The 56130-nt window shown below is 64.0% G+C and carries 54 protein-coding genes and 1 pseudogene (2 of these 55 cut by a window edge); 23 read left to right on the forward strand and 32 right to left on the reverse strand.

Translation table 11 applies throughout. The features are described from left to right. The 15 genes and pseudogenes from F0185_RS02845 to F0185_RS02915 form a co-directional block, all read right to left on the reverse strand. On the reverse strand, positions 1-450 hold the start of the coding sequence (locus tag F0185_RS02845; RefSeq protein WP_167221424.1) for a hypothetical protein. 678 nt of this gene lie to the left of the window's left edge; the window shows 450 of its 1128 coding nt (coding positions 1-450); the start codon lies at positions 448-450; the stop codon falls past the left edge of the window. Continuing rightward, on the reverse strand, positions 447-1175 hold the full coding sequence (locus tag F0185_RS02850) for an ABC transporter ATP-binding protein (RefSeq protein WP_167221426.1): 729 nt from the start codon (positions 1173-1175) through the stop codon (positions 447-449). The genes F0185_RS02845 and F0185_RS02850 overlap by 4 nt, the downstream gene beginning before the upstream one ends. Further along, the gene (locus F0185_RS02855) at positions 1172-2254 is read right to left on the reverse strand and encodes an efflux RND transporter periplasmic adaptor subunit (protein WP_167221428.1); all 1083 of its coding nucleotides are present in this window, start codon (positions 2252-2254) and stop codon (positions 1172-1174) included. The genes F0185_RS02850 and F0185_RS02855 overlap by 4 nt, the downstream gene beginning before the upstream one ends. Before the next feature lie 9 nt (positions 2255-2263). Then, complete coding sequence (locus F0185_RS02860) at positions 2264-2896, reverse strand: zinc metalloprotease (protein WP_167221430.1); 633 nt, start codon at positions 2894-2896, stop codon at positions 2264-2266. Next, positions 2893-5037 (reverse strand): nitroreductase family protein, encoded by a 2145-nt coding sequence (locus F0185_RS02865; protein ID WP_167221432.1) that lies wholly within the window; start codon positions 5035-5037, stop codon positions 2893-2895. The genes F0185_RS02860 and F0185_RS02865 overlap by 4 nt, the downstream gene beginning before the upstream one ends. Next, positions 5025-5561, reverse strand: a complete 537-nt coding sequence (locus F0185_RS02870) for a hypothetical protein (protein ID WP_167221434.1) — start codon at positions 5559-5561, stop codon at positions 5025-5027. The genes F0185_RS02865 and F0185_RS02870 overlap by 13 nt, the downstream gene beginning before the upstream one ends. Before the next feature lie 85 nt (positions 5562-5646). After that, the gene (locus F0185_RS02875) at positions 5647-6972 is read right to left on the reverse strand and encodes a YcaO-like family protein (RefSeq protein ID WP_167221435.1); all 1326 of its coding nucleotides are present in this window, start codon (positions 6970-6972) and stop codon (positions 5647-5649) included. Then, entirely contained in the window at positions 6962-7816 is an 855-nt protein-coding gene (locus tag F0185_RS02880) for a hypothetical protein (RefSeq protein WP_167221437.1), read from the reverse strand. The genes F0185_RS02875 and F0185_RS02880 overlap by 11 nt, the downstream gene beginning before the upstream one ends. A gap of 3 nt (positions 7817-7819) precedes the next feature. Beyond that, positions 7820-8773 carry an ABC transporter permease gene (locus F0185_RS02885; protein WP_167221439.1) on the reverse strand — a complete coding sequence of 318 codons (954 nt, stop codon included), beginning with the start codon at positions 8771-8773 and terminating at the stop codon, positions 7820-7822. A gap of 111 nt (positions 8774-8884) precedes the next feature. Continuing rightward, positions 8885-9823 carry an ABC transporter ATP-binding protein gene (locus F0185_RS02890; RefSeq protein ID WP_167221441.1) on the reverse strand — a complete coding sequence of 313 codons (939 nt, stop codon included), beginning with the start codon at positions 9821-9823 and terminating at the stop codon, positions 8885-8887. 145 nt (positions 9824-9968) lie between these two features. Then, positions 9969-10205 (reverse strand): thiocillin family RiPP, encoded by a 237-nt coding sequence (locus tag F0185_RS02895; protein ID WP_167221443.1) that lies wholly within the window; start codon positions 10203-10205, stop codon positions 9969-9971. Between the two features lie 297 nt (positions 10206-10502). Next, positions 10503-10677, reverse strand: a pseudogene (locus F0185_RS34605) (IS5/IS1182 family transposase); the annotation flags it as partial. A gap of 532 nt (positions 10678-11209) precedes the next feature. Continuing rightward, positions 11210-12580 (reverse strand): Dyp-type peroxidase, encoded by a 1371-nt coding sequence (locus tag F0185_RS02905; protein WP_167221447.1) that lies wholly within the window; start codon positions 12578-12580, stop codon positions 11210-11212. Positions 12581-12587: 7 nt separating this feature from the next. Next, entirely contained in the window at positions 12588-13196 is a 609-nt protein-coding gene (locus F0185_RS02910; protein WP_167221449.1) for a hypothetical protein, read from the reverse strand. Between the two features lie 49 nt (positions 13197-13245). Further along, a complete protein-coding gene (locus tag F0185_RS02915; RefSeq protein ID WP_167221451.1) occupies positions 13246-14343 on the reverse strand; it encodes a catalase family protein in 1098 nt (365 codons plus the stop codon). Positions 14344-14537: 194 nt separating this feature from the next. Between F0185_RS02915 and F0185_RS02920 the strand changes: the two genes are divergently transcribed. Next, positions 14538-15110, forward strand: a complete 573-nt coding sequence (locus F0185_RS02920; RefSeq protein WP_167221453.1) for a hypothetical protein — start codon at positions 14538-14540, stop codon at positions 15108-15110. Positions 15111-15174: 64 nt separating this feature from the next. Here F0185_RS02920 and lysS read toward each other — a convergent pair whose 3' ends face one another. The 3 genes from lysS to prfB all read right to left on the reverse strand — a co-directional run bounded on the left by lysS (position 15175) and on the right by prfB (position 18544). Further along, the gene (lysS, locus tag F0185_RS02925) at positions 15175-16707 is read right to left on the reverse strand and encodes a lysine--tRNA ligase (protein WP_166885115.1); all 1533 of its coding nucleotides are present in this window, start codon (positions 16705-16707) and stop codon (positions 15175-15177) included. A 63-nt stretch (positions 16708-16770) separates the two neighbouring features. Next, positions 16771-17436: an HAD family hydrolase gene (locus tag F0185_RS02930; protein ID WP_167221455.1), complete on the reverse strand. Its 666-nt coding sequence runs from the start codon at positions 17434-17436 to the stop codon at positions 16771-16773. Positions 17437-17439: 3 nt separating this feature from the next. Next, a protein-coding gene (gene prfB, locus F0185_RS02935) for a peptide chain release factor 2 (protein ID WP_166885111.1) occupies positions 17440-18544 on the reverse strand; the annotation gives its coding sequence in 2 pieces (ribosomal slippage) (positions 17440-18462 and positions 18464-18544; 1104 coding nt in all). 180 nt (positions 18545-18724) lie between these two features. Between prfB and F0185_RS02940 the strand changes: the two genes are divergently transcribed. Together F0185_RS02940 and F0185_RS02945 are read left to right on the forward strand one after the other, a co-directional pair. Then, positions 18725-20725: a bifunctional 2',3'-cyclic-nucleotide 2'-phosphodiesterase/3'-nucleotidase gene (locus F0185_RS02940; protein WP_167221457.1), complete on the forward strand. Its 2001-nt coding sequence runs from the start codon at positions 18725-18727 to the stop codon at positions 20723-20725. A gap of 23 nt (positions 20726-20748) precedes the next feature. Beyond that, on the forward strand, positions 20749-21186 hold the full coding sequence (locus tag F0185_RS02945; RefSeq protein ID WP_370663975.1) for a tetratricopeptide repeat protein: 438 nt from the start codon (positions 20749-20751) through the stop codon (positions 21184-21186). Here the strand turns inward: F0185_RS02945 and F0185_RS02950 are convergent, their stop codons facing one another. After that, on the reverse strand, positions 21187-21828 hold the full coding sequence (locus tag F0185_RS02950; protein WP_167221460.1) for a VOC family protein: 642 nt from the start codon (positions 21826-21828) through the stop codon (positions 21187-21189). A gap of 946 nt (positions 21829-22774) precedes the next feature. Between F0185_RS02950 and F0185_RS02960 the strand changes: the two genes are divergently transcribed. From F0185_RS02960 to prfH, 5 genes are all read left to right on the forward strand, one after another. Beyond that, complete coding sequence (locus F0185_RS02960) at positions 22775-25861, forward strand: glycoside hydrolase family 48 protein (RefSeq protein ID WP_167221464.1); 3087 nt, start codon at positions 22775-22777, stop codon at positions 25859-25861. A gap of 84 nt (positions 25862-25945) precedes the next feature. Beyond that, positions 25946-26503, forward strand: coding sequence for a LemA family protein (locus F0185_RS02965; protein WP_167221466.1), 558 nt, complete (start codon positions 25946-25948; stop codon positions 26501-26503). 40 nt (positions 26504-26543) lie between these two features. Next, on the forward strand, positions 26544-28004 hold the full coding sequence (locus F0185_RS02970; RefSeq protein ID WP_167221468.1) for a glycoside hydrolase family 5 protein: 1461 nt from the start codon (positions 26544-26546) through the stop codon (positions 28002-28004). Positions 28005-28330: 326 nt separating this feature from the next. Further along, the gene (locus tag F0185_RS02975) at positions 28331-29524 is read left to right on the forward strand and encodes an RNA ligase RtcB family protein (protein ID WP_167221470.1); all 1194 of its coding nucleotides are present in this window, start codon (positions 28331-28333) and stop codon (positions 29522-29524) included. Then, a complete protein-coding gene (prfH, locus tag F0185_RS02980) occupies positions 29524-30153 on the forward strand; it encodes a peptide chain release factor H (RefSeq protein ID WP_167221472.1) in 630 nt (209 codons plus the stop codon). Before F0185_RS02975 ends, prfH begins: the two co-directional genes overlap by 1 nt. 131 nt (positions 30154-30284) lie before the next feature. On the opposite strand, the gene F0185_RS02985 is transcribed toward prfH, so the two are convergent. Next, positions 30285-30875: a GNAT family N-acetyltransferase gene (locus F0185_RS02985; RefSeq protein ID WP_167221474.1), complete on the reverse strand. Its 591-nt coding sequence runs from the start codon at positions 30873-30875 to the stop codon at positions 30285-30287. A 64-nt stretch (positions 30876-30939) separates the two neighbouring features. Then, on the reverse strand, positions 30940-31470 hold the full coding sequence (locus tag F0185_RS02990) for a hypothetical protein (RefSeq protein ID WP_223164437.1): 531 nt from the start codon (positions 31468-31470) through the stop codon (positions 30940-30942). Between the two features lie 109 nt (positions 31471-31579). Between F0185_RS02990 and F0185_RS02995 the strand changes: the two genes are divergently transcribed. Then, positions 31580-33118, forward strand: a complete 1539-nt coding sequence (locus F0185_RS02995) for a helicase HerA-like C-terminal domain-containing protein (RefSeq protein ID WP_167221478.1) — start codon at positions 31580-31582, stop codon at positions 33116-33118. Between the two features lie 79 nt (positions 33119-33197). Here F0185_RS02995 and F0185_RS03000 read toward each other — a convergent pair whose 3' ends face one another. From F0185_RS03000 to F0185_RS03015, 4 genes are all read right to left on the reverse strand, one after another. After that, positions 33198-33782, reverse strand: coding sequence for a PEP-CTERM sorting domain-containing protein (locus F0185_RS03000; protein ID WP_167221480.1), 585 nt, complete (start codon positions 33780-33782; stop codon positions 33198-33200). Between the two features lie 113 nt (positions 33783-33895). Beyond that, positions 33896-34216 carry a DUF2288 domain-containing protein gene (locus F0185_RS03005; RefSeq protein WP_167221482.1) on the reverse strand — a complete coding sequence of 107 codons (321 nt, stop codon included), beginning with the start codon at positions 34214-34216 and terminating at the stop codon, positions 33896-33898. A 47-nt stretch (positions 34217-34263) separates the two neighbouring features. Then, a complete protein-coding gene (locus F0185_RS03010; protein WP_167221484.1) occupies positions 34264-34947 on the reverse strand; it encodes an RES family NAD+ phosphorylase in 684 nt (227 codons plus the stop codon). 1 nt (position 34948) lies between these two features. Beyond that, positions 34949-35386: an MbcA/ParS/Xre antitoxin family protein gene (locus F0185_RS03015; RefSeq protein WP_166885080.1), complete on the reverse strand. Its 438-nt coding sequence runs from the start codon at positions 35384-35386 to the stop codon at positions 34949-34951. A gap of 217 nt (positions 35387-35603) precedes the next feature. Between F0185_RS03015 and F0185_RS03020 the strand changes: the two genes are divergently transcribed. Beyond that, positions 35604-36332, forward strand: coding sequence for a hypothetical protein (locus tag F0185_RS03020; protein ID WP_167221486.1), 729 nt, complete (start codon positions 35604-35606; stop codon positions 36330-36332). 34 nt (positions 36333-36366) lie between these two features. Here F0185_RS03020 and recJ read toward each other — a convergent pair whose 3' ends face one another. Together recJ and F0185_RS03030 are read right to left on the reverse strand one after the other, a co-directional pair. Further along, entirely contained in the window at positions 36367-38061 is a 1695-nt protein-coding gene (gene recJ, locus F0185_RS03025; protein ID WP_167221489.1) for a single-stranded-DNA-specific exonuclease RecJ, read from the reverse strand. Beyond that, positions 38058-39080 (reverse strand): hypothetical protein, encoded by a 1023-nt coding sequence (locus tag F0185_RS03030; RefSeq protein ID WP_167221491.1) that lies wholly within the window; start codon positions 39078-39080, stop codon positions 38058-38060. The genes recJ and F0185_RS03030 overlap by 4 nt, the downstream gene beginning before the upstream one ends. A 353-nt stretch (positions 39081-39433) precedes the next feature. On the opposite strand from F0185_RS03030, the gene F0185_RS03035 reads away from it, so the two are divergent. Genes F0185_RS03035 through F0185_RS03045 form a run of 3 tightly spaced genes read left to right on the forward strand, consistent with a single transcriptional unit; the run spans position 39434 to position 41447 of the window. Beyond that, positions 39434-39829 (forward strand): DUF3060 domain-containing protein, encoded by a 396-nt coding sequence (locus tag F0185_RS03035; RefSeq protein WP_167221493.1) that lies wholly within the window; start codon positions 39434-39436, stop codon positions 39827-39829. Positions 39830-39844: 15 nt separating this feature from the next. Further along, on the forward strand, positions 39845-40273 hold the full coding sequence (locus F0185_RS03040; RefSeq protein WP_223164438.1) for a hypothetical protein: 429 nt from the start codon (positions 39845-39847) through the stop codon (positions 40271-40273). Beyond that, positions 40266-41447: a serine hydrolase domain-containing protein gene (locus tag F0185_RS03045; RefSeq protein ID WP_167221497.1), complete on the forward strand. Its 1182-nt coding sequence runs from the start codon at positions 40266-40268 to the stop codon at positions 41445-41447. The genes F0185_RS03040 and F0185_RS03045 overlap by 8 nt, the downstream gene beginning before the upstream one ends. Positions 41448-41631: 184 nt before the next feature. Here F0185_RS03045 and F0185_RS03050 read toward each other — a convergent pair whose 3' ends face one another. Both F0185_RS03050 and F0185_RS03055 read right to left on the reverse strand, forming a co-directional pair. Next, entirely contained in the window at positions 41632-42408 is a 777-nt protein-coding gene (locus F0185_RS03050) for a ferritin Dps family protein (protein WP_167221499.1), read from the reverse strand. 26 nt (positions 42409-42434) lie between these two features. After that, positions 42435-43625, reverse strand: a complete 1191-nt coding sequence (locus F0185_RS03055) for a hypothetical protein (protein ID WP_167221501.1) — start codon at positions 43623-43625, stop codon at positions 42435-42437. 168 nt (positions 43626-43793) lie between these two features. Here F0185_RS03055 and F0185_RS03060 point away from each other — a divergent pair, with 168 nt between their 5' ends. Genes F0185_RS03060 through F0185_RS03070 form a run of 3 tightly spaced genes read left to right on the forward strand, consistent with a single transcriptional unit; the run spans position 43794 to position 46553 of the window. Beyond that, positions 43794-45059 carry a lipoprotein-releasing ABC transporter permease subunit gene (locus F0185_RS03060; protein ID WP_167221503.1) on the forward strand — a complete coding sequence of 422 codons (1266 nt, stop codon included), beginning with the start codon at positions 43794-43796 and terminating at the stop codon, positions 45057-45059. Next, positions 45052-45756 (forward strand): lipoprotein-releasing ABC transporter ATP-binding protein LolD, encoded by a 705-nt coding sequence (lolD, locus tag F0185_RS03065; protein ID WP_167221505.1) that lies wholly within the window; start codon positions 45052-45054, stop codon positions 45754-45756. The genes F0185_RS03060 and lolD overlap by 8 nt, the downstream gene beginning before the upstream one ends. A gap of 2 nt (positions 45757-45758) precedes the next feature. Then, on the forward strand, positions 45759-46553 hold the full coding sequence (locus tag F0185_RS03070) for a TatD family hydrolase (RefSeq protein WP_167221507.1): 795 nt from the start codon (positions 45759-45761) through the stop codon (positions 46551-46553). Positions 46554-46560: 7 nt separating this feature from the next. Here the strand turns inward: F0185_RS03070 and F0185_RS03075 are convergent, their stop codons facing one another. Continuing rightward, entirely contained in the window at positions 46561-47316 is a 756-nt protein-coding gene (locus F0185_RS03075; RefSeq protein WP_167221509.1) for an SDR family oxidoreductase, read from the reverse strand. A 134-nt stretch (positions 47317-47450) separates the two neighbouring features. Here F0185_RS03075 and F0185_RS03080 point away from each other — a divergent pair, with 134 nt between their 5' ends. The 4 genes from F0185_RS03080 to F0185_RS03095 all read left to right on the forward strand — a co-directional run bounded on the left by F0185_RS03080 (position 47451) and on the right by F0185_RS03095 (position 52336). After that, the gene (locus tag F0185_RS03080) at positions 47451-48323 is read left to right on the forward strand and encodes an AraC family transcriptional regulator (RefSeq protein WP_167221511.1); all 873 of its coding nucleotides are present in this window, start codon (positions 47451-47453) and stop codon (positions 48321-48323) included. 87 nt (positions 48324-48410) lie between these two features. Then, positions 48411-49373, forward strand: coding sequence for an alpha/beta hydrolase family protein (locus tag F0185_RS03085; protein WP_167221513.1), 963 nt, complete (start codon positions 48411-48413; stop codon positions 49371-49373). Positions 49374-49440: 67 nt separating this feature from the next. Continuing rightward, entirely contained in the window at positions 49441-51798 is a 2358-nt protein-coding gene (locus tag F0185_RS03090) for a DNA internalization-related competence protein ComEC/Rec2 (RefSeq protein ID WP_167221515.1), read from the forward strand. Positions 51799-51826: 28 nt separating this feature from the next. Then, positions 51827-52336, forward strand: coding sequence for a hypothetical protein (locus tag F0185_RS03095; RefSeq protein ID WP_167221517.1), 510 nt, complete (start codon positions 51827-51829; stop codon positions 52334-52336). On the opposite strand, the gene F0185_RS03100 is transcribed toward F0185_RS03095, so the two are convergent. Together F0185_RS03100 and F0185_RS03105 are read right to left on the reverse strand one after the other, a co-directional pair. Then, on the reverse strand, positions 52314-53744 hold the full coding sequence (locus tag F0185_RS03100) for an ATP-binding protein (RefSeq protein WP_167221518.1): 1431 nt from the start codon (positions 53742-53744) through the stop codon (positions 52314-52316). The two genes, F0185_RS03095 and F0185_RS03100, sit on opposite strands and share 23 nt — an antisense overlap. An 8-nt stretch (positions 53745-53752) precedes the next feature. Next, complete coding sequence (locus F0185_RS03105) at positions 53753-54439, reverse strand: response regulator transcription factor (RefSeq protein WP_167221521.1); 687 nt, start codon at positions 54437-54439, stop codon at positions 53753-53755. Between the two features lie 138 nt (positions 54440-54577). Here F0185_RS03105 and F0185_RS03110 point away from each other — a divergent pair, with 138 nt between their 5' ends. The 3 genes in view from F0185_RS03110 to F0185_RS03120 are tightly spaced (at most 40 nt apart) and all read left to right on the forward strand, a layout consistent with a single transcriptional unit that may run on beyond the window. After that, positions 54578-55015, forward strand: coding sequence for a Spy/CpxP family protein refolding chaperone (locus F0185_RS03110; RefSeq protein WP_229476707.1), 438 nt, complete (start codon positions 54578-54580; stop codon positions 55013-55015). Positions 55016-55046: 31 nt separating this feature from the next. Continuing rightward, on the forward strand, positions 55047-55898 hold the full coding sequence (locus tag F0185_RS03115; RefSeq protein ID WP_167221523.1) for a dioxygenase family protein: 852 nt from the start codon (positions 55047-55049) through the stop codon (positions 55896-55898). Positions 55899-55938: 40 nt separating this feature from the next. After that, a protein-coding gene (locus F0185_RS03120; protein WP_167221525.1) for an alpha/beta fold hydrolase crosses the window boundary here: on the forward strand, positions 55939-56130 show its 5' portion. The gene runs 618 nt beyond the window's last position; only the first 192 of its 810 coding nucleotides appear in the window; its start codon is at positions 55939-55941; its stop codon lies beyond the right edge, outside the window.

The following is a 56130-nucleotide window of genomic DNA, read 5'->3' on the forward strand; positions in this document are numbered from 1 at the left end:
AAACAGGCGCGCGGCGACCATATTGCCGACCGCAAGCTGCTGTTTTTCCAGCAGGGCGGCGCTGACCAGTACGGCGTCGCGCCGTTGCTGCCAGCGCGCAATGGTGGCGCTGTCCGCCCCGAGGCGGGGAAAGGTGGCGGCAACCTGGTCCTTGTCGACGATCACCCCGGTGAATACTTGCCGCTCATTTGCCAGGAACAGGGCGACCGAACTGTACTCGGTCACGCTGGCGACCCCCGGCCAAGCCTGGATGCGCGCGATATAGGTACGCGGCAGCAGGTTCGATGGGGAGAGGGCGTTGCTCACTGTGAGCAAGCGGTCGTCCGTCTTGACAAAGCGCGGATGCCAGTAGGAATTGCCAGCAAGCAAAGCGGTACACGTGGCCAACAGCACGGCCAGGGTTGCCAGGCTGGCGGCAAGGGCGCGGTGGCGAAGGAGCAGGCCGATCATGGCGCAAGTCCCTGGAGCGCGCCGTTATGCAGATACAGGCGCCGCGTGGCCTGGCGCGCGAGCGACTCGTTATGCGTGACGAGCACCACTGCGCGCCGATGCGCCTGGGCGAAGGTGCAGAGCAACTCGAATATCTGCTGTCCCGCCTCCTCTCCCAGGCTCCCGGTGGGTTCGTCGCACAGCAGGAGCGACGGCGCCCCGACGATGGCGCGCGCAATGGCCACCCGTTGCTGCTCGCCGCCGGAAAGCGTGGCGGGCATGGCCATGCGCTTCGGCTCCAGGCCCATCAGCGCCAGCGCCGCCTGCGCCTGGCGCCGCCTGTGCTGGCGCGCCATGCGCCGCAGCTTGAGGGGCAGTTCGACATTTTCCTGGGCAGTCAGGAAGGGCACCAGGTTGAAGCGTTGAAAGACGAAGCCGATGCTGCGCGCGCGCAGTTGCGCCAGTTGGCGGCCATTGCGAAAGTCGACCATTTCACCGCCGCAGCACAGGGTGCCGGCGTCGGGCTTTTCCAGGGTGCCGAGGATCTTGAGCAGCGTGCTCTTGCCGGCGCCCGACGGGGCCGTGATCGCCAGCACCTCGCCCAGGCCGACGCTGAGCTGCACGGCGCCCAGGATGGTCTCCCTGCCGGCGGCCGACTGGAACGACTTGCAGATGCCGTGCGCCTGCATGAACGGATGGGCGGCCTGCGTGCCCTGGGAGGGGGTGTCGATGGTGGCGTGGTTCATGGGTTCTGGTGGGTGAGGAGGGGAGGCGTTGCGCAACGGCTGTCGCCGGCGCCGACGAACTGCACGTCGGCGCTCGTTTCAAGGATGGGCAACACGCGGATCGGGTGTAGCGGGACCAGGATGGCGTTGACCGCGCCGCGCTGGCGGTCGGCGGTGCTGCCGATCCGGTCGAGCCGGAACGGCAGCGCGTGAATCTGGTCCGGCTGCGCCAGCGACGACACCAGCGCGCAACCGGCGCGCTGCAATTGCGGAAGCAAGCGCTCCTGTACCGACACATGCACTTCGAGGGTGGCGGGATTGAGCAGGGACAGCAAGCCGCTGCGGATATAGCTGCCGCCGTTGGTGGGCGAGACGACTTCGCCGACGCGCGCGTTCTGCGCCACCACCACGCCGGAAAACGGGGCGCGGATGGCGTACTCGCGCTGGGTTTCGCGAAAGCCGTCCAGGTTGGCGAGGGCGTCGCCGATATTGCTGCGTGAGCGGCTCAGTTCCAGTACGGCCTGCTCGACCCGCAGGTCGGCTTCGGACATGGCCTTGCGGGTGCCGAAGCCGCGCGCCATCAGGCTGGACTGGCGCTGCTGTTCGTCGCGCGCCTGGCGCACGTCGAGCGCGGCTTTCTGCGATGCGAGCCGCTCGGCGGCCAGCCGCTGTTCCGCCGAGCGGACATCGTTGTCGCCCCGCATATTGCTCAGTTCTACCAGGAGCTCTCCCTTCTTGACCGTACTGCCTTCGCTGACCCGTATCGTCTTTACCCGCGCCAGGACCGTGGCGGAGATCTGCACCATTTCGTGGGCGGAGAAAAAGCCGGACATCTTCAGGCCGGCGCCAGCGGGATCGCTCGCGGCGGGCGGGGCGGGGCGGGGGGGCGCGGGGACGGCCGGCGCGACGGGCGCCCCCGCGCGCTGCCAGTATCCCGCAGCGGCGATGACGGCGACGGCCAGCGCCGCCGCCCACGCGAGCGCGCGCCTGGAGGGATGGCCGGCCGGTGCTTCCTGCGCGCTGTGCTGCACGAGGCTGTGCAAGGCTTGCTGCTGCTCCGATCGCGCCTGGTCGTCATGGCGGTTTGGTGTTGTTTGCATAAGTGGCCTTTACACGATGCCGGGACGGGAGTGCAGGAGAAGCTTGACCGCCATCAGCAGCACGACCCCGGCGTAGACGAGCGACACGGCGCCGTACACGGCTGCCGGCCAACGCCAGCGGCACAACAGGCGGAACTGGCGGATGCCCTGTTGCATGTCGGCGCGTGTCAGCATGCAGCAGTTTGGCAATCCGACCAGCAAGCTGACGACAAACAGTCCCTGGAGCGTGGCTGCCTGCGCAGGCGGCGCCAGGGTTGTCGCGATGGCCAGGCACAGCGAACAGAGCATGTCCAGCAGCGGGCCGGCGCTGAGGATCAAAAAGCGCGTATCGCTGCGTTCGAGCGAGGCCTGGGCCGGGGCGTGAAAGGCCGGCAGCGCGGCGGACCAACGAATCCGGCCGTCGCGCACGCCGCACCAGCGGGCGGCTGTGGCGTGCGCCAGCTCATGCACGGCGATCCATGCCAGCAAGCCGGCAAGCGCCACCACCGGCACCGCGCTGCGTACCAGGGCGCCAAGGGCGATACGGGGCAGTTCGGCCAGGGGCAACTGCAGGAAAAACGCCAGCGACAGCGTGATGTGCCAGGCGCTTAACAAGGCCAGGACCAGCCAGGCGGCATACAAACGCAAGCGCATGGAAGTCATTGCGTGGTCTCCGGGGCGTTGCCGAACGTGAACGCGAACAGGTTGAACAGGTGAGCGCACGATGGCGGGAGATGGGTCAGCAAGTCGCTTTCGACCGCCGCACCGGCCGGACAGCCGCGCAGGCGCCGGGACTCGATGGCCAGCCAGAAGCTGCCGATCCATTGGCCGATCAAGACCAGCAACTGGTCATGGCCGGCCGGCCCGTGCGTATGGAGCACGCGCGACAGGTCGGCCAGCATGAAAAGACGGCCCGCCGCCTGGCTGAGATTGCGCTGGGATAGCAGCTCCTGGTCCGGTCCGTCGCGCGACAGGGTACTGCCGGGGCACGGGAGCAAGTTGCCCTCGTCGGCCCACTGGTAGGTGACGCACACGCCGGCGCGTTCGATCACGAGGATTGGGTGCAGGCTCGACATTAAGGCGGCGGCCGCACGGTCGCCTGGCCGGGGGCGGGATTGCCTCAGCAGCGCGGCAATGTCCGGCACGGCGAGGTCGAGTTCGGAACAATCGCGCGCCGCGCTGCGTTGGCGCAGCAAGCGATCGAATCGGTCCCATTCGATGGGTGCGGCGGAAACGCAAGGCAGATCGGCGCGCCACGCGAAGTTGTAGTAATGACGGCGGTGCTCGACGATGTCGCGCAGCCAGGGCGCTTCGAACGGCTGGCAGGTCGGTGTCAGCGCATGGCCGGCCGCCAACGCGGCAGCCTGGAGAAAGGCGGCGCCGAAGCCGCTGTCGAGCAGGCCGAGGCTGAGCCCGAAATCGCCGTATTTTTGCCGGATTTTCTCGGTGTTTGCCAGGCACACGATGGCATACTCGGCCTGGCCGGCGCCATCGAGGGACGCTTCGGCAAGGGGCTCGAGCCAGTCGACGACGGGCACGTAGCGCATCAGGCGGGTACGCCGCCTCGACTGGTCGCGCCACACGACCATGCACTCGGCGGCCCCCAGGTTGCCGCCGCTCGGACAGATTCGCCGCCGGTTGCCGGCGGCATCGCTCCAATAGCCGAAGGCGCGCGTGACCAGTTGCAGCAGCAAGCGCTGCGGCGGGCTGGCGCTGGCCATCGAAATGACCTTGCCGGCATCGCCATGCGGTAGCGGAAACTGCTTGGCAGCGAGGATATTCTTCGGCGCATAATGTTGTTCATAACTTTTCACCCCGATCATGCGGCGCGGAGGAACCGCGGCCCGGCTGTGCCGTTCCAGCCGCTGCAACGATGCGGGTCTGTCCACTGCGGCAATCGCGTGGGGCGCGTCGCCGAGTGCATGCAGGCGCGCCACGGGATGGGTGCTGCAGCCGAGATGCCCGTTGTCGAGCTGGTAGCGAATGAAATTGTTCAGCAGCGAGAAGGGGGTGCTGCCGCTGTTGAGCAGCACAAGGGCATTGCACACGATCCCCGCCCATAGCGGCAGGGTGGCGGCCTGACAAGCGTCGTCGACGGCGCCGGCGGCGGCGCGGTAGCACGCCGTCGTGCAGCAACCGCGGTTCGCGAGCAGCGGCCCGACATCGAGCGACAGCGCGCGCACGGACACCAGCAACACCGCGGCGCCGGCGGCCTGCAAGCGGGCCACTTGCTTGTCGAGCCCGGTCGTGCCGTCGAGAACGGCGATGGTCATGTGGCAGGGCGGCGCGCCCGGCATGCAGTCGACCACGTTCAAGCCGCATCCTCGCAGCGCCAGGGACAGCTCGCGGCGGAAGCGGCCGCTCCCAAGCATGCTGACCGGACGCAGGAAGGCGGCGGCCGCGTCGCTGCGGCGCTGGTGGATGCGGGTCTGGTTCATGACCTTGGCGAGGAAAGCGCCGGTGTGCGCATCGAGCGCCGCCGGCGTGGGCGCGGCCGGCTGTTCGAGCAAGCCGTGCTGCTGAAGCCAGCACAACAGGCGCTTGCGTTCGTACGCGCCCGCCAGATGATCGGCGCACAGTTCCTCCACGGTGCGCGTGCCGTCGAGCTGGCGCAGGAATGCCAGCACGTCCAGGGCCCCGAAACGGCGCCCGACGACCGGCGCGCCCAGGCCGCCGACCAACATCAGGCGCGTATCGTCGATGGCGGCCACCGCCACCTCGTCCAGCAAGCGTGGCTGGCTGGGAAACGCGTCGTCGAGTTCGGCGTCTCCGGTGAGCGCGAAGCGGGGAGTCAGGCTAGCCATGTGCCCAGTTCCCCATGAAACGCGGCAAAACGCTGCGGCCCGGCGCAGGTGGTGCGGCTCGGGCTACGGCAGGTACACCCGTGCACGGGCATGATGGCGCTGCTGACAATCGCGCCACTGGCGCTGTCGATCGCCAGGCTGTCGGTGGGCGCCAGCAGGCCGCGTTCCTGAAGCAGGCACAATTGCGCCGTCAGGTCGACCAGGCTGGCCGGATAAGCGCGGAACTCCGCGGCTTCGGACTGGGCCGCCAGTTTGGCCAGGAAAAACAGGGTTTCGGCGCCATACGGCTCTGGCGGCTGGCTCAGCAGGCGTTTGCAAAAGCACTGCGCGCAGATGCCATCGGGCGAGCAGGGCGGCGCCAGCAGCACGTGCCGCTCGAACGCGAAGCAGGTAAACAGGTTGGCGCAAGGGGCGAGGCGCTGCGCGGCTTCCTGCATCAGGTCGAGTCGCAAGGAGGAGAACAGGGCAAACACCTGGCCTTCCAGCGGCCCGGTGCAGGCGCGCCACTGCGCGGGCTCGAGCATGGTTGCCGCTTGCCCGGACTGGCGGGGGGCAATGCAGCCTGCCACGCTTCGTCCGAACTCGCCGCTGTAGATAAAGGTAGACATGTCAGGCAAACGGTTGTGGAAAAGGGTTGATCGTCATGGCCGCGCCGGGCGCGATGTCGCCGCGATCCATCAGGAAGGCGTGGAATTGCGCCAGCCGCGCGGCGCCGAGGTAGCGCGCGGTGGTGATCGTACTCATGGGCATCAGGCTGGGAACCAGGGCGCGAAAACCACGCAGGCCGACCTGGCGCAGCTCGTCGGAGCTCAGTTCCAGCAGCAGGATCTCGTGGCCCAGCGCTTGTGCGCGTTGTTTCAGCCAGGCCAGCTGGGCGCCTGCATGACTGTGGTCCGGCAATGCCTGTCCGGCTTGCAGGTCGGAAAAGCGCACCCGGTCGCTCCCGTCGAGGAAATCGAACGCATGGGCGCGTTCGGGCCGGGCCATGTACACCGCGCCATCTTCGATGTCCGCGCATTGCTCGGCGCTTGCGGGAACGTTCAGCTGGCCGGTGTCCAGGATGGAACTCAAGCTTGCAACCTCGCGCAAGGCCTTGTAGCACGCGTCCGCGAAGCTGAAACTGCTGGCGCAGGTGACAAGGTTGGCCGCATGCGGGTGGCACGAACGATGCCGCCGCAGATACACGGTCGGCAAGCCGACATCGGTGGTGGCGTCGAACAGCATGTATTCATCTTCCTGTTCGAGCAAGGTGCGCACGGCGGGCGCGAAGTGCGCCAGGTCGGTGCTGTCGAAGGCGATCTGCGGCAGCCGCCTGCGCAGCAGCCACGTCAGTGCTATCGCATCCCTTTCCAGCACTTCCGCAGTCGCGGTCACCAGGGCGGTGGCGGGATCGTGGTGGACTGCGGTGCCGGTGGAAATCGCGGCCCAGAATCGTTCGCTGGTCCACGCGCGCGGATACAAGTGACTCATCACGACGGGCACGTATTTCTTGTCGCCGGTGTTCAAGCTCACAGCCTCGACCCAGCGCATCGGCTCGTCCGGGTCGAAGGGGTGGAAGGGCTGGTCCGGCAAGGCCAGTTCGTCCTCGGAAAAGCTCGGCAGGGTGGGCCAGTTGAACGCGTCCTTGCCCAGTTCGTTGGCGCTGGCGACCATATATTCATGCTCCAGCAACATGCACGAGCTATACCGCTCCGCTGCTTCGCACACCGCCTTCAGGCGCGCCAGCTCGGGGTCGACGTCGGTGCCGCAGCCGCTGAGATACGTGTTCCAGAGGGGCGCCCCAGTGTATGTGCGCGCTCCCTGGAGTAGTGCGCTCAGGTTGCCGGCATGGCAGCCGTAGCTGTGGAAAATTCGGTCGGAAAAATTGGACAGGACGATGGACCGGGGCATGCTCAACACCCCGCCGAACGCCCCGCACAAGGCTTCAAAGCGCATGCTGCCGCCTCCAGTGCTGTTGCAGGGCGCGCAGTGCGTGCGGCGGGAGCGCCAGCAGGATCAGATAGTCCGACTCGGATCCGTCAAATCCCAGCTGGTTCAGCAGCAAGCGCAGCACGTCGAACCGGCTCGTTCCCTCGCCGCTGGCGGCCAAACCGTGCCTGAGTGCGCCTATCAGGTGATGAAACGTGGGCAGCGCGGCAGCTGGCAAGTTGGCGCCGCGCACCAGCAGGCCATCACGCTCCAGCGCGTCGGATTGGGCCAGCATCTGCCCGACCAGGGCGCCCGGCAGCGTGTTGGCAAACACCAGCGGCGAGAGCATGGCGGCCGGCGGCGGGCAGCGCATGTCCAGTGCCGCCGCCATGGCGGCCGGCAAGGCCGTCTTCAAGAGCGCCGGGTCGGCCACCAGCAGGGGCGGCAGATGGTCGTTTAGCGCGACCAAGGTGGCGGCAGTGCGCGCATCGGCGTGCGTTGCCAGCCACAGCGCGGCGTGCGCGGGTTGGCACCGCACGAGCGTTTGATGGGCGCCGCTGTCGCGCGCCGGACCCCGGCCGAGCAGTTCGGGGGCGCGGCAGGGTTGCTCATGGTTGAGTGTGTCGATCGTCGTTTCAGCCCATCCGACCAGCACATTGCGCGCGTTGCGGGACGAATATCCGGGCATGTGAACCAGGACCTGCGCCTCGCTGGCGGGCTGGGCAAAGCTGCGCAGGATGGCGACGACGCGGGCGTGCGGCAACGCCGCCAGGAGGGCATGCAAGCGCGCCAGCAACGGCGACAGGAGGCTGTTCTGGCGTCCTGCGCGCAGCCGCAGCGCGTAGGCGTGGGCGAGTGGAAGCGGCTGCATGGTCTATTCCTCCGCCGTATAGCGAAAACCCTTCAAGGTCCACCACGCCATGCCGGACGTAAACAGCACCAGGAATGCGACCGAGGTGGCGATGCTGAAGCTGGGGGGATAGTCGAGCATGGTCTGGCGCAGCAGGTTGACGCAATGGGTGGCCGGCAGGAAAAATGCGACGATGCGGGTCGCCGGATACTGGGTATTCGGGAAGATCAGGTCGCCCATGAAGATCATCAGTAAATTGAAGATGGTGAACAGGTGAATGCCGCTGGAATACGAGCGCAGGTTGCTTCCGAGTGCGATCCCCAGGCTGAGCAGGCTCAGGCTGGACAAGCATGCCACCGCGATGCTCGCGATAATCGTCGACCAGCTCAGCTTGAGCCCGAGCAGATAGTCGCCCAGCAGCACGAACAGAATCGACTGCCCCAGCGCCAGCAGCAACTTGGTCGTGGCCTCCGCCGAGAAGATGAGGTACAGCGGGACCGGGAACAGCCTGAACAGGCGCAAGGTGCCTTTGGAGCGGTCGCTGAGCAACTTGGCGCCGGTCGTGAACAGCGCCAGGTTCATGAGCGACATGATCAGCAAGCCAGGCAGGAAAGCGAAGGACATGGCGCCATCGGCGGCCACCCTGACCGCGTACGCGGGCGGATTACGGGGGGGCGACAGTGCGACCGCCACGAGCTCTGCAATCGCCTTGTTCTGTTCCAGCGCATAGATGGTCGGGGTCGGGGCGCCGGCGTCCTGGCTCAGGACCAGCCTGGCATTACCGTCGCGCACATTCTGCGCCGCGTTACCGCTGATCGGGACGATCTGGAGCCCGGGCAGCCGCATCTGTTCGATGCGCTTGAGCACTTCCGGCGCGACCGACACGGTGCTTCCCATGGTGATCGGCAACGGGCCGCTGTTGGCATAGTAGGTAAAGCTCGACATCAGCAGAAAGCCGAGAGGAATGACCAGGGTCATGGCTAGCGACGTCAGGCTTCTGTGATAAAAGGCAAGCGAAAGGCGGGAAAATCTCAGGAAAATCGGCCACGGCGATGGCGCGGCAACGGCGCAATTCATTGGTCAGGTTCCTTAGTTGGCTATCACGCTCAAATACACATCTTCCAGCGAAGGTTGCGTGACCACCAGGTTGAGTCGTAGTCCGTTCGTTTGTTCGAGCAGCAAGATAGCGCCGATCAAGCCGGCCGCCTGGTGGGAGGCGCACGAAATCATGTGTTGCTGCCCATGCAAGGTCAGTGGCGCGTCAGCCGGAAGCGATGCCCTCAGTTCGTCGACAAGCCATGTGGGGGCGGTAAATTTGATCGAGATGCGGCAGGCGTGCTGTTGCAGCAGCTCCTGGGCGTTGCCGCTCATGCGTATTTTTCCGTTATCGATAAAATAGATGCGGTCGCACAGCTCCATCGCTTCTTCCATGTGATGGGTGGCAATGACGCCCGAAAAATTGCGCTGCTGCTTCCTGGACAGCAAGGCGTCCCACACCGTGCGGCGCGACCGCACATCGAGCGCGGAGGTCGGCTCGTCCAGTACGACCAGCGATTTGTCGCCATACAAGGCGGCAAAAATACTCAATCTCTGGGTCTGGCCCGCCGACAGGTCGCCTATCTGCTGCGTCATCAAGTGGGCAAGGCCAAGCTGGGCGATCAAGCCTTTCTTGTCAGGCTCAGCCGGATACATGTGTTGATACAGCTCGCATAACTGCCCCACCGTTAATTCGGAGGGAAGAGCGTAGCGCTGGAACACGATGCCGATCCTGCCGCGCTCACCGGGGGTGAGCAGGGCCGGTCTTTTGTCGAAGATGGAAACCAGGCCTGAACTTGGCTCCTGCAAGCCCTCGAGAATTTCCAGCAGGGTGGTCTTGCCTGCGCCGTTCGGACCCAGCAAACCGATCACTTCACCGTGAGCGATATGGATAGTGACCCGGTCGAGCGCAATTTTGTCGCCGTACAGCTTGCTGACGTCGGTGAAGTCGACAGCGTGGAACTCGGGCCGATGGTTCGCAAGGTGGTTCATAGGCATTTTAAAACGGGACAATCAATCTCCATCGTCGTCGCTCACGCGCGGGCCGAAGGGTCGCCCAAGCCGGGATGTCGATGAATGAGGAGGCGGCATCGATTCCGCATAGGAGCCTGGAACCGATGCCGATGGAGAATTGCTGCTACCGCGGCATTTTCGGTATTGGCGGCCCGCCGCAATTGGCGGAACCGAAGGAGCCGACAGTGCCGATGCAGCCGCCGGCAGTGCCGAACGTACCGGCAGTCCCGGCTGTGTTGAAGGCGGCGGTCAGGGGTTGATCATGCGGCGCGTCGGCAGGCCCATAGGCCGCGCTGGCATCTGGCGCCGCTTCCGGTGTCAAGTCATAACTATGCTTTTTTTCCAAAGTAAACAGTTCCACGTAAGCTCCATTCGAAAAAGAAATTAAATACTGACAATTGCATCGACCGTTAAAGACGGGTAGGCAATTTACAGCGGCTAATATTATTTCATTCCAGTCAAAAACTGCGAAGGCTGGAAAACTTATGTAGGAAATTATAGAAAAAGGAATCTCGGTCGATCAAGCGTTTTTTAAAGAATCGTACCTGTGTTCGCTTTTTCAGCCACACCCGGCTCTGCCGATGTATTCAAGATGAAAGACATAAAAGATGAGTCTGGACTGGATCATTTGTAACCATTCAGCCTCTATCAAGAACTATCAAAAATCACAAGCAAACATCAAGTGCGACATCACCTTGTCCGCGCCGCGCACCCTGATGTTGCGCCCCGCCGAACTCATCCTTGAGCCTTGCGTTGCTGTGCCCGTGCAGCTCCTTGCTGCAGTAGGCCGTATCCATCACGTCATGCAAGTGCGTCACGCGCGCCGCCGTCACGGCTGCACACATCCCTCCTTCATGCCGAACCCGCCGATAAATTCACACGCATGAGCAGTTATATAAGTGGATGCGTCGATTGCAAATAGACCTGATCTGCGTCTGTTTTTTTAATGTCGGATCGCGGCTTATTCAAGGAGGATGGACGCCGGTAATAATATTCGCCTTAATTGATATCGTGTGTTTCGGGAGGCGAAAAGGTCTTAATCGGTCGATCGATAAAAAGATCAACGGGCCAATCGGGGGATTTTAAGATCATGTCGCCGGCGGCGATAAGGGCTGAATTGGCGGTCGGCTTGCAATTAGCGTCCGATTCCAGGTTTGATGTATTTTTCGATGCGGGCGCGATTTTGAGCGGACGTCGGTAATGATCGTCATCAGGGGATTGGACGGGACGATGCAGGGGATAAGCGCGTCAGCATGCTGGGAAGTAAGTGACTTGGTAATTGATGCCCCCCATCGTGAATGACCACGGGGGGGCGGCCGGCGACGCGCTACTGCCGCCAGCCCGGATGCGATGCAGCCGTGCCTGTCAGCCCGGGTCGCGCCCTTCGCCCGCCAGCCAGCGCAGCGCCGTCAGGCTCGGCATGAACAGGTATTCACCGCCACGCACCGTGCAGAAAGTCTGGATGCCGTGGATGCGCTGGCGCACCGGGCGTTTCTGGATGGTGAAGGTGCTGTCTTCATCCTGCTGGCCGAGGATGGGGTCGCGCTCCTTGCCCAGGTCCATGAAGTTCCCGTGGTCAACCCACTCGGCCTGCATGAACTCCACCGTCTCCGGCGCCTTGGCGCTGATCCCGATGAAGAACAGGCCGCGTTCCTGGCCGTCGTCTTCCAGCAGGTCCGCGCGCCACGGCGCACCGAAGGTGGTGCTGCGGCGGATGATGCGATGGATATTCACGTCGGTCAGCACCGCCAGCTTGCTGTCGCGCGGGTTCATGCGGCGCATGTGGCAACCGTGCGGCGCCTGCAGGCCGGCCTGGTCGTCCTTGTAGGTGAAGTCGTTGTTGCGCTTCGGGTCCGCGCCCAGCGCCGCATCGTCTTTTTCGGGCGCCAGCGTGAGCGGCGCACCGCTGCGCCAGCGGCCCACCAGCTTGGCCGCCAGCAGTTCCTGGCCGGCTTCGTCGTCGGCGTTATCGCGCAAAAAGCGGTTGAACGCGGCGGCGTCGGCCTGGTACTTGCGGATCACCACAAAGGTGCCATTGCGGCCCAAGGCGTCGGGCTGCGGCATCGCCATCGGCACGCCCGATTCGCCCGGATAGCCGAGAATCAGCTCGCCCGCCTTGATGGCGTCGCCCTGGCCCGGCAGCAGGTCTTCGATGCCGCCGTCGATGGCCGGGTTGCTGATGTTGTCGCGGTAGCCGAAGGGATTGAGGCTGTCCGGCTGCGCGCCGAAGTCGTGCATGCCGAGCAGGGTGACGCCCTGGACATTCTCGAATTCGTTCTTGGCGGTGGCCAGCGCGTGCTTCCACGATGCTTCATCGGGCGCGAAGATCGACACCGTCACGTGCACCTCGCCGCTGTCGTACGGCGCTTCCCAGTTCGCCGGGGCGCTGGCGCCGATGTCTTGCAGGCGGTCGGCGCGCGCCGCCATGCCGGCGCGGAAGGCGGCCGGAAAACTGGCCAGCGAATCTTCAGGGATGTCCAGCGCCACCAGGCCGGCGTGGCTCAACGCCACCGCGATCCAGGCGGTGGTGTTGGTGCGCGCATCGGCGGCGCTGCGCACGTGCGGGGCCAGGCGCGAGAGCAGCGCGCGCCCGCCTGCGGCCTGGTCGATCTTGAGCAGCACGTGGGTGCCGTAGTACGGGTCGGGGCGCTTGAACAGGATGGTGGCCTGGATGTCGTCCAGTTCCAGCGTTGGCGAGGAATGGACCAGGTTCTTGAGTGTATCGATAATCGTCATGGGAACCTCAAGCAATCTTGTCCAGGAATTCCTGGAGCGCGTCGTTCTGTTTTTGCAGGCGGCGCGTTTCGACCACCGACAGATTCGGATTGGCGACGTACCAGCCGTCGGCGGTGATCTGTTTGCCGGCGATGAAGTCCTTCACGCCAGGATCGGTGATGCCGGGCCAGCCTTCGACCGATGAAAACAGCAAATCCATCAGATCGGGAATCTTGGTCGCGAAGTCTTCGATGTAGGTGTCCCAGTCGCCGTCGTAGGTGGTGGCGAACAGGATCTTGGTGTCGTTTTCGAAAAAGACGAAGCGCATGTCGTGCAGGGTCGAGACCTTTTGCGCGCCGTTGAAGTTACCGTTAACCAGTTTGAAAATGCGGCGCAGGCGCTCGGCGCCGCCCGGCTTCAGGTCGGCCATGGCGGTCAGTTCGGAGATCTTGCCGGACTGGCGGCCGATGCGGCCGGCCGATCCCGCGTGGCCTTCGGTGTTGGGGTCCTGCTCGCGCAACATGTTCTCGAGCGCGAGTTTGAGCAGGTCGGGGGCGTCTCCCAGGACCTCCTGGACTTTGCGCTTGATGTCCGCGAGGTCGGTAGAGGATTTGTTTTGTGGGGTGGTGTCGCTCATGATTGCTCCTTGGGTCTTGAAAAAAGGGTGATGCTGACTACGGGACTACTTAATCTGGTACCTGGCCGATGCTGTCGATTTCGATGCGCGGCTGCGCGTTCATCTCGTGACGGAACCTGGACGACGCTTCATACGCCTTGATGCGGGCGCGCATGATGGAGCCCATCGGGCGGTGCGCCTCGATGCAGTGCCACGGGTTGAACGACAACACGTCGTCGGCGAACACGCGGCGCGCCGGGCTGTACGCCTGCTGCTGCGGGATGGTGAGTTTGGCGACCGGCTGGTAGGGCGAGTCTTCCTGCGGCCACTCGATCGAGGCGTCTTCGACCGGCATTTTTTCGATGTCGGTGAGTAGCTGCGCGCGCAGTTCGTACTCGGCGCCCTGGCCGTTGAAGAAGTCGACCACCAGGTTGCGCAGGGCCGAGTCGTCGGCGTCGTCGCCGAGCGGCTGGCCGGTGAGGGCGCGCACATTGTCGGAAAGAGGAGCGGCGCACAGCTTGGCCACGTAGTCGCCGTAGCGCACCGCGGCCATGCTGAAGAAGGTCTCGCCGAGGATATGGTTGTTTGGTGCGCCGAGCGTGTCGACCACGGGGTTGTCGATGCCGAGTGCGTGCAGCGCCTTGCTGCCGCCGCGCGCGAGGGCGGCCACGATGCGGCGCACCATGTCCGGGTCGTCCGCGTGCTTTTCGAGCAGCTTCTGGGTCTTGAGGTAGGCGGCGGCGTGGCCGAAGGCGATCACGGGGTGGTTCACCAGCAGCAGGTCTTGCGTCTTGGCGTCCTGGCGGTTGGGCAGGAACTGCGGGCCGTCGACACCGAGCATCTTGATCGCCATGCCGCGCGGGGACGGCAGCTTGTCGCTGTGGATGTCGCCGGGCGCGGTGGAGAGGCGGATCACGACCGGGTAGGTGGCCGGGCGGGCGAACACGCCCTGGGCCAGGTGCGCGGGCAGATTGTCATACACGGTCACGTGGCCAACCAGCACGCCGTGGCACTTGGCGTGGGCATCGCGCTTGGCGTGGCGATGCTTGTCGAAGACGCGGGTGTTCACGCGCATCATGGATTCAACCACGCTGTCGATGATCTGGTCTTCGTTTTCCTGCTTTTGTTCCAGGTTGTCGTTGTAAGGGACGTAGGTGGTGGCAGACATGGGGTTCCTCGCTTGTTTGTAATATTGCAATGGAACCGAGGAGTGTACCGATAGTGCCGGGGTGTTCGATAGAATGTTTGTTCGAACGGTGGGGTATGGTGGTGGCCAAGCGAAGCCAGAAGCTCTTGGAGTATTATTGCAATATGACATGGATTAAACCATGTCCATGTTTTCGGAAACACAAGGAGAATGAATTGAATATAGTCGCTTTGTTAGCGAAAAAGACGCTGGTTCCGCTATTTGCTGCAGTTTTACTGTTACAGGGATGTGCGGCCACGAACAATAACAGCAACAACAACGTGCTGACATACTCTACTCACGACCTGGGCCTGCTTTGTTTCGGCGGAGTCAGTAACGTACGGCTGACATACGGCGGTGCCCCACACAGATTGTTCGATGATAAAGGCCATGTCGCGCCTGAAAAGACACCTGCGGATGCCGCGCGCACGCCGCGCGGCCTGTTCGGTACGTACGATACCTTCGCAGGGCCGATGGACATGCAGTGGCGCTCACGCGACGGCACTGAGCTGAGCCACGTCATCGACCTCAATAAGGAAATTGTCGGTCGCCAGATTCCTTATGACCATCCGGAGCGTGTCTACGCCAAGAAACCGTTCGTCGGAAAGCCCATTATCATTGTCGAGTTTAATGATCGTACCGTGAATGTCTACCTTGCCGCGACATTGCAGGTGACGCCACTCGACGCGGCCAAGCCAACCCTCGACGATGTGAAGACCCGGACGCTGGTGTATTCCAGGACCTTGTGATGGCGACTTCGGTCCATTAAAAAAGCGGGCATTGCGCCCGCTTTTGTTGTTTACTCTTCGTTGTTTACTCTTCGCGGCGCAAGTGCGGGAAGAGGATCACGTCACGGATGTTCGGCGAATCGGTGATCAGCATGATCAGGCGATCGATGCCGATCCCGCAGCCACCGGCCGGCGGCATGCCGTATTCCAGCGCGCGGATGTAGTCGGCGTCGTAGAACATCGCCTCGTCGTCGCCCGCATCCTTGGCCTCCACCTGCGCCAGGAAGCGCGCCGCCTGGTCTTCGGAGTCGTTCAACTCCGAGAACCCGTTGGCCAGCTCGCGCCCGACGATGAACAGCTCGAAACGCTCGGTGATGCCGGCTACCGTATCCGACGCGCGCGCCAGTGGCGATACTTCGGCCGGGTAGTCGACGATGAAGGTCGGCTCCCACAGCTGCGCTTCGGCGGTTTCTTCGAACAGCGCCAGTTGCAGCGCGCCCAGGCCAGCGGTCGAAAACGGCTTGACGCCGAATTTCAACAGTTCGGCCTTGATGAATTCCGCATCCTGCAACTGCTCCGCGGTGTAGTGCGGCGCGTATGCGTTGATTGCGCCGACGATGGTCATGCGGCGGAACGGCTTGGACAGGTCGAGCGGCTTGCCGCCGTAAGTCAGTTCGGCGGTGCCGTGGGCGTCGATGGCGGCCTGGCGGATCACCGCTTCGGTAAAGTCCATGATCCACTGGTAATCGGTGTAGGCCGCGTAGAATTCCATCATGGTGAATTCAGGATTGTGACGCGGCGAGACGCCTTCGTTGCGGAAGTTGCGGTTCACTTCGAACACGCGATCGAATCCGCCGACCACCAAACGCTTCAAGTACAGCTCCGGCGCAATGCGCAGGAACATTTCCATGTCGAGCGCGTTGTGGTGGGTGACGAACGGCTTCGCGGCGGCGCCACCAGGAATGGCATGCAGCATCGGCGTTTCGACTTCCATGAAGTCGTTCTTTTCCATGAAGCGGCGGATCGACGACATGGCGGCGGTGCGCGCCTTGAAGGTGCGGCGCGTTTGGTCGTTGGTGATCAGGTCCACATAGCGCTGGCGGTATTTGGTTTCCTGGTCCGACAGGCCATGAAAATGGCTCGGCAAAGGACGCAGCGACTTGGTGATCAGGCGCAGGGTCGTTACCTTGACCGTCAGTTCGTCGGTCTTGGTCTTGAACAGGGTGCCTTCGATACCGAGAATGTCGCCCAGGTCGTAGTGGCTCAACGCTTCCATGGCCGCTTCGCCGGTTTTGTCGAGCGTGACGTAGATCTGGATGCGGCCGTCGGCGTGCGGGCCGGACGAATCCTGCAGGGTTGCGAACACGGCTTTTTTACCGGCTTCGCGCTTGAGCATCATGCGCCCGGCCAGGACCACGGGCACCTCGGTCGCTTCGAGTTCTTCGCGCGTCTTCGATGCGTACTCTTCGACCAGCTTCGCCGCCTTGTGCTGCGGACGGAAATCGTTAGGGAAGGCGATGCCGCCTTCGCGCAGCGTGGCCAGCTTGGCGCGGCGTTCGGCGATCAGCCTGTTTTCATCTGCCGGGGCGGGTGCTTGGTCTTGGGTGTCCGTAGTCATGGTAGGTATCGCTATAGAGGTTGTTGCAGGTGTGGGATTAGCTATTAATTAAGACGGAAACAATCAGGACGAAAACAGCTCGTCGATCGTCAGGTCCGAAAAGTCGCTGGCGACGTGGATCACGTTGTCGAATTCGGCAAAGGCGTCGGCGGGCAGGGTGGTGGTGAGCACCACGGCGCGCATGCCGGCGCGGCGCGCCGCTTCCACGCCCAGCGGCGCGTCTTCGAAGACGATGCAGTGCTCGGGCGCGACGCCGCAGCGCTCGGCCGCCAGCAAAAACACGTCCGGATGCGGCTTGCCGCGCGCAACATCGGCCGCGCCGACCACGGTGTCGAAATGGCGGCGCAGGTCCAGGCCATCGAGCGTGAACGTGATGTTGGCGTTGGGCGCGGCGGTGGCCACGGCCAGCGCCACGTCATGCTCCTTGGCCAGCGCGATCAGCTGGTCGAAGCCGGTCACCGTTTTGCGGTGCGGCTCGTACAGTTCGCGGTAGACCACTTCCTTTTCGTCGTTCAGGACCCGCACCTCGTCGTCATCGAGGTGCTCGCCCATTTGGGCGCGGATGATTTCCTTGCCCTGGCGGCCGGCCGTGGTGCGGAAAAACTCGTCGGCGTCGATGTCCTTGCCGCGCCGCTGGAAGAATGCGATCCAGGAGTCGGTGTGAAAGGACATGTTGTCGACGATCGTGCCGTCCATGTCGAAGATGAATGCGCGTCGGGTAGCGGTCATGAATTACACGCCTTGCTTGAGTGAGGCCGAAATGAAGTCGTCCAGGTCGCCGTCCAGCACGCCCTTGGTGTTGCCGGTTTCGAAGTTGGTCCGCAAATCCTTGATGCGCGACTGATCGAGCACATAGGAACGGATCTGGTGTCCCCAGCCCACGTCGGTCTTCGAATCTTCGAGCTTTTGCTGTTCGCTCATGCGCTTGCGCAGTTCGTGCTCGTACAGCTTCGCCTTGAGCATTTCCATCGCTTCGGCGCGGTTGCGGTGCTGGCTGCGGTCGTTCTGGCACTGAACCACAATGCCGGTCGGGCCGTGCGTCATGCGGACCGCGGAGTCGGTTTTGTTAATGTGCTGGCCGCCGGCGCCGGACGCGCGGTAGGTATCGACGCGAATGTCGGCCGGGTTGACGTCGATCTCGATCGAGTCATCGACTTCGGGGTACACGAACAGGCTGGTGAACGACGTATGGCGCCCGTTGGCCGAGTCGAATGGCGACTTGCGCACCAGGCGGTGCACGCCGGTTTCGGTGCGCAGGTGGCCGTAGGCGTATTCGCCTTCGACCTTGAGGGTGGCGGTCTTGATGCCGGCCACCTCGCCGTCGGACTGCTCCAGGATGTCGACCTTGAAGCCTTTGCGTTCGCAATAGCGCAGGTATTGACGCAGCAGCATCGAGGCCCAGTCCTGGGCTTCGGTGCCGCCGGCGCCGGCCTGGATGTCGATGAAGCAGTTGTTGGCGTCCATCGGATTGCCGAACATGCGGCGGAACTCCATGGCTTCGACCACGGCCTTGATGGCGTCGGTGTCGACGATGACCGCTTCGAGCGTGTCGTCGTCGCTTTCTTCGCGCGCCATGGCAAACAGGTCGTTCGCGTCTTTCAGGTCGGCGTCCGCCTTGATCAGCGTATGGACGACGCCTTCGAGCTCCTTCTTCTCTTTACCGAGAGCCTGGGCGCGTTTCGGATCGTTCCAGACGGTTGGATCTTCTAGTTCTTCGTTGACTTGTTCGAGCTTCTCTGACTTTTTATCGAAGTCAAAGATACCTCCGAAGTTCGGCTTCACGATCCGTCAGGTCGTTGAGCAGGGCGGAGAGGGCGTTAATGCGTTCGGCTTCCATGGCGTTTCCGGTCTATGAATTGGTTAAATCGAACCTTCGATTATACCCCAGCGCGCCACATTTCCGGTCCCCGCCGCGCACCCTGCTTGATCGGCGTGGCATGGCTGCGTATTATGCTGCGAATTATGTTGCCATCGTCGATGCCAGCTTCCCCCGTCCACTCGCCCGAAAGCGCCCGCTATGCGTTATCAAATTTACATTTCCGTCCTGCCCCTGATGTTCTGCGCCGTCGCGGGCGCCGCCACGCCGACCAAGGGTTCCACGGCGGTGGTCGGCGTGATGGAGACGACCGACCTGCATTCGAACGTGCTCGGATACGATTACTTCAAGCTCGCGCCCGAGCCGTCGCTTGGCCTGGACCGTACCGCCGCCCTGATTGCGCAGGCGCGCCAACAGTTCCCGAACAATCTGCTGTTCGATAACGGCGACACCATCCAGGGCAGCGCGCTGGCCGACTACCAGGCGCTGGCCAATCCGCTCAAGTGCGACCAGACACTGGCGATCTACAAGGTCATGAACAAGCTCGGTTACGACGGCGGCGGGATCGGCAACCACGAATTCAATTACGGCCTCGCTTACCTGAGCCAGGTGACCGGCAACCGCTTCGAGGTCGACGGCGTCGATGCGGCCAGGCCGCGCTGCGCCGGGCCGGCCTTTCCGCAGGTGCTGGCCAACGTCTACAGCCTCAAGACGCGCCAGCCGCTGTTTGCGCCGTACCGCATCATCGACAAGCAGATCACCGCGCTGGACGCCGACGGCAAGCCGCTGACAGTGACGCTGAAGGTCGGCATCATCGGCTTTGCGCCGCCGACCATCCTGTCGTGGGACAAGCGGTCGCTGGAAGGGAAGGTCTACACCGAGGGCCTGCGTGAAACCGCGACCAGGTTCATTCCCGAGATGCGCGCGCAAGGGGCGGACCTGGTGGTGGCCATTTCGCACGGCGGCTTGGACGACATCACCTACCAGCCGTCGATGGAAAACGGGAACTGGCATTTGTCCAAAGTGCCGGGCATCGACGCCATGCTGATCGGGCACTCGCACCTGCCGTTCCCGAACGCGTCCAGCACCGTTCCGCAATTTAACCTGCCGGGCGTGGACAAGGTCAAGGGCCTGGTCAACGGCGTGCCGACCGTGATGGCCAACCTGTGGGGCAAGCACCTTGGCGTGATCGGCCTGCACCTGTCGTACGACGGCCAGCGCTGGGTGGTCGACCGTAGCCAGACCACGGTGGAGGCGCGCGCCGCGCAGCAGGCCGACAAATCGTTCATTGCGCCCGATCCGGCCATTGCGGCGCTGGTCGCGGGCGAGCATGAAGCCACCATCGGCTACGTCAAGACGCCGGTCGGCGCGACCGATTTCCGCATGTCGACCTATTTTGCCGATGTGGGCGATGTGACGGCCATTGCGGTGGTCAACCTGGCGCAGGCCGATTACGTGAGCAGATACGTCAAGGCCAACCTGCCGCAATACGCAGCCTTGCCGGTGCTGTCGATGGCGTCGCCGTTCAAGGGCGGCACCGCCGGCGTGACCGATTACACCGACGTCAAGGCCGGCAGCCTGGCGCTCAACAATGCGGCCGACTTGTACCTGTATCCGAATTCGCTGTACGCCGTGAAGGTCAATGGCGGGGAGCTGAAAGCGTGGCTGGAACACGCGGCAGGGCGCTTCAACACCATCGACCCGGAGCTGACGACGCCGCAGGAGCTGGTCAATACCGCGTTCCCGACCTATAACTTCGACGCCATGACGACCAAGGAAGTCAGTTACGAGATCGATGTGACCAAAGTGCCGGGCCAGCGCATCAAGAACCTGCGCTTCCGCGACAAGGCGGTGACTGCCTCGAACGAGTTTTTGGTGGCGACGAATAACTACCGCGCCAGCGGCGGCGGCGGTTTTCCGGGCCTGGACGGCAGCAAGACCGCCGTGGCCGCGCCGGACGCCAATCGCGATGTGCTGATCGGGTACATCAAGGAGGTCAAGAACCTGACGCGCGCGGAGAACGGCCAGCAGCGCAGCTGGCGCTTTGCCAAAGTGCGTACCGCCGGCCCGGTGGTGTTCCATTCCGCGCCGGGCCTGCTGGCGCTGGCGCAGCGGGCCGGCCTTGCCAATGTGTCGCAACTGCGCGCCGACGATGGGATGGGCAAGGGCTTTGCCCTGTACGCGGTCGATCTGTCGAAATGATACGGCGCCTGGTTTTGGCAGTCGTGTTTTGCGGCGGCGTGGCGCACGCCCAGCCGCTCGACGCGGCCGACGCCGCCGTCATGGCGCGCTTGCGGCAAGCGGCCGCGCAGGACCCGCAGGCCGCGTATGACCTTGGGCGCATGGTCCGCAACGGCATCGGCACCGCGCGCGAGCCGTTGCGCGCGTTTGCGCTGATCGCGTCGAGCGCGCGGCGCGGCCATGCGCCGGCCATGTTCACCGTGTCGACCATGCTGGCGGCGGGGGAGGGCTGTACGGCGGACCTGGCGGCCTCGCGGCGTTGGCTGGAAGCGGCTGCTGAACTGGAGCACCCGGAAGCGCTCCAGCAGATGGCCATGTATGTGCAGGAAGGCGCGCTGGGCTACCCGCGCGACCCGGAGCGCGCCGCCCAGCTGCTGCGCGAGGCGGCGCACGCGATGACCCACCGGGCGCAAGCGCACTAATCAGAGAATGCGTCGGCCGGCTGGCGTGTCGATGTGCGCGCGCAGCCAGGGCCTTGCGCCAGCGTCGATCGGCACCACCGTCACCGGTGCGTGCATGCCGATGGCGTCGAGCAGCGCGCGCACGCGTTGCGGCTCCGGATGAAACAGTTCCAGCTTGTCCAGCGACAGGCCAAGATCGGGCATGCCGGCCGCCGGGTGCGGCCCGGTATCCCATTCGATCAGCGCGGGACCGACGCCGTCCAGCGGCAGGCCGCCATCGTCGGGAATCGTGATCAGCCAGTTGCGCGCGCCCCGGCTCATGGGCGTGATGGCGCCGAGCGCGCCGACCGGCCCGGCCGCGTCGGCGGCGCGCGCAATGTCGCTGGTGCGCGCGACCCAGGTCGACAGCGCTGGCTGCGCATCGGCACCGAGCGTATCGAGCGCAAACCAGCGCGCGCGGGCCGGTGGCGGCGCATCGGGATCGATCGCGATGATTTCCAAAAACAGGGCGTCGCCGAGACGCAGCAGCAGGTTATGCGTGCCCATCGCGGGATGCTTGCCGCCCGGCGCGGGGCTGACGCCAAGCTTGTCCTCGATCCAGGCGGCGCCTCGGGCGAGGGTGGGTGCGGTGATGGTGATGTGGTCGAGCTGGCAGGCGGGCATGCGGCGTCACTTTCCGGCGTGGTTGGCGATGAAAGACACAAGATGGTAGCACCGCGAGCAGCCTGGACGCCGCATCGAAGCGGGTCACTCCGCAGAAAATGCATAAGTAAAACGCTATTTAGCATGAAAGCGATTTCAAGGATATGAAACTTTTTCAGCGTCAGTTTTTCGCCACGCGTGTTTAGCAGATAAAAGCGCTGTTTAGTTGCCGGCGGCGGATATGCACACCAAGGAATTTAACATTTCTTTTTCGCAGGTGATCTTGAACACCAAGCATCATTATTTTGTGTGGTTTTTCGGCCGTTTTTCTATGAAAGCCGTGAAAGCCCCGTTGTTGACGGCGATACTTGTTCTTTTTTCTGGAAACGGTTCTGCAAAGCTCCACAATCAACACACCTGTTTTCACCCAGCAATTGCTATATGTGCAATGCAAAAAACCTCATTTTTGTGTTCTTGACATTTAACCTTTGCAAGCGATACATTGCGTCCATACCTAGGCGACAAGCTGTTTTTGTCACCCCATGGTGTGCCTTGGCCCGGACACGTCCGTCGCCACGGTGATTCGACAAAATACGGTCATTTGATCGTTTTTTTTGAAAAAGAGTTGAAAACGTTTTCAAACCTGCGTAGCGCGGGGACGGCATGGCCGGCCTCACCGAGCAGGCCCTGTGGGCGTCGCAGCCTTGCTCTGGGCAGTGGAAGGTGCGGCGCGTGCAGACAGCGAAGGCATCCACCTGTCTTCGGGCGCAAGTTGTTTCCTGCTCCGGCAGGCGGCGGCTGGCGCAACGTGAACCGCGCCGTGGCCGCCCGCCACGGACCGGAACGCGGGAAACACAATGAAACAAGCGTCATCCGCACCGGTGCATCCGGAACGATGGCGACAACCATGCCGGCGAACGTGATTCACGCACGCCATAAAGTACGACAATTGCGAGGAGACTCCTGAATGAATTCGATGTCCAAGATTAAACTGAACGCCGTCACCGACGCCCTGCGCAACAGCGGCAGCGGCCGGAGCCTGGCGCGCAGCGCGATGCGCGGCCTGCTGGCCCTGTCCATCACGGCGGCCAGCGCCGCGGCGATCAGCCTGCCGATGATGGCAACGGCCCACGCCGCCGCCGATGCGGAATACACGCAGCGCTTCCTGACCCAGTACAAGAAGATGAAAGATCCTGCGAACGGTTACTTCAGCAAAGAAGGCGTGCCGTACCACTCGATCGAAACGCTGATGGTCGAAGCACCGGACCACGGCCACGAAACTACCTCGGAAGCGTACAGCTACTGGCTGTGGATGGAAGCGCAGTACGGCCGCGCCACCGGCGACTGGGGTCCGCTGAACGCGGCCTGGGCCAACATGGAAAAGTACATCATTCCATCGCAGTCGGACCAGCCGACCAACAGCTTCTACAACCCAGGCAAACCGGCGACCTACGCCGCCGAGTACGACCTGCCGAAGCAGTACCCGGCACCGCTGAACGGCGGCGTGCCGGTCGGCCAGGATCCGATCGCCAACGAACTCAAGTCGACCTACGGCACCAGCAATATCTACGGCATGCACTGGCTGCTGGACGTGGATAACTGGTACGGCTACGGCAAATGCGGCGACGGCACCACGCGTCCGTCGTACATCAACACCTTCCAGCGCGGTTCCCAGGAATCGGTGTGGGAAACCGTCCCGCACCCATCGTGCGAAACCTTTAAATGGGGCAAAAACGGCGGCGGCGAAGGCTTCCTCGGCCTGTTCATCGGCGACAACAACCGCGCAAAGCAGTTCCGCTACACCAATGCACCTGACGCCGATGCGCGCGCCGTGCAAGCCGTGTACTGGGCATCGGTCTGGGCCAAGCAGCAAGGCAAGAGCGCACAAGTGGCCGACCTGGTCACCAAAGCGGCCAAGATGGGCGACTTCTTGCGCTACGCCATGTTCGACAAGTACTTCAAGAAAATCGGCAATTGCACCAATGCCAATTCGTGCCCGGGCGGCAATGGCCAGCCGGATGCAAATGGCGAACGCGACAATCAGCATTACCTGATGAGCTGGTACTACGCATGGGGCGGCGCAACCGACTCCAACGCCGGCTGGGCATGGCGCATCGGTTCGAGCCACAACCACTTCGGTTACCAGAATCCGCTGGCTGCATGGGCGCTGTCGACCCAGGCCGACTTCAAGCCGCAGTCGCCAACCGCCGCTGGCGACTGGGGCAAGAGCCTGACCCGCCAGATGGAATTCTACCGCTGGCTGCAATCGGCTGACGGCGCAATCGCCGGCGGCGCGACCAACAGCTGGGGCGGCGATTACCTGACCCCACCGGCAGGCACCCCGACCTTCCACGGCATGTTCTACGATGAAAAACCGGTTTACCACGATCCGGCCTCGAACACCTGGTTCGGCTTCCAGGCCTGGTCGATGCAGCGCGTGGCCGAGTACTACTACGCCAGCGGCGACGTGCGCGCCAAAGCGGTGCTGGACAAATGGGTTGCCTGGGCATCGGCCAACACGGTCCTGAAAGCGGACGGCACCTACACCATCCCGAACACCCTGGCATGGTCCGGCGCGCCTGACACCTGGAACGCGGCTACCCCTGGCGCGAATGCCGGCCTGCGCGTGAAAATCGTCGACAGCACCAACGACGTCGGTATCGCAGCGGCCCTGGCCCGCACCCTGATCTACTACGGCGCCAAAGCCAACAACGAGCCCGCCAAAGTACTGGCCAAGCAGCTGCTGGACCGCATGTGGGCCAAGCACCAGGATTCGGTTGGCCTGGTGGTCGACGAAACCCGCGCCGACTACAAACGCTTTACCCAGCCTTACGATCCGGCCACCGGTTCGGGCGTGTACATTCCACAGGGCTGGACCGGCACCAACGCCCAGGGCGCAACGATCGATTCGAGCGCGACGTTCCTGAGCATCCGCCCGAAATACAAGGACGATCCGCAGTGGCCTAAGCTGAAAGCCTACCTGGACGGCGGCCCGGCACCAACCTGGCGCTACCACCGCTTCTGGGCCCAGGCCGATATCGCCAATGCGCTGGCCGATTACGCCAACATCATCGGCGGCACCGATACGCCGTCGATCGTGGCCAGCACCAGCGCCATCAACGTGCCTGAAGGCGGTTCCGGCAGCGTCGGCATCACCCTGTCGAAAGCGCCTGCCGCCAACGTCACGGTGGCCGTCGCCAAGGCAGCCGGCGGCGACGTCGACCTGACCGCACCACAGGCCAGCCTGCTGTTCACGCCGGCCAACTACAACGTGCAGCAAGCCGTGGCGATCAGCGCCGCGGTGGACGCCGATGCGGTCAATGGCAGCGCCAACTTCACCTTCACGGCGCCTGGTTACCTGAGCGCCACGACGGTGGCTACCGAGGCCGACCGCGATGTGGTCGTTCCTGTGTCGCTGGTGGTGACCGGTGCGCCGCTGTCGGTTCCGGAAGGCGCATCGCGCACCTTCCAGGTCCGCCTGGCAGCCGCGCCAAAAGCCAACGTGACGGTGAGCGTTGCCCGCCTGAGCGGTGACACCGACCTCTCGGTCGCCGGTGGTGCAACCCTGACCTTCACGCCAGCAAACTGGAACCTGACCCAGGCCGTGACGATCGCCGCCGCAGTCGATGCGGACACCGTCAACGGTAGCGCCACCTTCGCTGTCAGCGCTCCGACGGCCCCAACGGTCAACGCGGTAGCGACCGAAGCGGACAAGGATGTGCAGACCGGCGGTTGCGCTGTCGACTTCGACACCACCAACGACTGGGGTTCGGGCCAGGTTCCACGGGTCACGCTGCGTAACACCGGCACCGCGCCGATTACCGGCTGGGCACTGAACTGGACCGCGTCGAACGACGTGACCCTGAGCAACTCGTGGGGCGCTACCGTGACCCAGAGCGGCCGTGCGTTCAACGCCGTGCCGGCAGCCTGGAACGCGACCATCGCCGCCGGCGGCAACGTCGAGATCGGCATGCAACTGGCTTACAGCGGCGCCAAAGTGCTGCCAACCGGCCTGAGCTGGGCTGGTCGTAGCTGCACCATCGCTGTGAAGTAATTGTCAGTCGTCCGCGCGGGCCTTGTTGGCCCGCGCGGATTTTTTGCATTTGAATTTTGTATTCCCAAACAGAGGAGGACGACCATGACGATTCGTTCAAGCCACGCTGCCATCGCCGTGCTCGCGGTGGTGGTCGCCGCCGCCGGCGTCGGCGGTACCATGAGTTACGGCAAGCTCAGCGAAGCGCGGGCCGGCGGCGCCGAGGCCTGGCACGACCTGACCCAGATCCACGCGGCGCGTGCGCGCCTGGGCAGCACGGCGCTGGAAGGCGCGGCGCGCGCCGGCGGACTCGATCCGGCCTTCATCGACCAGGCCCGTACCAGCCTGGTGCGTGCAGCGGCCTTGCCCACCAACAGCGGCGTGCTGAACGACCCGGAAGCGGTCGACAACTACAAGCGCTACCAGGGAGAGCTGACCGGCGTGCTGTACCGCCTGGCGGGCACCCGTGGCGCGCCCGAGCTGGAGACCGTGTCTTCGCTCAAGGAACTACGCGGCAAATTGCCGCAAGACGAGCTTGCGCTGGCCGATGCCCGCAGCCGTTACGGAAAATCGGCCGAGGGCTACAACGCCCTGGTCGGCACCTTCCCGGGTGCCGCGGTCGCAGCGGTGACCGGTTACCGGCCGCTACCAGCCGGGCTTTGACCGGTTCGCTTCAAGTCCTCTCACTTATTGGAGATGCTTCATGATTACCCCGAAATTTGCAAGTAAACTGGCGTTGTCGCTGGGCCTGGCCTTCGCGGCCAGCGCCGGTCACGCCTTTACCGTATCCGGCAACAAGATCCTCGACGATGCCAATCGCCCGGTCACGCTCAAGGGCGTGAATTGGTTCGGCTTCGAGACCTTCGACGGTTCGGTGCACGGCCTGTGGACGCGCAACTGGAAGAGCATGCTCGACCAGGTGCAGGCGGAGGGCTTCAATGCCCTGCGCATTCCGGTGTGCCCGGCCACCTTCCGCGAATCATCGGTCAAGCCGAATATCGACGCGTTGGCCAATCCGGACCTGGTCGGCCTGAACTCGCGCCAGTGGCTCGACGTGTTCCTGAAAGAAGTCGACCGCCGCGGCATCTACATCCTGCTCGACCATCACCGTCCGGATTGCCAGGCGATTTCGGAACTGTGGACAACGCCGCAGTACACCGAAGAACAGTGGCTGACCGACCTGGAATACCTGGCCCAGCATTATTCCGGCCTGCGCAACCTGGTTGGCCTGGACATCAAAAACGAGCCGCACGGCCAGGCGACCTGGGGCACGGGCAATACGCGTACCGACTGGAACCTGGCGGCCGAGCGCGCGTCTAAGCGCATTCTGGCGGTCAATCCGAACCTGCTGATCTTTGTCGAAGGCATCGCCAGTAATTCGGGCGGCTGCCAGGGCCAGTACGGTCACTTCTGGGGCGGCAACCTGGAGCCGCTGAACTGCAAGACGCTCGATATTCCGCGCAACAAGCTGGTGCTGTCGCCGCACGTCTACGGTCCTGACGTGTTCGAGATGGAATACTTCAAGGCGGCCAACTTCCCGGCCAATATGCCGGCGATCTGGGACCAGCAGTGGGGCAAGTTCGCCAAGGATTATCCGGTGGTGCTGGGCGAGTGGGGCGGCAAGTACGGTCATGGCGGCGGCAATCCGAAAGACAAGGTCTGGCAGGATGCGCTGGTGAAATACCTGAAAGAACGCGGCATGATCAGCTCGTTCTACTGGACGCTCAATCCGAACAGCGGCGACACCGGCGGTATTTTGCAGGATGACTGGAAAACCGTGTGGCCGGACAAGATGGCTTTGATGAAAAACCTGTGGGCGGGTGCGACGCCAACCCCGACCCCTACGCCTACGCCTACGCCAACCCCGACGCCAACGCCAACACCGACCCCGACCCCGACCCCAACGCCAACCCCGGCGGTCACGGCCGTGGTCAAGATCAATTCCGACTGGACGGCCGGTTATTGTGCTGAAGTGAACGTGAACAACAGCGGCACCACGCCGGTGGTGTGGAAGATCAACGTGCCGGTACAGGGCAAGATCAACAACCTGTGGAACGCGGTCTACACCCAGACTGGCGCCACCTTGACCGCATCGGGCCAGGCTTATAACGCGACCGTGCAGCCGAAATCGAGCCAATCGTTCGGCTTCTGCGCCGTTCGCTAAGTCAATTGTTTCTTAACCGGGGTCTGACCCCGGTTAGGAAATAATTTCGCTACGGTTTCAAAATAGTGGCAAATTAGCACTTGCATCAGCGCAAAAAATCCCCTAATATCGCACTCCCAAGCAGGCCAACCATTTTAGAAAAGGAGATCGATCATGCAAAAACTGAACACTACCGCTCCTTTTCTGGGTCTGGCTGGCTAATCTCCTGCACTGAACCGACGGCATACGCCCGTCTGTCGCACCGTTTAGCCCTCTCTTGACGAGTTCATCGTCAGCGCTCCGCCAGCGCCCAATCCGTATTCGTATTCTTTTTGGATTGGCATCACATGGGCAATTTTGTTCAGCATATTTCTGATCGTATTTCGATCATCGCGTCCGACCGTCTGTGGCTCGAAGACGCTGCAATACAACAAACCAAAACCACGGCCGCACTGGCCGGCATGCAACGCGTGGTCGGCTTGCCCGACCTGCATCCCGGGCGCGGCTATCCCGTCGGGGCTGCGTTCTTTTCCACCGGACGCCTGTATCCGGCGCTGGTCGGCAACGACATCGGCTGCGGCATGGCGCTGTGGCAAACCGACATCCTCGCGGGCAAGGCCAAGCTCGACAAGATCGACAAGCAGATCGGCAACCTCGACGATGTGATCGACGAGGAAGAATGGGCCGATCTCGAACGCCGCGATCCTTCCTGGTCCGCGCGCATTGAGGCGCTGTCGGCCGCGCTGGCCGCGGCCGGGCTCGACCTTGCGCCGCTGCGCTCGCTCGGCACCATCGGCCGTGGCAACCACTTCGCGGAACTTCAGGTGATCGATGCGGTCGAAGATGAAGAGGTGATCGGACGCACGGCACTGGCGCGCAAGTGCCTGCAATTGCTGGTGCATAGCGGCTCGCGCGGCCTCGGGCAGGTAATTTTGCGCGCGCACGTTGACGCGCACAGTCACGCCGGTCTGCAAGACGGCAGCCCGGAAGCGCTTGCGTATCTGCGCGAGCACGACGCGGCCTTGCTGTACGCGGAAGTGAACCGCTCGCTGATCGCGGCGCGCATTTTCCATCGCCTGCGTTGCGAGGCTGTGCGCGTGCTCGACGTTCACCACAACACGGTGACGCCGGCGCACATTGACGGTCACGCTGGCTGGCTGCACCGCAAGGGCGCCACGCCGAGCGACCAGGGCCTGGTCATGTTGCCCGGTTCGCGCGACGACTATAGTTACCTGATCGAGCCGGTGCTGTCCGCCGGTGAACTGAGCCTGCATTCGCTGGCGCACGGGGCAGGGCGCAAGTGGCAGCGCACCGATTGCAAGGGCCGCCTCGACAAACTGGCGACGCCAGCGCAGTTGAGCCGCACGTCGATGGGCGGGCGCGTCATCTGCAATGACCGCGCGCTGATTTATGAAGAAGCGCCGCAGGCGTACAAGAATGTCGATAGCGTGCTCGGCTCGCTGGTGGGTGCGGGACTGGTCAAGGTGGTATCCAGAAGCAAGCCTGTGCTGACCTACAAAACGCGTGGGGAGTGCTGCTGATGATCTGGTTACAAATTACAGCCAATACCGGGCCGGCGGAATGCTGCCTGGCGGTCACAAAAGCGCTCGCGCAACTGGGCCGCGAGGCGCACAAGGCGGGAGTGACGGTGAGCGTGGTGGAGCAACTGGACGGGCCGGTTGGTGGCACCCTGCGCTCGGTGCTGCTGGAGCTGGACGGTCCCGCCGAAGCTGAACGGGAACTGGCTGCGCGCTGGTGCGGGAGCATCCAGTGGATTTGCGAAAGTCCTTACCGCAAGCTGCACAAGCGCAAGAACTGGTTCCTCAATGGCGCCGCGTTTGCCCCGCCGGCCGTGTCGACCGAGTTCGGCGAGATCCGCTACGAAGCGACACGCGCATCGGGTCCCGGCGGGCAGCATGTCAACAAGACCGATAGCGCAATCCGGGCCACGCATGTGGCGTCGGGCTTGTCGGTGAAGGTGCAGACCGAACGCAGCCAGCATGCCAACAAGCGGCTGGCCGCGCAGCTATTGCTGAGCAAACTGGGGGAATTGGCGAAATCGGAGGAAGGCAAGAACAAGTCCGACCGCCGCATGCATCATTTCCAGGCCGAACGCGGTAACGCGGGACGGGTGTTCGTGGGCATGGGTTTTGTGGAAAAGGTGATCTGATCGATTGATCGTCAGCCTCATGCCAGCGCCGTCTTGGGGCTGGCATGGGGCGCCCGACGATGCCTGCCCCCTGAAAAGCGCAGTGATTTGCCGCATGGTTTGTCAGAATATCGACAGTTTCCGCGAGCGGGCTAAAAGCGCGCTGCCAGCGTGGGCTTCAGGTCGGGCCACTCCTCGCTAAGGATACTGAAAAACGCCGTGTCCCTGGCATTGCCGCCCGGCTCAATTTTGTCCTTCCTGAGAACGCCCTCGAAGGTCGCGCCGATCTTCTCGAGGGCGCGTCGCGATCTCGCATTGTCCGACTTTGCCCTGAATTGAACGCGGTTCGCCTTCAAGGTATCAAAGCAATGCTCAAGAAGAAGGTACTTGCACTCGGCATTCGCCCCGGTGCCCCAATACTCGCTTGCCAGCCATGTCACGCCAATTTCCAGCTTGCGGTCTTCTGGAAAGATCTCCAGAAGCCGCGTCGTTCCGATAATTTGCGAAGTGCCCGTCAGGCAAATCAAAAATGGGTAAGCCTTGCCAGTTTCCCGTCCCTTGAGTGCGGCGGTGAAGTTGGGATAGAAATTTTCCCGGACCGAGTAGTCGACCGAGGTCAGGCGCCAGATGTTGGCATCTTGCGAGACGGCGAACAAGGCGTCGAGCATGTCGAACTGAAGCGGGCGAAGTTCAATATTCTTTCCTTGAAGCAGAAGATCTGGCTTGATCCAAGGTGTTTCCATAAATTCCTCGTCTGGTGGAACGGTGTTAGGGTGGGCGGGGACTGTGTTGATGGCCGGATGGCGATTATTTCCAGATGCGTTCGACCAGATCGCCGGTTTCCAGCGGCACGCCCGCCGCTTTGGCTGCCGCAGTCCATTCGGGCGGTGACGGCGTCGGCTGCGATGGCGCACTGCCGCCGGCGACGCCATATTTCATCGCAACCACGACAGTGCCTTTTACCGCCGGTACCCGCACGGCTTGCGCGCCGGCAAGCAGCTCCTTGACCAAGGCCGGCGGCAAGGGCGGATGAAAATCGAGCCAGAATCTGGATTGTTCGCCCGGTCGCATCGCCACCACCAAAAACCCACCCGAGGCCGGCACATTGTTGGCCGCATTGAATGCCCGCTTAGCGGCAGTATCAATCTGTTTCAGATACGGGGCGAGCTTGTCGGCGCTCGTGCGCGACCCGATCACTTGTTCAGGTTGGAGCAGGACCACGCCGCCCGCAGTCACGCCGCTGGCGGCCTGGGCGCTACTGGCGCATAGCCATGCCGCACAGAGCAAAATCATCGAACGCATGCCGGACTCCCTCGAAAATAGCGCGCGGCAAGTCACCGCGACGCCTATTGGACCACATTTGGATCATTGCCGTGAAACCACTACCAATCGATGCCGATGGCATGCGGTACTATTGATTTCCTAACGCACCGAGGAGATTGACGCCATGTCCATACCGCTGCCGATTGCGAAAAACAATGCATCCCAACCACCGCGCATGCTCGACTTGCTGCCGGCCCTGGTCAACCGGCACGGCTGCATCACCGGCGCCACCGGGACTGGCAAGACGGTGACCTTGCAGGTGATTGCCGAGGCGCTCTCCGGGATCGGGGTGCCGGTGTTCATGGCGGACGTCAAGGGCGACCTGTCCGGCATGGCCAAGGCCGGGGCCGCGTCGGAGAAAATGGCCAAGCGTCTCAGCGCACTGGGCGTTGAGGCGCCGGGCTGGGCCGCTTGTCCTGTGACGTTCTGGGATGTGTTCGGGGAGGCCGGCCATCCGGTGCGGGCCACGATCTCCGATCTCGGCCCCTTGCTGCTGGCGCGCATGCTGAACCTGAACGATACCCAGGAAGGCGTGCTGCAACTGGTGTTCAAGATCGCCGACGACAATGGCTTGCTGCTGCTCGATACCAAGGACTTGCGCAGCATGTTGCAATATGTGGGCGAGAACGCGGCCGACTTTCGCACCAATTACGGCAACATCTCGGCGGCCAGCATCGGCGCCATCCAGCGCGGCCTGGTGGCGGTGGAACAGCAGGGCGGCGACCGCTTTTTCGGCGAGCCGATGCTCAATATCGATGACTTGCTGCAAACCGATGCGCAGGGCAGGGGGATTGTCAACATCCTCGCCGCCGACAAGTTGATGAATGCGCCGCGCCTGTATGCGGTTTTCCTGCTGTGGCTGCTGTCGGAACTGTTCGAAAACCTGCCCGAGGTAGGCGACCTGGACAAGCCGAAGCTGGTGTTCTTTTTCGACGAGGCGCATTTGCTGTTCAGCGAAGCGCCCAAGCCCTTGCTGCAAAAGATCGAGCAGGTGGTGCGGCTGATCAGGTCGAAAGGCGTGGGCGTGTTTTTCATCACCCAGAACCCGCTCGACATTCCCGATACCGTGCTCGGCCAGCTCGGAAATCGCGTGCAGCACGCTTTGCGCGCCTATACGCCGCGCGACCAGAAAGCCGTCAAGGCGGCTGCGGACACCTTCCGGCCCAACCCCGGGCTCGATACCGCCCAGGTGATCACCGAGCTGGAGCTGGGCGAAGCGCTGGTGTCCTTCCTCGATGAGAAAGGACGGCCCAACATGGTCGAGCGCGCCTACATCCTTCCGCCGGCGTCGCAGATCGGCCCGATCGACGCCGCCGAACGCCAACGCGCCATGGCGCACTCGGTGGTGGCCGGTGTGTACGAGCAAGGAATCGACCGCGAATCGGCGCACGAACTCATTGCCGCCCGCGCCAGTGAAGCGGCGGAAAAAGCGGACGCGCCCACGCCGCGCACCAGGACGCCGGCCGGCGCCGGACGCAGCCGTGCGCCCGACACTGCGCCCGACACCTCGCTCGGCGGCATGCTCGGTGGCTTGTTCGGCGGTGGCGGCAAGCGTCAGTCGCCGGTCGAAGCGATGATGAAGTCGGCCGCGCGCAGCATCGGCTCGCAGGTCGGGCGCGAAATTATCCGTGGTGTGCTGGGCTCGATCCTGAAGCGGCGCTAGTCAGCAGGCTGTATCCGGCTGCACCAGGGTGCAGGGAGGGCAGCGCGCTGCCGGCCATCCCGCGCTGTATCCGAATTGCTCAGATGGCCTTGGCAATTGTCGGCGTTGCCCGCTTTGCACGGCGGCGCATCGCACCAATGGCCAGCAAGCCGACACCGAGCATCAGGTAGCTGTGTGGTTCTGGCACCGCGGTGATCGCAAATGTGGTGTCGGGTGTCATTGTATAAATGGTGTAAGAACCCTCGCCAAGATCAAAGTAATGGCCCCAGGAGCTGTATCCGGATGTCACGGAAATTCTCTCGCTAATGTAACCGCCATCGAACGGCGGAGAGCCATTTCCGATCCGATGGCTGTGTTCATAATCGAGCGTCAAGACACTGCCTTTGGGATCGTACCTGAAGTTCGACAACTCACAGGTAATCGTCGCTTCTTCACAATGCGGTACCGTCGGGAATCTGTAGCTGAACGATTTCACTTCCGGCAAAGTGAACACGCCGTCGCCGTTCAGGTCATCGACGATAAACTTGCCGCCGGTGCTGACGTTGGCGTCCCACCCGCCCCCGACCAATTCTCCCCCGGTATAGCTGAATTCGTAAGCCTGCTCGGCGGCTTGGCCGTTCAGTGCGCTAAGTGCGAGCAGAGCGACAGCGATTTTCTTGAACATGGATAATCTCCTCAATTTGTAGAAATGACATTATAGTCAGCGCAGTAAGGATGACTAAATGAAATTACAAATTGTTCAAGTTTTCAGCTGTTTTGAGCGAAGCGCTCGCCGGATCAGTGCAGCGCGCCTTTATCCGGCTGCACCAGAATGAAGGGATGGACCACCGAGGTCCACAGCACGGCATCGGCTTCGGTCCAGGCTTGCGCCTGCGCATCCGAGACCTTGCCGAGCTTGCCGTCGCCCATCCATGCGGCGATGCTGTCCTTGTCGTCGTGCGAGATGCGCACCGCCACATCGACCAGGTCGAGCTCGGCGCTGACGAACACCACGGTGCCTTGGGCAAAGTGGCGCTGCAATTCGGCCCAGGGCAGGCGCGCGGTTTCGAGGTTGATTTTGGCGCGCAGTTCGGTATCGTTTTCAGGCTTGGTTTTCATGCAAATACTCAATAGTTCAGGTGATGTGAAGCGTGCAGGACGATCGTTCAGACGATGTCGATGACGGGAGTGGGCGAGCCCGACCAGGTAAGGCGATACACTTGCCCCTTGCGCACATTGCCCACCAGCGCAGGCCGGAAGCACGCCAGGCAGGTGCCGGCGGGGCGCCGCACGCTGGGGTAGATCACGCCCATCGATCCACTGTCGAGCAGTTGGCTGGCCAGGGTTTGCGATTCGATGTAGCTGGTCGGATCGAGATATTTTACAAAGGCATCGACACCGCGAATATCGTGAAACGTGCTGGTAAAGTCGGCGATCAGGGCTTGATACGTCACGCTGTCGTCGAAGCGGCCGATTTCCTGGTACTCCACGGTTTTGTGAAAGGTGATTTCGGCCAGGGCGGTTTCGGCCTCGAAAGCGCAGTACCACGCGCCGCGTTCGCCATCGTTGAAACGGCTGCCTTCCGGGCGCGGATAGGTGTAAGCGGCGTTGATGATGCGAAAATTCGGCACCCCGAACACCAGCTCGTCGACACCGATGCCGGGCAGGCTGCCGTACTCGCCGCGCAAGCGTTCGTTGGTGGCGTTGTCGATATCGAACAGGTCGCGCAAGACATCGGCATCCTCGGCCAGCGGGCCGAGCACGGAATCTTCCACGTCAGCAAAGCGCGACGGGATCAGGCGGCAGGTATCGAACTGCCGCAGGGTGGTGAGCTTGGGAATGACCGTCAAGTCACAGGCCTCCGCGGCGGGCGTCGAGCAGCTTGCGCACCGTTTGCATCGACAACAGGCCGCCCGCCAGCATTTGCGACAGCGGCGTGCGTCCGGCGAAGATGGGATTGCTGTTGGGGAGGGTGATCCATTCGTCGGCGAGCTTGTCGCCGTAAAGAATATGCAGGGCTTTGTAGATGCCGAGCAGGTAAGAAATGCGGGTAATGCGGTCGACTTCAAGAATGCGGTCGGGGTTCTTTTTCCACTCGTAATAGGTGGAGGATGACATGCCGCCGAGCAGTTCGCGGGCATCTTCGTCGCGCAGCTTCCAGGCGCTCATGAGGGCGAAAAACCCTTTGAGCGCGGACTTGGACAAGCGTTCCCGCTCCGCGCGTGCGTTCAGGTCGATGAGCACCGCCGGCTCGAAGCGACTTTTGGGGTAGGCGAAGGCAAGGTTCATAGTGGGCTCCGGTTATGGAGTATTTATACTCTATTTTCATATCGCGTGCAAGCCAATCGCCATCAAAGCGTTGCTGAGCCCGCGCAAACAATCGACCTGGACAGCTTGCGATGCGACTTCTTGCTCAGTCACGCCCGGCGGCTGATCTTGTAGTATATGCTGCTGCCTTTATATCAACAATGCGCCGACGGTCGTTTTGGCATGCCGATAACACAAGATGACATCCCTTCGCTCTGGCGTTAACGAGGCTGTGACCGGCATCGCGGGCACGCCGGGCCTTGATGCATGCACGGGTGGTGAGCGTGTCGACCCGGCGCATGCGCGTTCAGGCAGCACGCATCGCGAGATCCTGGCCATGTGCAGTCATGATGCGATGGACCGCTCGGGCGATGTGTTTGCCAATGTCGTCGTGTATTCCCTTCTGGCGCTGGTTCTTGCGATGGTTCCTGTGGGCGTGTTGGGCAAGGTGATCGATGACAAGAGTGTCCTCAAGGCGCTGTATGCGATCTTGGTGATCGGCACCGGCATCTGGGCGTATGTCGCAACCCGGTTTTACGGGGAGCCACTGTGGGAATCGACGACCTGGCTTGATTTCGACGAGCGCAGCTGGAACAAGGAGATTCGCTATGCCGACCCGGGCGTTCCTGCCAGCGTGACCCGGCTACGTTTCGAGGACCTGGCGTTGATGTGTTATGACGATCTGTGCGGCGAAGGCCTGGATGATGTCTGGCTCTACAGCGTTTCCCTGTGCAGGCGCTGGGATGTGGAACAACGCTGCGCCGAACACCGTCCCGATGAACTGAACGAGCTGCTGCAGGTTGCTACGCAAGAGGAACGCCTCTCCTTTGCCTTCAACACCGCCAGGCAATGGGGCTTGCCCTGCTGGCGCCATGACTGGGCCTCTCCCGGCGACGACGACCTCACGAGCATGACCCGGCTGTGCTGAGCCGGGCGCACGGCGCCGGCGTACTGCGCTCGCCTTACGCCGGCTCGGCGTGTTCGACCAGCAGCTGCACGCGGGTGACGCCGTTGTACTCGTTGGCGTCGAGCCGGAACGCCACGCGCGCGCGGTCGCCGACCGAGGCGGTGTGGCCGAACCAGATGGCGTCGTAACGCTGGCCGTTGCGTTCCAGTTGCAGCTTCAGATGGCGCTCCTTCAAAATGCGCTGGCTGACCACGCGGAACTCGTCGCAAAACACCGGCGGCGCAAAGCCCTGGCCCCACACCTGCCCATCCATCAGGCCGATGAATTCGGTGGTGTAGTAGGCGTCTTCCAGCGGGCCATCGGTTTCGATGATGCGTTCGAGCTGCTGGGTGTTGAGCCAGGCGCGCCCGACTTCTTCGAACGCCTTTGAGAACGCCTCGAAGGCGTCGGCGCGGATGGTCAGGCCGGCCGCCATGGCGTGGCCGCCGAATTTGTCGATCAGGCTGGGCGCGCGTTTCGACACCAGGTCGAGCGCGTCGCGCAGGTGAAAGCCGGGGATCGAACGCCCGGACCCCTTGATCCAGCCTTCCGCACCCGGTGCGAAGGTGATCGTCGGGCGGAAGAATTTTTCTTTCAGGCGCGAGGCGACAATCCCGATCACGCCCTGGTGCCAGGATTCGTCGAACACGCTGATGGTGTTGCTGTCGGCCGGCTGGTAGGCGTCCAGGTGCAGCAGGGCCGTGTCCTGCATGTCGGCCTCGATTTCGCGCCGTTTCAGGTTGATTTCGTTGAGCTGCTGGGCGATGGCCCAGGCGCGCCCTTCGTCGTCGGTGACCAGGCACTCGATCCCGAGCGACATGTCTTCCAGGCGGCCGGCGGCGTTCAGGCGCGGACCGAGCGCGAAACCGAGGTCGAACGGCGAGGCGCTGCGCGCTTCGCGCCCGGCCACCCGGAACAGCGCGGCCACGCCGGCGTGCATGCGACCGGCCCGCATGCGCTTCAAGCCCTGCGCCACCAGGATGCGGTTGTTCGAGTCGAGCCGCACCACGTCGGCCACGGTGCCCAGCGCGACCAGGTCGAGCAGGCTGTCGAGCTTGGGCTGGGTCTGGGCATCGAACACGCCGCGCTTGCGCAGTTCGGCGCGCAGCGCCAGCAGCACGTAGAACACCACGCCGACGCCGGCCAGGTGCTTGCTGGGAAAGCCGCATTCTGGCTGGTTCGGGTTGACGATCACGCGCGCCTCGGGCAGGGTGTCGCCGGGCAGGTGATGGTCGGTGACGACGACGTCGATGCCGCGCCGCTTCGCTTCGAGCACGCCGTCGATGCTGGCGATGCCGTTGTCGACGGTGATGATGATGTCGGACGCTTTTTCGCGCGCCGTCAGTTCGACGATTTCGGGCGTGAGGCCGTAGCCGTATTCGAAGCGGTTGGGGACGATGAAGTCGACCGTGGCGCCCATGGCGCGCAAGCCGCGCAGGGCGACCGCGCAGGCGGTGGCGCCGTCGCAATCGTAGTCGGCCACGATGGTCATTTTTTTGCCGGCCTTGATGGCGTCGGCCAGGAACACGGCGGCGGCGTCGATGTGCAGCAGGCCGGCGGGCGCCATCAGGCTGCCCAGTTCACTCGACAGTTCGCGCGCATCGGTCAGGCCGCGCGCGGCGTACAGGCGCGCGAGCACGGGATGCACGCCGGTCTGGCGCAGCATTTCGGAAGTGCGGAAGGAGCAGGGGCGAGTCGTGATACGGGTCATGGCAGCAGTCTGTCTAGGGTCGGGCGGCGCCAGAAGGCGCGTTGCGAAAAGCGGGTGGTAATAAAGGCGATGTGGCGCGCCCGGTGGCTCAGGAGCAGTTGCACCTGCTTGACGCGGCCATCCATGAGCGCGGCCAGCGACGGCGCGAACAGCGTTTGCTCCAGGCGGTGCATATGCTGCAGCCAGCTCGCCCAATCGGTGGCGAGGGCCGCTTCGGTCAGGGCGTCGCACAGCAGGATCGCGTCGCCGGTCAGCGCGGCCAGCGGCGTGACTGGCTCCGCTTGCGGATGGCCGGCCAGTGCCGCCATCCATGGCAGCGCGTCGCTGGTGACGAGACGGGCGGTGTCCACGCTGGCGCCTGCGGACGCGGCGCCCCAGGGCCAGAACGAGTTGATCGCGGCCAGGCCGCGCGCTTCGCGTTCCGTGTTGGCCGGGTGTTCGAACCACAGCATCTGTACTTCGTTTTGCAGCATGCGAAAGGCGCGCGACGCCGCTCCCTTGGGCATCCAGTCGGTCAGGTTCAGGCCGACGGCCGAATCGGGCGTCGATGTTTCGAGGTCGGCCCAGTCGTCGGCGCGCATGAACCAGGTGCCGGCGTCGCCGTACAGCAGGGTCTTGCCCGATTCGTCGAAGTAGGGCTTGGCGAGATCGAACAGGGCGCGCCCGTGCGCCTCGGACAGGTGCAGGCCGCGCATATCGGCCATTAACAGGTGGCTGCGCGCGATCTGGGTGTGCGCCGGGTGGACGATGAACCAGGTGCCTTCCTGCTGCGCCAGGCCGTGGCCGCGCATGACGGCGCCGGCCAGGGCCGGCGTGCCGTCGCCCGATGCGCCCAACGCTTGCGCCAGCCAGGCTTCGTGGGGCAGGGCGCGGATGTGATCGTCGACCGGCAATTGCCGATGCGACGCGCTGCGGCTGATGAGCGCGGCCAGGGCCGGGGCCTGCAATGCGCGGATCAGATCGGGGGCGAGCTCGGGAGGGGGCAGGGCGAACGGCAGGACAAGCGAAATTTGGGTCATCCAGCATTGTAGGACAAATTGGCAAACCAGAAAACATGCGGCACGCCGGCGAACGGCGCCGGCGCCGCACGACAAGCTGTGGCGCCATGCGCCCGGTGCGCCCGGATGCGCCGCGCGGCCAGGCTGCGTGAACTGGACGCCGTGGCTTTAGTGCAGAGGCCGCCAACCGCGTGCGGTGGCATGTCATGCTGATGCCACCATTGGATCAACATGAATGGCCTCATCAGGAGGGTGCGCATGTCGATTCGACCACGTCGGTTGTTCGAGACCGCTATGGTCGATGCATAAAACTTGCCAATTTTTTATTAATGGAATAATATTTCGGCAACTATTCTTTTGATAAAGGGGCTGTTATGTCGTTTCGACCATTTTCCACACTGTGTTTTGCTGTGATCGCGGCTGTCGGCGCGTGCAATGTTGCGCTTGCCAGCGACGACGACACCTCGGGCACGACGTCGTCGGACAAGGACAAGATTGAAGTGAGCGGCAACGGACATCAGCGCTCCTTCGCGTGCGAAGGCCGCCGCGCGGTCATCGAGGGCACGGATAACGTCATCACGTTCACCGGCGTGTGCTCAGGGCTGGAACTGTCCGGCACCGGCAACTCCGTGACGATTCAACTGGCGCCCAAGGCACCGTTGAGCGTGGAAGGCGTCAACAACAGCGTGCGCTGGCAATCGAGCGCCGAACCGAGAAAGAACATTTCGGGCGTGAACAACCGCGTCGTGAAGGTTCCTGGCCGCGGCTGACCTGGCAGCCAGCGCGTGTCCGTCCGGTCGTACAAGGACGGCGCGGCGCTGCGCCTCAGTCGCGGCAAGATGCTCGACTACTTCAGCGGACGCTTTTTCATCCGCGGGCGCGACGGCGGCGTGGATGCGGCCAACCGGTGGCCCGCTGCCTGCTCGCAGTTGATCAGCACGCAGCGCGACGCCGGAGCGCGCTTGCGCCTGTTGCGCGAGAACCGCACGGCCATCAAGTTTGTGTACGACGCTTTCATGCAAGCGCCCGGTGTCATGTTTCGCGACATGGCCGGTGCCGCTCCACTCGCTATCCCCGTCACCGACGGACACGCATTCGAGGACCAGACTATGGGTATCCACAAGGTTGCCATCGACCGTTTTGCCGATTGGCCACGCGACGGCGTCGCGCTCACGCCCGTGATACTGGTCGCGATCGGGGCCATCCATGGATAGGCGCGCTCTGTTCATCGCGGCGCTGGCCACGAGCTTGTTGGCCGCTTGCGGCGGCGGTAGCGGCGGGGGCGGTGCTGCGCCAGCCGGCAATGTCGTGCTGGCGCCGGTGACCACGCTGGCAGCGAGCGTCACGCAAACGGCGCAGCCGGAGGTGGACCAGTACATGCAGGGGCAACTGGTCGAGCAGCGCATTCCCGGCATGACGCTGGTGGTGGTCCGGGACGGCACCGTTGTCTACGGCAAGGGCTACGGCTACGCCGACCTTGAGGCCGCGCGCCCGGTGAAACCGGAGGACCGCTTCGAAATCGGCTCGATCAGCAAGTCGTTCGCCGCCACCGCCATCATGCTGCTGGTAGAGGAGGGCAAGATATCGCTCGACGACAAGCTCGACAAATTCATCGGGGCGGTGCCGCCGCAATGGAGCGGCATCACCATTCGGCACCTGCTGAACCACACTTCCGGCCTGCCCGAATATCCGGACGATCCGACCTTTGCGGACCTGCATGCCAACAAGATCCTGGGAGAAGACGACATGCTGGCCAGGTTCAGGGCGTATTCCCTGAGCTGGGAGCCGGGCACCAGGTACCGGTATTGCAATGTGGGCTACGATATTCTCGGTATCGTCGTGCGCAGGGTCACCGGCAAGGGCTATTTCGATTTCCTGAAAGAGCGGGTGTTCACGCCGCTGGGCATGCACAGCGCGCGCCTCGTCGCGCCGAAGCCGGCGCGCGCGGACAGCGCCATCGGGTACGAGCTCAAAGACGGCAAACATCTCCCGTTTGTCACGACCGACGCGATGTCGGTCTACCTGGGCATGGCAGCGAGCGGGATCGAACTCAGTGCCATGGACATGGCGAAGTGGGATGCTGCGCTGTACACCGACAAGATCCTCAAGCAATCGACCCTGGCCTTGATGTGGGCCGACAACGCCCTGGTGCAGGCGGCCAATGCCGACAATGCCGACATCTACTACGGCTTGGGCTGGCAACTGCGGACCCAGAACGGGAAGCGCTGGGTATACCACTCCGGCGGCATGCCCGGCTACGTCACCGACTTCATGCGCTACCCGGATCAGAAGCTGACCATCATCGTGTTTACCAACCTGAGTGACCAGCATGCGAATGCCCGCAAGATCGTGCGCGCGGTCGCGCCCATGTTCGGCCAAACGCTCTAGTAGCCGCGATTTTCGCTCTGCGATGCTCGCCGGATCGCCGGACCGCCGGATCGCCGGACCGCCGGACCGCCGGATCGCCGGACTGTCGTACGGCGGCGCTTCTGTCGCCAAACTTGCACCGCCCACGACGGTTTTTCGATATCTCCTCCAGGGCACCAGTTGGGCCGTCCGCGCAATCGACCTGTCAGTCCGGCAGCTCCTGCGTGGACGCCATGTCGTCGAGCTCCACATCGCCATACGTCAGGCCGATCGCTTCTTCATACCAGGTCTGCGTCAGCGCCAGGTGCTCGCGCTCTTCGTTCAGGGCCTGGGTGAAGCTGTCGACCATGTCCGCCAGGCCGTGTTCGTCCGCCAGCGCCACCAGTGTTTCCCAGCCCGCCTTGTCGCTCAGTTCGGCGGTGACGATGGCATGCAGCGACTGGGCGATGCTGGTGCGCGGGTCGTTCAGCACCTGCACCAGGCCCATCGACTCCACACCCACCAGGTCGGCGCTCGGCGTTTGCGAGGTCGGGTCGCCACCCAGCGATGCGATGGCGTCGGCCACCAGGTGGAAATGGCGCGCCTCGTCGGCCCGGATTTGCTCCAGGTCTTCGATGGTCATGCTGATATCGCCACCGAGCATGACTTCGCACTTGGTGATCAGCGCGTCGTACAGGCGCGTGCCGGTACGCTCGAAGGCCAGCCGCTCGCCGAGTTTGTCGAGCAGGATCTGCGGACTCTCGCCCTTGAGCATCGACATGCCCACAGTGACCGCGCCGGTCAAGGTGCCCGGCAGCGGCACCGAGCCGAGCGCGTCGGCATTGGCGATGTAGTCGCTGCGCAGCTCGGCCAGGGCGATCTCGTCCATGCCGTCGCTCGACATCACGCTCGGTTCGAGCTCCTGCATCGCCTTGCTGTCGAGCGGCGACATCTGGATGCCGGTGCGGTTCATTCCCATGTGTTCCTGTTGAACGTTGCTCATAAAAATTCTCCTGTTCCAACATGCGCTCAGGGCGCGCTGACGCCGGCGGCAGCCAGCGTGCCTTTGCGATTAAGTTCGGTCCCGGGCATCCAGACATAGCCGGACGCCACCATCTCGCTGGGCGACCCGTCCGCGTTGACCTGGCTGCGATAGGCCAGCGAAAGCGGGCTTTCGAGCGCCCTGGCGACGAAACGGCTACCATCGGTGCGTACGTCGACCTCGTTCATGAGCACCTTGCGCACGAAGTCGCGCTGGCTGCGCAGCGCGAGCGGGCTGGCGAAGTCGCTGGTAACGATCTCGGCCGGGTCGCGCCGCTCGAATTGCTTGAACGCCTCGCACGCCATGTGAAAATGACCCAGTTCATAGTCGAGAAAGCGTTCCCACAGCGCGCGCAGGTGGTGATTGGTCTCCGTCTCGACGCAGCTGTAGTAGTTGTAGCACTCGGCCGCCTCGTGCAACAGCCATTGCTCGATCCACGATTCGGCCGGGTCGAGCATGGATTCGTACTGGGTCACGTGCTGTTCTTCGACGGAAGCGATTTCGGCATACAGCTGGCGCGCCAGCGGGTCGGAGAACAGCGGGCCGATGTTCTGGTAATAGTCGTGCGTCTGGTACTCGCTGGCGACGATCGTCAGCGCGTTAACCTTGCTTAAAAATGCCGCGCTGCGGGCGTTGTATGGCTCGCGCAGTTCGTCTTCGGGTGCGCGGTGATGCTCGGACGTGGGCCGTCCGGGCAGGATGTCTGTGTAGCTTTGCAATATATTGTTGGCGTCCTTGCCCTCGAGCCGGTCGAGCAGGGCCGCGTAGCGGTACAGGTGGTCGAAGTCTTCCAGCAGGCCGAAGCGGTAGACCTGGGCCAGATACGGGTCGGGCTCGCTCTGGGCGATGGCGGCCGTGACTTCGATGGCGACCTGCTCGTAGGCGACCGTGGTTTCAAGCGGGGAGTGGTCGGCCGCGATCAGCCAGTTGACCAGCGTGGCCTGATGCTGCTCGGTACGGCGCACCTTGGCCAGCGGCAGGCGCAGATCGCGGTTGAAGCGGGCTGCCAGGTGGCCGAAACGCAACGCTTCGGTCTCGAGCCCGTTGATGAGGATGACCCGGATGCGCGTAAATGCGTCGTCATCGAGCTTGCTGATCGGTTTTTGCACCATGTCGCGCCAGGTGAACCGCTGCTTGTCGATGTCCGTGCCTTTTGAATCGAAAAGACTGAATGCCATGATTTTCCTCCGTTCTGCGGTATGACGTTGGAGTGCGCGGCCGGCGCCAGGTTCAAAGAATTTTTGTAAAAACCACAGCGGCAACGCGTGATTCAATTGTGACAACCCTGCCCGGGACGCGCTTTGTGTGGCAAACTGCGCACTTGCAATCAATCACTGCCGGGGCACATGAGCATCATCCACAATTTACCGTACGAATGGCTGGTCGGCCTGCGCTACACACGCGCCGGCAAGCGTAGTGGCCGCAACAGCTTTATCTCGTTCATTTCCCTCATCTCGGTCTCGGGCATCGCCCTCGGCGTGGCAGCGCTGATCGTGGTGCTGTCGGTGATGAACGGCTTTCAGAAAGAGGTCACCGACCGCATGCTGTCGGTGCTGGCCCACATCGAAGTATTCGACCCGCGCGGCACCATGCCCAACTGGCAGGCGGCGATGCGGGATGCGCTCAAGAACCCGGCCGTCAAGGGCGCGGCGCCCTTCGTCGAGACCCAGGGCATGCTGCTGCGCGACGGCGTGATGCGCCCGGCCGTCATCCGCGGCATCTTGCCGGCCGAAGAACACAAGGTGTCGGATGCGGCGCGCCAGGTGCGCCAGGGCAGCCTGGCGGCGCTGGTGCCCGGCCAGTTCAATATCGTGATGGGCTACGCGCTGGCGCGCTCGCTCGGCATCGGCATCGGCGACAAGGTCACCATGCTGCTGGCGCAAGCCCAGACCACGCCGGCCGGCATGCTGCCGCGCACGCGCACCTTCACCCTGGTCGGCATTTTCGAGGCCGGCCATTACGAATATGACGCCAGCTTCGCCTTCGTGCACCTGGAAGACGCGCAGAAGATGGAGCGGCTCGACGCGCCATCGGGCCTGCGCCTGCGCATCGCCGACATGCACGCCGCGCCGGCGGTGGCGCAGGAACTCAAGGCCAGCATGGCGGGCCCCTTGCGCATCCGCGACTGGTCGGAGCAGAATGCCACCTGGTTCGCCGCCGTGCAGACCGAGAAAAAGATGATGTTCGTCGTGCTGACCCTGATCATCGCGGTGGCCGCCTTCAACCTGATCGCCACCCTGGTGATGACGGTGACCGAGAAGCAGGCCGACATTGCGATTTTGCGCACGCTCGGTTCCTCGCCGCGCTCGATCATGAAGATCTTCATGATCCAGGGTGCGCTGGTGGGCATGCTGGGCACCCTGGCCGGCGTCGGCCTGGGCGTGCTGGTCGCGCTGAACATCGATGTCATCGTCCCGTTTATTGAACGTCTATTAGGAGTACAGTTTTTGCCCAAGGATATCTACCTGATCAGCGCCTTGCCATCCGACCTGCGCTGGCCCGACGTGGCCAGGATCGGCGGCGTGGCCGTGCTGCTGGCGTTCGTCGCCACGCTCTACCCGAGCTACACCGCTTCGCGCGTGAAACCGGCGGAGGCGCTGCGCTATGAGTAATGTGAACACCGGCGCAACCCCGGTCCTGTCGTGCCGGGGATTGGGCAAGACCTTCACCCAGGGCGCCTATTCGGTGCCGGTGCTGGCCAATGTGGACTTCAGCATCTATCGCGGCGAACGCGTGGCGATCGTGGGCGCTTCCGGCTCCGGCAAGTCGACCCTGCTGCATTTGCTGGGCGGGCTCGATACGCCGACCACCGGCTCGGTGACCTTGCTGGGCAAGGACTTCGCCAGTTTGTCGGAAACCGCGCGCGGCGACCTGCGCAACGAGGCGCTCGGCTTCGTGTACCAGTTCCACCATTTGCTGCCGGAGTTTTCGGCGCTCGACAACGTCGCCATGCCGCTCCTGATCCGCCGCGAAAAGCGCGCGCTTGCCGTCGACAAGGCGCGCGCCGTGCTCGAACGCGTGGGCCTGGCCAAGCGCGTGGTGCACGTGCCGGGCGAATTGTCCGGCGGCGAACGCCAGCGCGTGGCCCTGGCGCGCGCGCTGGTCACCCAGCCTGGCTGCGTGCTGGCCGACGAACCGACCGGTAACCTCGATCACGCCACCGCGCAGCAGATTTTCGACCTGATGCTCGAACTGTCGAAGACCCTGGGCACGGCGTTCGTCATCGTCACCCACGATATCGAACTGGCGCGCCGCTGCGACCGCGTGCTGCGCCTGACCGAACACGGACTGCAACCGGCCGAACTGTGACGATGTGGATCGACACCCACTGCCATCTGGACGCGCACGAATTCGGCGCCGAATCGCTGGAGGTGGCGCGCCGCGCCGGTGACGCCGGCGTGGCGATGATCGTCATTCCGGCGGTCGAACGCGGCAATTTCGACACCGTGCGCCAGATGGCCGCCAGCGCGCCGAACGCCAGCTACGCGCTCGGCATCCACCCGATCTATGTGCCCAAGGCCACCGAGGACGACCTGGTGGCCTTGCGTGCGGCGGTGGAGTTGGCGATGGGTGACCCGAATTTTGTCGCCATCGGCGAGATCGGGCTCGATTTTTTCATTCCGATGCTGTGCGAACCGGCCATGCGCGACAAGCAGGAGCATTTTTTCCGCGAGCAGTTGCGCATCGCGCGCGACGTCGGCCTGCCGGTGCTGATGCACGTGCGCCGCTCGCAGGACCAGGTGCTCAAGCACGTGCGCCAGCTTCGCCCGGCGGGCGGCATCGCGCATGCGTTCAACGGCAGCTTCCAGCAGGCGCAGGTCTACATCGACCTGGGTTTCAAACTGGGCTTCGGCGGCGCCATGACTTTTACGCGCGCCTTGCAGATCCGGCGCCTGGCGGCGACCTTGCCGCTGGACGTCATCGTGCTCGAAACCGATGCGCCGGATATTTCACCGGCCTGGATTCATCCGGGCCGCAACAGCCCCGAGCAACTGCCCGCCATCGGCGCGGTGCTGGCCGAACTGCGCGAGCTGTCGGTCGACGCGGTGCGCGCGGCCACCTGCGCCAACGCGCGGGCCGCGCTGCCACGCCTGCTGCTGGGGTAGCAGGACGTCAGATACCCTGGCCGCCCGACACTTCGATGCGCTGGGCGTTCACCCAGCGGTTGTTCTCCGACAGCAGGCTGGCGATCATCGGCCCGATATCGTCCGGCAGGCCAACCCGGCCCAGGGCGGTCATCGCGGCGAAGCTCTGGTTGATGTCAGGATTGTCGCGCACCACGCCGCCGCCGAAATCGGTCTCGATCGCGCCCGGCGCCACCGTGTTGACGGCGATGCCGCGGCTGCCCAATTCCTTCGCCATGTAGCGGCTCAATGTCTCGACTGCCGCCTTGACCGCCGCGTAGGCCGCGTAGCCCGGATAGGTCAGGCGCGTCAGGCCTGTCGACAGATTGACGATGCGCCCGCCGTCGGCGATCAGCGGCAGCAGCGCTTGCGTCAGGAAGTACACGCCCTTGAAGTGCACGTCCACCAGGCGGTCGAACTGCGCTTCGGTGGTCTCTTCGATCAGCGCAAAGTCGCCATGGCCGGCGTTGTTGACCAGGTGGTCGAAGCTGTCGCGCTGCCAGGTCGCGCGCAGGGCCGTGCGAAGTTGGTCGGCGAAGGCTGCAAAGCCGTTGATGCTGCCCATGTCGAGCTGGAAGGCGACGGCCGTGCGGCCCATCGCCGCGATCTCGGCTACCACGGCCTGCGCTTCATCCGCGCGCGACTGATACGTGATGATCACGTCACTGCCGCCCCGGGCAATGCTCAATGCGGTGTTGCGTCCGAGCCCGCGGCTCGCACCCGTGACGATGGCAATCTTGGTCATGCTGAACTCCTGTTATGTGGGGGAAGGCCATGATAGGGCGCAGGCTCCGCGCTGGCGTAGCCCGAACCTCGCGCTTGTTTGCCTGATCCTCCACATGCCGGCGGCGGCGCTCGTGAATCGGGTACGATTGCGGCATGACCGACACCTTGCTCAATATAGTCCGCCGCCATGTGGAGGCGCATGCCGATGCCGACGGCCTGGCGCAAACGCCCATCGCCGGCCTGACCACGATCCGCTCGAACCAAGCCACCGGCCTGCAGCACGGGATCGCCCGGCCGCTGGTCTGCCTGGTGCTCGAAGGGGCCAAGCAGGTTGCCATCGGCGCGACCTGCGTCACTTACCGGCCGGGTGACTCGCTCCTCATTACCGCCGATGTGCCGACCGTCAGCCAGATCACGGAGGCGCCGTATATGTCGCTGGTGCTCGACCTGGACCCGGCGGTGCTGGCCGAACTGAGCGCGCAGATCGGCACTTTGCCGGCCGGCGGCGGGCCGGCCGGATCGACCGATGCCGAGGTGGCCGATACGGCGCTGCGGCTGATGCGCCTTCTCGACCGGCCGGCCTCGGTGCCGGTGCTTCACGCGCAGCTGGTGCGCGAACTCCATTACTGGCTGCTGACCGGACGCCACGGCGCGGCGATCCGCCGGCTCGGTGGCCCGGATGGACATGCCCGGCGGGTCGCGCGGGCGGTGGCGCTGCTGCGGGCCGAATACGACCGGCCATTGCCGGTCGAGCGGCTGGCGGCGGCGGCCGGGATGAGTGCCTCATCGTTCCACCATCACTTCCGCGTCGCGACCTCGCTCTCGCCGCTGCAATTCCAGAAGCATCTGCGGCTGATCGAGGCGCGCCGCTTGATGATGTCCGACGGCGTCTCGGCCAGCAGTGCGGCGTTCTCGGTCGGTTACGAGAGCGTGTCGCAGTTCACGCGCGAATATGGGCGCATGTTCGGTTTACCGCCGATGAAGGATGCAAGCAGCCAGGCGGACCGGATTGACGCGCCGGGATAGGCAAAGCCGTGTTATGCTAAAAAATTGCCAATGTTGCAATTGCGTTTCTTTCGCAATGTTGCCTGACTTATCCAACAAGGAACCATCATGAGAAAACCCGCATTATGGAAGTGGAGTACCTGCCTGCTGTTGGCCGTGTGCGTGGGCGCAGGCGCGGCGGACAACGAGCAGGCGATCGAACTGCGCACCGCAAGCGGCGCCATCGCCGGCACCTTGTCGCTGCCCAAAGCCCCCGGACCGGCGCCGGTCGCGCTGATCATCGCAGGCTCAGGCCCGACCGACCGTGATGGCAATCCCCCCGGCATGAAAAATGACAGCCTGCGCTTGCTGGCGCAAGGGTTGGCCGACGCCGGCGTGGCCAGCGTGCGCTTCGACAAGCGTGGCGTTGGCGCCAGCTTGGTGGCCGTCGCCAAAGAGTCGGACTTGCGCTTCGAGACGTATATCGACGACGCCACGGCGTGGCTGGCGATGCTCAAGGCCGACAAGCGCTTTTCGCACGTGAGCGTGATCGGTCACAGCGAGGGCGCCCTGATCGGCATGCTGGCGGCCAAAGCCGGCAATGCGAAGGCGTATGTCTCGATTGCCGGCGTGGCGCGCGGCGCTTCCACCGCCCTGCGCGAGCAGCTGGCGACGGCGTTGCCAGCGCCGCTGGCCAAGGAAAGCGAGCGTATCCTGGCGGAGCTGGAGGCCGGACGCACTGTCGCCAATGTGCCGCCGGAACTGGCCGTGCTGTATCGTCCCAGCGTGCAGCCGTACCTGATATCGTGGTTCAGGTACGTCCCTTCGACCGAGATCAAAAACCTCAAGATGCCGGTTTTGCTGGTCCAGGGCAGCACCGATCTGCAGGTGCCGCCCGGCGAGGCCGAATTGCTGCACAAGGCCAGGCCGGATGCGCAACTGGTGATGGTGCAGGGCATGAATCACGTCCTGAAAGAAGCGCCGCCGGATAAGGCGCGCCAGACCGACACCTACATCAACCCCAAATATCCATTGGCGCCTACTTTGGTGCCCGCAATTGCCGGCTTTCTGAACAAGGTCGCCAAAGACTGATACGCGCCAAGGTCCGGCGCGGCGCGCGCTGGCATGCTGGGGGTTTTGTCCAAGCTACCAGCGAGCCATGCGCGTTGCCATCCTCGGATTTGCCTGTGGTGCCGCCGTGCTGCAAGTGCAGGCGCAACTGCCATCGCCATCAACTATCGCGGCCTTCGCAGTTGTCGCATTCCTGCTTTGCTTCCTGCGCGGTGTTCCCAGGGTGGCCATGGCCGGCGCGCTTGCCGGTTTCTGCTGGGCGGCCTTGCTGGCGCAGTTGGCGCTGGCGCCCGAACTGGCCAGGGCCGACGAGGGGCGCGACATCACCGTGGTCGGTACCATCGACAGCTTGCCGTACCGCTTCGGGCAGGGGGTGCGTTTCAACTTCAAGGTCGAACGCGTGCTTGGCGACGCGGTGGCGGTGCCGCCGCGCGTGTCACTGTCGTGGTATGCAGGCTATGGCGACGCGCTGCAAGCGGTGCCAGACGTGCAGCCCGGCGAGCGCTGGCAACTCGTCGTGCGCCTGCAACGCCCGCACGGCAACGCCAATCCGCATGGTTTCGATTACGAAGCGTGGCTGCTGGAGCAGGGCGTGCGCGCCACCGGCTACGTGCGCGCGGAAGGCGACAGGAACCGTCGTCTCGACAGCTTCGTATTCGGATTTTCCAACGTGGTCGAACATTGCCGCGCCACGCTGCGCGAACGCATTCTGCGCGCGCTGCCGGGCAAGCAATATGCGGGCGTGATCGTGGCGCTGGTGGTTGGCGACCAGCGATCGATCGGCCAGGCCGACTGGAATGTGTTCAATCGTACCGGCGTGGGACATTTGATTTCGATCTCCGGGCTGCACATTACAATGGTCTCCGGGCTGTTTGCCGCGCTCGCGTCGGTTCTGTGGCGTCGCTCGTTCTTCACCGGCGCCCAGCTGTCGCTGTGGATGCCGGCCCCAAAAGTCGCCGCCCTGACCGGGGCCATGGTGGCGCTGGCGTACGTGCTGCTGGCCGGCTTCGGCGTGCCGGCGCAGCGCACGCTGTACATGCTGGCGGTGGTGGCCGCCGCGCTGTGGTTCGGGCGGCTCACGCAGGTCTCGCACGTGCTGTGCGTGGCGCTTGGCGTGGTCGTCCTGATCGACCCGTGGGCGATCGCCTCGCCTGGCTTCTGGCTCTCGTTCGGCGCGGTGGCGGCGATTCTGTTCGCCACCACCGGCCGCACCGCCGTCACCGAGCCGCGCTGGCGCGGCATGCTGCTGGTGGGCGCGCATACCCAGTACGTGGTCACGCTCGCGCTGGTGCCGCTGACGATGCTGCTGTTCTCGCAGGTGTCCGTTGTCAGTCCGCTGGCCAACGCGCTGGCGATCCCGGTCGTCAGCTTCATCGTCACGCCGCTCGCACTGGCCGGCAGCATGCTGCCGGCGCCACTATCGACCTTGCTGCTGAACGTGGCCCACTACGCCGTGCAGGCCTTAGCCTGGGTGCTGACCTGGTGCGCGGGGTCGCGCTTTGCGGTGTGGAGCGCACCGACCCCGGAGCCATGGCTGTTCGCGTTCGCAGCCATCGGCACCGTGTGGATGCTCGCTCCGCGCGGCTGGCCGCATCGCTGGAGCGGGCTGGCGGCGTGGCTGCCGCTGCTGACCGCCCAGCCAAGCCATCCGCCGCCGGGCGAGGTCGCCGTGACCGCGTTCGATGTGGGGCAGGGCATGGCCCTGCTGATCGAAACCAGCGGGCACCGGCTGCTGTACGATACCGGCCCCGCGTACACGCCCGAGTCGAACGGCGCGAACCGGGTGATCCTGCCATATTTGAGGGCGCGCGGCATCGCCCACCTCGATGGCGTCATCGTCAGCCACAGCGATATCGACCACGCCGGCGGCGCTCTGACATTGCTCGACGCGGTCGGCGTGGGTTGGGTGGCGTCGTCGCTGTGGTACGACCATCCGATCGTCAAGGCCGCGCCGCATCATGTACGCTGCGCCGGCGGGCAACAGTGGACATGGGATGGGGTGCGCTTCGAGATGCTGCATCCGACCATGGCAAGTTACGACGATCCCGGCCTGAAACCGAATGCGCGTGGCTGCGTGCTGAGGATCAGCGCTGGCGATCATGCGATCCTGCTGGCGGGCGATATCGAAGCGGCGCAGGAGGCGCAACTGGTGGCCGGCTCGGCGCCGCTGCTGCGCGCCGATGTTTTGCTGGCGCCGCATCACGGCAGCGGGACTTCATCGACCCCGCCTTTTCTTGCGGCCGTGCGGCCACGCCTGGTGCTGTTCCAGGTGGGCTACCGCAATCGCTATCGTCATCCCAAGAAAGAGGTGGTGGAGCGTTACGAAAAACTTGGTATCGAGCGCTTGCGCACCGATGAATCGGGGGCCATTATGCTCGATTCGGCCAATGCCTTCGCACCGGTCGTGTATCGCCGCGCTCATGCGCGTTATTGGTATGGTAATTAGTCACTCGCTTCGTCGAGAAAGGGCGTCAATGAATACGGTCGATCTGAAAGCCGACATCGTTCCTGGCGAGGGCGCCGCGGGCTTTCAACTGGGAGTGCACATGACGCAGGCGCGCTCCATTTTTGCGCGCGTTCTCCGGTGGGACAGTGCACGAGGCCCGTTGCGCGACGCGGTTGCGCAATGCGATGGTTGGCTGATGGCGCCTGCGGTGTCAGCGCAGGGCGAGCGCCAGGGGCCGTCGTTCTATTATCGGCGCGGCGCGGTCGAACTGCATTTTAGCGAGCAGGGGACGCTGGGGACAATTGCGGTCTTCAATGGCTATGCGGGCACCTTGTTTGGAAAAATTCGCATCGGCGACGAACTGGCCAGCGTGACCCAGTTTTGCGACGTGTTCTTCGACGAAGACGAAGACATGCATTATCCGAAAGACAGTGCCGTCACGGGCCTGGCCTTCGGCGCTGAATTTGAACCTTTGGCACGGGCGCCATCGCAGCGGATTTTCGGGATATATATCTTTAACCAGCCAGCGGCAGCATGATGTCGACCCGCAGACCGCCGCCTTCACGGTTGCTGGCCCTGATCGTGCCTTGATGGGCGTCGATGACCCGCTGCGCGATCGCCAGGCCGAGTCCATGTCCGTCGACGTTGTTGCTGGTCGCGTTCGAGCGGAAGAACGGCTGGAAGATCGACGCCAGGTCCGCCTGCGCCACGCCCGGCCCACGGTCGCACACCGACAAGCGCACCCGATCGGCGTCGGCGCTGACGCCGATCTCGATCACGCCGCCCTCGCTACTATGCTTGATGGCGTTGCGGATCACGTTCTCGATGGCGCTCCACAGCAGGTCCGGCGCGCCGCGCACGGTCACAATCGCCTGCCCGGACAGGGCAATGCGGCGTGCGCACTGCTCGGCTTCGAAGCGCGCGTCGGTCACGATGTCGTCGACCAGGTCCATGAACGCGATATCCTCGTAGCGCGGCAGCGCGCTCGCCACTTCCAGGTGCGACAAGGTCAGCAGCTCTCCGACCAGCTTATCCATGCGCACGCTCTCGCGCTCGATGCGCTCCAAAGACGCCCCGATCTTGTCCGGCTGCTGGTGCGCCAGGCCGATGGCCGCCTGCAAGCGCGCCAGCGGCGAGCGCAGTTCGTGCGAGACGTCGTGCAGCAGGCGGCGCTGGCCGTCCATCAGGGTGCGCAACTGGCCGCTCATGCGGTCGAAATCGCGTCCCAGATCATTGAGTTCATCGCCGCGCACCCCTTTGACTTCCGTAAAACGGGGCGACAGGTCGCCGCCGGCGGCCGCTTCGAACGCGCCGCGCAAGGCCCGGATCGGGCGCGAAAAATACCATGCCAGCAGGGCCGCGAACAGCAGGCTGGCCAGGGTCGCGCCGGCCATGGTGATATACGGTAGCAGTTGGCGGTTTGGCGGCGGCCGGCGCTGCTCGCCCGGCGCTCCGGGACGCGGGCCCGGGCCGAAGCCGTCCGGCGGCATCTGGCGCGGCCCCGCACCGGCGCCGCCTGGCCCGCGCTGGTCGAGCCAGCGCACAAACACCAGGAAGCGTTCGCCGTCCGGCGCCGTCAATGTGCGCACCACATTCAGGCGCGCCGGGTGCGCCAGCATGCGTTCGGCCTGGGCCCGCAGCGCCGGCGTGACGGTCCGTCCCAGCATCTCGCGCCCGCTCGCATCGATGACGAAAATGCTGTGGCGCGTGGTGCCGCCAACCAGTTCGCGCAACGCCGCGCTGCCGCCGTACTTCAGCGTGGCGGCCGCGGTATCGATCATGAATTCGGCTGACGGCCCGCTATCGATACCGGTCGCGCGCGGCGAGTCCCCCACCGCCTGCGTGCGCGCCTGGTCGCGCAGCCAGAACACGGCGCCCACGCCTATCGTGGCCGCCAGCTGCGCCAGCAGGATCGACAGGAAGAACTTCCAGAACAGGCGGCCCATGCTGGCGCCTAGTCGCGAATGAGCTGGTAACCGAGGCGGTACACCGTCTGCAGGCAGGAGCGGCCGTCGGCCAGGGTGCCGAGCTTGTGCCGCAGGCTGCTCAGGTGGACGTCGATATTGCGGTCGAAGCGCGCCATCGGCCGTCCCAGTCCTTGTTCCGACAGGTCGTTCTTGCTGACCGGGCGCCCCGCATTGCGCGCCAGGACTTCCAGCAGGTTGAATTCGGTGCTGGTCAGTTCCAGCGCCACGCCGTCCCAGCTGGCGCGGCGCCGGGCCGGCTGCATCGACAGCTTGCCGACGTTGATGGTGACGCCGTCGCCATCGTCGCGCGGGGCGTTGGTGCGGCGCAGGATGGCGCGGATGCGCGCCGTCAGTTCGCGCGGGGTGCATGGCTTGGTCACGTAATCGTCCGCGCCCAGCTCCAGCCCGAGAATGCGGTCGGTGTCGTCGCCGCGCCCGGTCAGCATGAGCACCGGCATGTGGCTGCGGGCGCGGATCCGGCGCAGCGTTTCGAGGCCGTTCATATGCGGCATCATCACATCGAGCACCGCGATGGCGCTGCGTCCGGACAGCGCCTCGCGCGCGCCGGCCTCGCCGTCATGCGCGCAGCTGACGCGAAATCCTTCCTGCTCCAGGTATTCGCGGAACATTCCGACCAGTTCAACGTCGTCATCGATTAATAGCACTTGGTTCATGCGGCCATCATAGCAAACCGGCGACCCTGTGATCACCGGCGGGGCAGTCTCTTTACGTGCTTTTACGAGTCGCTAACACCGCTTTACATCGTGGCCTCGCACAATGGAGTCCTTCGTAACGCACCGACAGGAACCGCCATGAAAAACATGCAACACCGCGCACTTGCCCTCTTGTTGAGCAGCGCCTGCCTCGGCGCCATTGCCGCGCCGGTCGAAGGCGGCATGCCGCCACCGGGTCCGATGATGGGCGAGCGCGGCCCGCACCAGCGCGGCCCCGGCTTTGCGCACGGCGTCGACCTGAGCGACGCCCAGGAAGACAAAGTCTTCGCCATCATGCATGCGCAGGAACCGAAACGGCGCGCGTACACCCGCACCTTGCATCATTCACAAGACGCACTGCGCGCCCTGGGCGCGGGCGAGCAGTTTGATGACGCCAGGGCGTCGTCGCTGGCGCAGGCGGCCGGCGCTGCGCTGGCCGCGCTGGCGCTGCTCGAGGCGCGCACCGATGCGCAGGTGCGCGCCGTACTCACGCCGGAGCAGCGCAAGCAGTCCATTGCACGTCGGCAATTTGATTAACCCACCTGATTCGGAACCAAAGGAGCACATAATGGAACACCACGACCACAGCTTGGCCCAGGACATTCAAACGATGCTCGATATGACGCTGAGCCGGCGCCAGTCGCTGCGCTGGATGTTCGCCTCGGCCGCAGCCCTGCCGCTGGCGGCCTGCGGCGGCGGTGGCGACGCCGGCGACAGCACCACCCCGGCCAGCGGCGCCACGCCCGCCACCCCAGCCAGCGGCGCCGGCACGTCCTGCGCGCTCATTCCCGAGGAAACCGGCGGCCCGTATCCGGCCGACGGCACCAACAGCAGCGTGGGCGGGGTGGCCAATGCGCTGATCCTGGCCGGCATCGTGCGGCCCGACATCCGCGCCAGCATCGCCGGCGCCACCGGGGTCGCCGCCGGCGTGCCTTTGATAATCAAGCTGCAGATGGTGAACGTGAAATCTAGCTGCGCCTCGCTGGCCGGCGCCACCGTCTACCTGTGGCACTGCGACCGCGAAGGGCGCTACTCCATGTATTCCAGCGGCGTCACTGGCGAAAACTACCTGCGCGGCGTGCAGGAGGCCGACGCCAACGGCGTGGTTACCTTCACCACCATCTTCCCGGGCTGCTACGCGGGGCGCATGCCGCACGTGCACTTCGAGGTCTATCCGAGCCTGGCCAAGAGCACCAGCGCGGCCAACCGCATCAAGACGTCCCAGTTCGGCTTTCCGACGGCGATGCTGGCCGAGGCCTACGCGAGCACCGGTTACACGGCCAGCGTGCGCAATCTGGCCAACATCAGCTACGCCACCGACAATGTGTTCAGCGACGGCAGCGCGCTGCAAATCGCCAGCGTGACGGGCAGCGCAAGCCTCGGATACGTGGCTACGCTGACAGTAGGGGTTTCCCTCTAAACCTGTACGGCCGGCCGGGAAATCGCCTTACAATCGAAAAATGACGACACCGATCCTCCATTTTTCACACGGTAACAGCTTCCCGGCCGGTAGCTACACCAAGTTCTTCGACCAGCTGCGCACGGACTTCGATATTCGCGCCGTCGACATGTACGGCCACGATCCGGCCTATCCGGTCAGCGACGGCTGGCCCAAGCTGGTCGAGCACCTGATCGCCACGCTCGAGAGCTAC

The sequence above is a fragment of the Massilia rubra genome, from assembly GCF_011682065.1.
GTDB lineage: Bacteria > Pseudomonadota > Gammaproteobacteria > Burkholderiales > Burkholderiaceae_D > Telluria_A > Telluria_A rubra.

Excerpts from the sequence above, each read along its gene's own strand:
- F0185_RS03075 (WP_167221509.1), bottom strand. The coding sequence starts at position 47,316 with ATGACCAAGATTGCCATCGTCACGGGTGCGAGCCGCGGGCTCGGACGC.
- F0185_RS02910 (WP_167221449.1), bottom strand. The coding sequence starts at position 13,196 with ATGAGCGACACCACCCCACAAAACAAATCCTCTACCGACCTCGCGGAC.
- F0185_RS02950 (WP_167221460.1), bottom strand. The coding sequence starts at position 21,828 with ATGCCCGCCTGCCAGCTCGACCACATCACCATCACCGCACCCACCCTC.
- F0185_RS03035 (WP_167221493.1), top strand. The coding sequence starts at position 39,434 with ATGTCGTTTCGACCATTTTCCACACTGTGTTTTGCTGTGATCGCGGCT.
- F0185_RS03115 (WP_167221523.1), top strand. The coding sequence starts at position 55,047 with ATGGAACACCACGACCACAGCTTGGCCCAGGACATTCAAACGATGCTC.
- F0185_RS02850 (WP_167221426.1), bottom strand. The coding sequence starts at position 1,175 with ATGAACCACGCCACCATCGACACCCCCTCCCAGGGCACGCAGGCCGCC.
- F0185_RS02940 (WP_167221457.1), top strand. The coding sequence starts at position 18,725 with ATGCGTTATCAAATTTACATTTCCGTCCTGCCCCTGATGTTCTGCGCC.
- F0185_RS02985 (WP_167221474.1), bottom strand. The coding sequence starts at position 30,875 with ATGGAAACACCTTGGATCAAGCCAGATCTTCTGCTTCAAGGAAAGAAT.
- F0185_RS03000 (WP_167221480.1), bottom strand. The coding sequence starts at position 33,782 with ATGTTCAAGAAAATCGCTGTCGCTCTGCTCGCACTTAGCGCACTGAAC.
- F0185_RS02905 (WP_167221447.1), bottom strand. The coding sequence starts at position 12,580 with ATGACGATTATCGATACACTCAAGAACCTGGTCCATTCCTCGCCAACG.
- F0185_RS03015 (WP_166885080.1), bottom strand. The coding sequence starts at position 35,386 with ATGAACCTTGCCTTCGCCTACCCCAAAAGTCGCTTCGAGCCGGCGGTG.
- F0185_RS03050 (WP_167221499.1), bottom strand. The coding sequence starts at position 42,408 with ATGAGCAACGTTCAACAGGAACACATGGGAATGAACCGCACCGGCATC.
- lolD (WP_167221505.1), top strand. The coding sequence starts at position 45,052 with ATGAGTAATGTGAACACCGGCGCAACCCCGGTCCTGTCGTGCCGGGGA.
- F0185_RS02885 (WP_167221439.1), bottom strand. The coding sequence starts at position 8,773 with ATGACCCTGGTCATTCCTCTCGGCTTTCTGCTGATGTCGAGCTTTACC.
- F0185_RS03020 (WP_167221486.1), top strand. The coding sequence starts at position 35,604 with ATGACATCCCTTCGCTCTGGCGTTAACGAGGCTGTGACCGGCATCGCG.
- F0185_RS02855 (WP_167221428.1), bottom strand. The coding sequence starts at position 2,254 with ATGCAAACAACACCAAACCGCCATGACGACCAGGCGCGATCGGAGCAG.
- F0185_RS02875 (WP_167221435.1), bottom strand. The coding sequence starts at position 6,972 with ATGCGCTTTGAAGCCTTGTGCGGGGCGTTCGGCGGGGTGTTGAGCATG.
- F0185_RS02915 (WP_167221451.1), bottom strand. The coding sequence starts at position 14,343 with ATGTCTGCCACCACCTACGTCCCTTACAACGACAACCTGGAACAAAAG.
- F0185_RS02975 (WP_167221470.1), top strand. The coding sequence starts at position 28,331 with ATGGGCAATTTTGTTCAGCATATTTCTGATCGTATTTCGATCATCGCG.
- F0185_RS03085 (WP_167221513.1), top strand. The coding sequence starts at position 48,411 with ATGAGAAAACCCGCATTATGGAAGTGGAGTACCTGCCTGCTGTTGGCC.
- lysS (WP_166885115.1), bottom strand. The coding sequence starts at position 16,707 with ATGACTACGGACACCCAAGACCAAGCACCCGCCCCGGCAGATGAAAAC.
- F0185_RS02870 (WP_167221434.1), bottom strand. The coding sequence starts at position 5,561 with ATGCTCGAGCCCGCGCAGTGGCGCGCCTGCACCGGGCCGCTGGAAGGC.
- F0185_RS03080 (WP_167221511.1), top strand. The coding sequence starts at position 47,451 with ATGACCGACACCTTGCTCAATATAGTCCGCCGCCATGTGGAGGCGCAT.
- F0185_RS02930 (WP_167221455.1), bottom strand. The coding sequence starts at position 17,436 with ATGACCGCTACCCGACGCGCATTCATCTTCGACATGGACGGCACGATC.
- F0185_RS03105 (WP_167221521.1), bottom strand. The coding sequence starts at position 54,439 with ATGAACCAAGTGCTATTAATCGATGACGACGTTGAACTGGTCGGAATG.
- F0185_RS02995 (WP_167221478.1), top strand. The coding sequence starts at position 31,580 with ATGTCCATACCGCTGCCGATTGCGAAAAACAATGCATCCCAACCACCG.
- F0185_RS02965 (WP_167221466.1), top strand. The coding sequence starts at position 25,946 with ATGACGATTCGTTCAAGCCACGCTGCCATCGCCGTGCTCGCGGTGGTG.
- F0185_RS03005 (WP_167221482.1), bottom strand. The coding sequence starts at position 34,216 with ATGAAAACCAAGCCTGAAAACGATACCGAACTGCGCGCCAAAATCAAC.
- F0185_RS03030 (WP_167221491.1), bottom strand. The coding sequence starts at position 39,080 with ATGACCCAAATTTCGCTTGTCCTGCCGTTCGCCCTGCCCCCTCCCGAG.
- F0185_RS02860 (WP_167221430.1), bottom strand. The coding sequence starts at position 2,896 with ATGACTTCCATGCGCTTGCGTTTGTATGCCGCCTGGCTGGTCCTGGCC.
- F0185_RS03070 (WP_167221507.1), top strand. The coding sequence starts at position 45,759 with ATGTGGATCGACACCCACTGCCATCTGGACGCGCACGAATTCGGCGCC.
- F0185_RS02970 (WP_167221468.1), top strand. The coding sequence starts at position 26,544 with ATGATTACCCCGAAATTTGCAAGTAAACTGGCGTTGTCGCTGGGCCTG.
- prfH (WP_167221472.1), top strand. The coding sequence starts at position 29,524 with ATGATCTGGTTACAAATTACAGCCAATACCGGGCCGGCGGAATGCTGC.
- F0185_RS03100 (WP_167221518.1), bottom strand. The coding sequence starts at position 53,744 with ATGGGCCGCCTGTTCTGGAAGTTCTTCCTGTCGATCCTGCTGGCGCAG.
- F0185_RS02960 (WP_167221464.1), top strand. The coding sequence starts at position 22,775 with ATGAATTCGATGTCCAAGATTAAACTGAACGCCGTCACCGACGCCCTG.
- F0185_RS03110 (WP_229476707.1), top strand. The coding sequence starts at position 54,578 with ATGAAAAACATGCAACACCGCGCACTTGCCCTCTTGTTGAGCAGCGCC.
- recJ (WP_167221489.1), bottom strand. The coding sequence starts at position 38,061 with ATGACCCGTATCACGACTCGCCCCTGCTCCTTCCGCACTTCCGAAATG.
- F0185_RS02890 (WP_167221441.1), bottom strand. The coding sequence starts at position 9,823 with ATGAACCACCTTGCGAACCATCGGCCCGAGTTCCACGCTGTCGACTTC.
- F0185_RS03055 (WP_167221501.1), bottom strand. The coding sequence starts at position 43,625 with ATGGCATTCAGTCTTTTCGATTCAAAAGGCACGGACATCGACAAGCAG.
- F0185_RS03090 (WP_167221515.1), top strand. The coding sequence starts at position 49,441 with ATGCGCGTTGCCATCCTCGGATTTGCCTGTGGTGCCGCCGTGCTGCAA.
- F0185_RS02880 (WP_167221437.1), bottom strand. The coding sequence starts at position 7,816 with ATGCAGCCGCTTCCACTCGCCCACGCCTACGCGCTGCGGCTGCGCGCA.
- F0185_RS03095 (WP_167221517.1), top strand. The coding sequence starts at position 51,827 with ATGAATACGGTCGATCTGAAAGCCGACATCGTTCCTGGCGAGGGCGCC.
- F0185_RS03045 (WP_167221497.1), top strand. The coding sequence starts at position 40,266 with ATGGATAGGCGCGCTCTGTTCATCGCGGCGCTGGCCACGAGCTTGTTG.
- F0185_RS03060 (WP_167221503.1), top strand. The coding sequence starts at position 43,794 with ATGAGCATCATCCACAATTTACCGTACGAATGGCTGGTCGGCCTGCGC.
- F0185_RS02865 (WP_167221432.1), bottom strand. The coding sequence starts at position 5,037 with ATGGCTAGCCTGACTCCCCGCTTCGCGCTCACCGGAGACGCCGAACTC.